This is a genomic window from Pseudomonas sp. Root329, assembly GCF_001424925.1.
GTDB lineage: Bacteria > Pseudomonadota > Gammaproteobacteria > Pseudomonadales > Pseudomonadaceae > Aquipseudomonas > Aquipseudomonas arabinosi.
In genome coordinates, this window is record NZ_LMCV01000034.1 from 1 (window position 1) to 56,158 (window position 56,158).

At 59.1% G+C, this 56,158-nt stretch carries 54 protein-coding genes, 3 pseudogenes and 1 riboswitch (1 of these 58 cut by a window edge); of the genes and pseudogenes, 44 read left to right on the forward strand and 13 right to left on the reverse strand.

The window, feature by feature from the left end; translation table 11 throughout:
* Positions 1–665 (forward strand): annotated as a pseudogene (locus ASC74_RS32245) (IS110 family transposase); the annotation flags it as partial.
* A gap of 1 nt (position 666) precedes the next feature.
* Positions 667–1,090, forward strand: a pseudogene (locus ASC74_RS32250) (IS110 family transposase); the annotation flags it as partial.
* A 528-nt stretch (positions 1,091–1,618) separates the two neighbouring features.
* Here ASC74_RS32250 and gltA read toward each other — a convergent pair.
* A complete protein-coding gene (gltA, locus tag ASC74_RS21770; RefSeq protein ID WP_008148584.1) occupies positions 1,619–2,908 on the reverse strand; it encodes a citrate synthase in 1,290 nt (429 codons plus the stop codon).
* Positions 2,909–3,271: 363 nt separating this feature from the next.
* Here gltA and sdhC point away from each other — a divergent pair, with 363 nt between their 5' ends.
* The 12 genes from sdhC (at position 3,272) to ASC74_RS21830 (ending at position 17,778) form a co-directional block, all read left to right on the forward strand.
* Positions 3,272–3,646, forward strand: coding sequence for a succinate dehydrogenase, cytochrome b556 subunit (sdhC, locus tag ASC74_RS21775; protein WP_082555868.1), 375 nt, complete (start codon positions 3,272–3,274; stop codon positions 3,644–3,646).
* Positions 3,640–4,008: a succinate dehydrogenase, hydrophobic membrane anchor protein gene (sdhD, locus tag ASC74_RS21780; protein ID WP_008148589.1), complete on the forward strand. Its 369-nt coding sequence runs from the start codon at positions 3,640–3,642 to the stop codon at positions 4,006–4,008. The genes sdhC and sdhD overlap by 7 nt, the downstream gene beginning before the upstream one ends.
* Positions 4,009–4,011: 3 nt before the next feature.
* A complete protein-coding gene (gene sdhA, locus ASC74_RS21785; protein ID WP_056743988.1) occupies positions 4,012–5,787 on the forward strand; it encodes a succinate dehydrogenase flavoprotein subunit in 1,776 nt (591 codons plus the stop codon).
* A gap of 11 nt (positions 5,788–5,798) precedes the next feature.
* Entirely contained in the window at positions 5,799–6,503 is a 705-nt protein-coding gene (locus ASC74_RS21790; protein WP_056743991.1) for a succinate dehydrogenase iron-sulfur subunit, read from the forward strand.
* 262 nt (positions 6,504–6,765) lie between these two features.
* Positions 6,766–9,597 carry a 2-oxoglutarate dehydrogenase E1 component gene (locus ASC74_RS21795; RefSeq protein ID WP_046048040.1) on the forward strand — a complete coding sequence of 944 codons (2,832 nt, stop codon included), beginning with the start codon at positions 6,766–6,768 and terminating at the stop codon, positions 9,595–9,597.
* A 42-nt stretch (positions 9,598–9,639) separates the two neighbouring features.
* Positions 9,640–10,860: a 2-oxoglutarate dehydrogenase complex dihydrolipoyllysine-residue succinyltransferase gene (odhB, locus tag ASC74_RS21800; protein WP_046048039.1), complete on the forward strand. Its 1,221-nt coding sequence runs from the start codon at positions 9,640–9,642 to the stop codon at positions 10,858–10,860.
* Between the two features lie 110 nt (positions 10,861–10,970).
* A complete protein-coding gene (lpdA, locus tag ASC74_RS21805) occupies positions 10,971–12,407 on the forward strand; it encodes a dihydrolipoyl dehydrogenase (protein ID WP_056743993.1) in 1,437 nt (478 codons plus the stop codon).
* A 200-nt stretch (positions 12,408–12,607) separates the two neighbouring features.
* The gene (gene sucC / locus ASC74_RS21810; protein WP_008148602.1) at positions 12,608–13,774 is read left to right on the forward strand and encodes an ADP-forming succinate--CoA ligase subunit beta; all 1,167 of its coding nucleotides are present in this window, start codon (positions 12,608–12,610) and stop codon (positions 13,772–13,774) included.
* Positions 13,774–14,655: a succinate--CoA ligase subunit alpha gene (sucD, locus tag ASC74_RS21815; protein WP_008148605.1), complete on the forward strand. Its 882-nt coding sequence runs from the start codon at positions 13,774–13,776 to the stop codon at positions 14,653–14,655. The genes sucC and sucD overlap by 1 nt, the downstream gene beginning before the upstream one ends.
* Positions 14,656–15,045: 390 nt before the next feature.
* On the forward strand, positions 15,046–16,359 hold the full coding sequence (gene brnQ / locus ASC74_RS21820) for a branched-chain amino acid transport system II carrier protein (RefSeq protein WP_056743996.1): 1,314 nt from the start codon (positions 15,046–15,048) through the stop codon (positions 16,357–16,359).
* A gap of 280 nt (positions 16,360–16,639) precedes the next feature.
* Positions 16,640–17,377 (forward strand): DUF599 domain-containing protein, encoded by a 738-nt coding sequence (locus tag ASC74_RS21825; RefSeq protein WP_046048036.1) that lies wholly within the window; start codon positions 16,640–16,642, stop codon positions 17,375–17,377.
* Positions 17,377–17,778 carry an MAPEG family protein gene (locus ASC74_RS21830; RefSeq protein WP_056743998.1) on the forward strand — a complete coding sequence of 134 codons (402 nt, stop codon included), beginning with the start codon at positions 17,377–17,379 and terminating at the stop codon, positions 17,776–17,778. The genes ASC74_RS21825 and ASC74_RS21830 overlap by 1 nt, the downstream gene beginning before the upstream one ends.
* Before the next feature lie 79 nt (positions 17,779–17,857).
* Here the strand turns inward: ASC74_RS21830 and ASC74_RS21835 are convergent, their stop codons facing one another.
* Positions 17,858–18,091, reverse strand: coding sequence for a hypothetical protein (locus tag ASC74_RS21835; protein WP_056744000.1), 234 nt, complete (start codon positions 18,089–18,091; stop codon positions 17,858–17,860).
* Between the two features lie 159 nt (positions 18,092–18,250).
* Here ASC74_RS21835 and ASC74_RS21840 point away from each other — a divergent pair, with 159 nt between their 5' ends.
* From ASC74_RS21840 to ASC74_RS21855, 4 genes are all read left to right on the forward strand, one after another.
* Positions 18,251–18,727, forward strand: a complete 477-nt coding sequence (locus ASC74_RS21840; RefSeq protein ID WP_056744003.1) for a PaaI family thioesterase — start codon at positions 18,251–18,253, stop codon at positions 18,725–18,727.
* Positions 18,724–19,176 carry a PaaI family thioesterase gene (locus tag ASC74_RS21845; RefSeq protein WP_046048032.1) on the forward strand — a complete coding sequence of 151 codons (453 nt, stop codon included), beginning with the start codon at positions 18,724–18,726 and terminating at the stop codon, positions 19,174–19,176. Before ASC74_RS21840 ends, ASC74_RS21845 begins: the two co-directional genes overlap by 4 nt.
* An 81-nt stretch (positions 19,177–19,257) precedes the next feature.
* Positions 19,258–21,162, forward strand: a complete 1,905-nt coding sequence (htpG, locus tag ASC74_RS21850; RefSeq protein ID WP_056744671.1) for a molecular chaperone HtpG — start codon at positions 19,258–19,260, stop codon at positions 21,160–21,162.
* Between the two features lie 66 nt (positions 21,163–21,228).
* Positions 21,229–21,957, forward strand: coding sequence for a dienelactone hydrolase family protein (locus ASC74_RS21855; RefSeq protein ID WP_056744005.1), 729 nt, complete (start codon positions 21,229–21,231; stop codon positions 21,955–21,957).
* A 46-nt stretch (positions 21,958–22,003) separates the two neighbouring features.
* On the opposite strand, the gene ASC74_RS21860 is transcribed toward ASC74_RS21855, so the two are convergent.
* Positions 22,004–22,891, reverse strand: a complete 888-nt coding sequence (locus tag ASC74_RS21860) for a pirin family protein (RefSeq protein ID WP_056744008.1) — start codon at positions 22,889–22,891, stop codon at positions 22,004–22,006.
* Between the two features lie 61 nt (positions 22,892–22,952).
* Positions 22,953–23,369, reverse strand: coding sequence for an OsmC family protein (locus tag ASC74_RS21865; RefSeq protein WP_056744010.1), 417 nt, complete (start codon positions 23,367–23,369; stop codon positions 22,953–22,955).
* A 315-nt stretch (positions 23,370–23,684) separates the two neighbouring features.
* Here ASC74_RS21865 and ASC74_RS32730 point away from each other — a divergent pair.
* The 4 genes and pseudogenes from ASC74_RS32730 to ASC74_RS21880 all read left to right on the forward strand — a co-directional run.
* Positions 23,685–24,107, forward strand: a pseudogene (locus ASC74_RS32730) (MCP four helix bundle domain-containing protein); the annotation flags it as partial.
* Between the two features lie 96 nt (positions 24,108–24,203).
* A complete protein-coding gene (locus ASC74_RS32735) occupies positions 24,204–25,247 on the forward strand; it encodes a methyl-accepting chemotaxis protein (RefSeq protein ID WP_442965799.1) in 1,044 nt (347 codons plus the stop codon).
* Between the two features lie 168 nt (positions 25,248–25,415).
* Positions 25,416–26,792, forward strand: a complete 1,377-nt coding sequence (locus ASC74_RS21875; protein WP_046048028.1) for a pyridoxal-phosphate dependent enzyme — start codon at positions 25,416–25,418, stop codon at positions 26,790–26,792.
* Complete coding sequence (locus ASC74_RS21880) at positions 26,789–27,967, forward strand: trans-sulfuration enzyme family protein (protein ID WP_056744014.1); 1,179 nt, start codon at positions 26,789–26,791, stop codon at positions 27,965–27,967. Before ASC74_RS21875 ends, ASC74_RS21880 begins: the two co-directional genes overlap by 4 nt.
* Positions 27,968–28,030: 63 nt before the next feature.
* Here ASC74_RS21880 and ASC74_RS21885 read toward each other — a convergent pair whose 3' ends face one another.
* From ASC74_RS21885 to purM, 3 genes are read right to left on the reverse strand one after another with little or no spacing between them, the layout of a single operon-like run.
* On the reverse strand, positions 28,031–28,744 hold the full coding sequence (locus tag ASC74_RS21885; RefSeq protein ID WP_056744016.1) for a DUF3108 domain-containing protein: 714 nt from the start codon (positions 28,742–28,744) through the stop codon (positions 28,031–28,033).
* A gap of 8 nt (positions 28,745–28,752) precedes the next feature.
* Complete coding sequence (purN, locus tag ASC74_RS21890; protein WP_056744018.1) at positions 28,753–29,403, reverse strand: phosphoribosylglycinamide formyltransferase; 651 nt, start codon at positions 29,401–29,403, stop codon at positions 28,753–28,755.
* Positions 29,403–30,461 (reverse strand): phosphoribosylformylglycinamidine cyclo-ligase, encoded by a 1,059-nt coding sequence (gene purM, locus ASC74_RS21895; protein ID WP_008148639.1) that lies wholly within the window; start codon positions 30,459–30,461, stop codon positions 29,403–29,405. The genes purN and purM overlap by 1 nt, the downstream gene beginning before the upstream one ends.
* Positions 30,462–30,843: 382 nt before the next feature.
* On the opposite strand from purM, the gene ASC74_RS21900 reads away from it, so the two are divergent.
* From ASC74_RS21900 to ASC74_RS21925, 6 genes are all read left to right on the forward strand, one after another.
* Positions 30,844–31,902 (forward strand): DUF2066 domain-containing protein, encoded by a 1,059-nt coding sequence (locus ASC74_RS21900; RefSeq protein ID WP_056744020.1) that lies wholly within the window; start codon positions 30,844–30,846, stop codon positions 31,900–31,902.
* 39 nt (positions 31,903–31,941) lie between these two features.
* On the forward strand, positions 31,942–33,015 hold the full coding sequence (locus ASC74_RS21905; protein WP_056744022.1) for an AI-2E family transporter: 1,074 nt from the start codon (positions 31,942–31,944) through the stop codon (positions 33,013–33,015).
* Between the two features lie 230 nt (positions 33,016–33,245).
* On the forward strand, positions 33,246–33,950 hold the full coding sequence (gene hda, locus ASC74_RS21910) for a DnaA regulatory inactivator Hda (protein WP_008148645.1): 705 nt from the start codon (positions 33,246–33,248) through the stop codon (positions 33,948–33,950).
* Between the two features lie 214 nt (positions 33,951–34,164).
* A complete protein-coding gene (locus ASC74_RS21915) occupies positions 34,165–34,812 on the forward strand; it encodes a C40 family peptidase (protein ID WP_056744023.1) in 648 nt (215 codons plus the stop codon).
* A gap of 165 nt (positions 34,813–34,977) precedes the next feature.
* The gene (locus ASC74_RS21920; protein WP_056744025.1) at positions 34,978–35,514 is read left to right on the forward strand and encodes a C40 family peptidase; all 537 of its coding nucleotides are present in this window, start codon (positions 34,978–34,980) and stop codon (positions 35,512–35,514) included.
* 15 nt (positions 35,515–35,529) lie between these two features.
* Complete coding sequence (locus ASC74_RS21925; protein ID WP_056744673.1) at positions 35,530–36,183, forward strand: class I SAM-dependent methyltransferase; 654 nt, start codon at positions 35,530–35,532, stop codon at positions 36,181–36,183.
* Between the two features lie 161 nt (positions 36,184–36,344).
* On the opposite strand, the gene ASC74_RS21930 is transcribed toward ASC74_RS21925, so the two are convergent.
* Complete coding sequence (locus ASC74_RS21930) at positions 36,345–37,658, reverse strand: PQQ-dependent sugar dehydrogenase (RefSeq protein ID WP_056744026.1); 1,314 nt, start codon at positions 37,656–37,658, stop codon at positions 36,345–36,347.
* 68 nt (positions 37,659–37,726) lie between these two features.
* Complete coding sequence (locus ASC74_RS21935; RefSeq protein ID WP_046048018.1) at positions 37,727–38,311, reverse strand: hypothetical protein; 585 nt, start codon at positions 38,309–38,311, stop codon at positions 37,727–37,729.
* Positions 38,312–38,465: 154 nt separating this feature from the next.
* Positions 38,466–38,696: riboswitch (cobalamin riboswitch) on the forward strand.
* Between the two features lie 81 nt (positions 38,697–38,777).
* On the opposite strand from ASC74_RS21935, the gene cobO reads away from it, so the two are divergent.
* From cobO to ASC74_RS22000, 14 genes are all read left to right on the forward strand, one after another.
* Positions 38,778–39,389, forward strand: coding sequence for a cob(I)yrinic acid a,c-diamide adenosyltransferase (gene cobO, locus ASC74_RS21940; RefSeq protein WP_046048017.1), 612 nt, complete (start codon positions 38,778–38,780; stop codon positions 39,387–39,389).
* Complete coding sequence (locus ASC74_RS21945; RefSeq protein ID WP_056744028.1) at positions 39,386–40,801, forward strand: cobyrinate a,c-diamide synthase; 1,416 nt, start codon at positions 39,386–39,388, stop codon at positions 40,799–40,801. Before cobO ends, ASC74_RS21945 begins: the two co-directional genes overlap by 4 nt.
* Positions 40,798–41,448: a 5,6-dimethylbenzimidazole synthase gene (gene bluB, locus ASC74_RS21950; RefSeq protein WP_056744030.1), complete on the forward strand. Its 651-nt coding sequence runs from the start codon at positions 40,798–40,800 to the stop codon at positions 41,446–41,448. Before ASC74_RS21945 ends, bluB begins: the two co-directional genes overlap by 4 nt.
* Positions 41,445–42,353, forward strand: coding sequence for an adenosylcobinamide-phosphate synthase CbiB (gene cbiB / locus ASC74_RS21955; protein WP_056744032.1), 909 nt, complete (start codon positions 41,445–41,447; stop codon positions 42,351–42,353). The genes bluB and cbiB overlap by 4 nt, the downstream gene beginning before the upstream one ends.
* Complete coding sequence (gene cobD / locus ASC74_RS21960) at positions 42,346–43,338, forward strand: threonine-phosphate decarboxylase CobD (RefSeq protein ID WP_056744034.1); 993 nt, start codon at positions 42,346–42,348, stop codon at positions 43,336–43,338. Before cbiB ends, cobD begins: the two co-directional genes overlap by 8 nt.
* On the forward strand, positions 43,335–44,786 hold the full coding sequence (locus tag ASC74_RS21965; protein ID WP_056744036.1) for a cobyric acid synthase: 1,452 nt from the start codon (positions 43,335–43,337) through the stop codon (positions 44,784–44,786). The genes cobD and ASC74_RS21965 overlap by 4 nt, the downstream gene beginning before the upstream one ends.
* Before the next feature lie 42 nt (positions 44,787–44,828).
* Positions 44,829–45,350: a bifunctional adenosylcobinamide kinase/adenosylcobinamide-phosphate guanylyltransferase gene (gene cobU / locus ASC74_RS21970; RefSeq protein WP_056744037.1), complete on the forward strand. Its 522-nt coding sequence runs from the start codon at positions 44,829–44,831 to the stop codon at positions 45,348–45,350.
* Entirely contained in the window at positions 45,347–46,402 is a 1,056-nt protein-coding gene (cobT, locus tag ASC74_RS21975; protein WP_056744039.1) for a nicotinate-nucleotide--dimethylbenzimidazole phosphoribosyltransferase, read from the forward strand. Before cobU ends, cobT begins: the two co-directional genes overlap by 4 nt.
* Positions 46,399–46,974 carry an alpha-ribazole phosphatase family protein gene (cobC, locus tag ASC74_RS21980; RefSeq protein ID WP_056744040.1) on the forward strand — a complete coding sequence of 192 codons (576 nt, stop codon included), beginning with the start codon at positions 46,399–46,401 and terminating at the stop codon, positions 46,972–46,974. Before cobT ends, cobC begins: the two co-directional genes overlap by 4 nt.
* Before the next feature lie 2 nt (positions 46,975–46,976).
* Entirely contained in the window at positions 46,977–47,708 is a 732-nt protein-coding gene (locus ASC74_RS21985; RefSeq protein WP_056744042.1) for an adenosylcobinamide-GDP ribazoletransferase, read from the forward strand.
* A gap of 201 nt (positions 47,709–47,909) precedes the next feature.
* Positions 47,910–48,314 (forward strand): MarR family winged helix-turn-helix transcriptional regulator, encoded by a 405-nt coding sequence (locus ASC74_RS21990; protein ID WP_056744044.1) that lies wholly within the window; start codon positions 47,910–47,912, stop codon positions 48,312–48,314.
* A gap of 52 nt (positions 48,315–48,366) precedes the next feature.
* Positions 48,367–49,575: an MFS transporter gene (locus ASC74_RS21995; protein ID WP_056744045.1), complete on the forward strand. Its 1,209-nt coding sequence runs from the start codon at positions 48,367–48,369 to the stop codon at positions 49,573–49,575.
* A complete protein-coding gene (locus ASC74_RS32425) occupies positions 49,572–49,694 on the forward strand; it encodes a hypothetical protein (protein WP_008148682.1) in 123 nt (40 codons plus the stop codon). Before ASC74_RS21995 ends, ASC74_RS32425 begins: the two co-directional genes overlap by 4 nt.
* Positions 49,695–49,749: 55 nt before the next feature.
* The gene (locus ASC74_RS22000) at positions 49,750–50,301 is read left to right on the forward strand and encodes a glutathione peroxidase (protein WP_056744048.1); all 552 of its coding nucleotides are present in this window, start codon (positions 49,750–49,752) and stop codon (positions 50,299–50,301) included.
* 89 nt (positions 50,302–50,390) lie between these two features.
* On the opposite strand, the gene ASC74_RS22005 is transcribed toward ASC74_RS22000, so the two are convergent.
* The 3 genes from ASC74_RS22005 to ASC74_RS22015 all read right to left on the reverse strand — a co-directional run bounded on the left by ASC74_RS22005 (position 50,391) and on the right by ASC74_RS22015 (position 52,806).
* Positions 50,391–51,677 carry an OmpP1/FadL family transporter gene (locus tag ASC74_RS22005; protein WP_056744050.1) on the reverse strand — a complete coding sequence of 429 codons (1,287 nt, stop codon included), beginning with the start codon at positions 51,675–51,677 and terminating at the stop codon, positions 50,391–50,393.
* Between the two features lie 145 nt (positions 51,678–51,822).
* A complete protein-coding gene (locus ASC74_RS22010) occupies positions 51,823–52,305 on the reverse strand; it encodes a hypothetical protein (protein ID WP_046048004.1) in 483 nt (160 codons plus the stop codon).
* A gap of 276 nt (positions 52,306–52,581) precedes the next feature.
* Entirely contained in the window at positions 52,582–52,806 is a 225-nt protein-coding gene (locus ASC74_RS22015; protein ID WP_007898912.1) for a hypothetical protein, read from the reverse strand.
* A gap of 997 nt (positions 52,807–53,803) precedes the next feature.
* Between ASC74_RS22015 and ASC74_RS22020 the strand changes: the two genes are divergently transcribed.
* Together ASC74_RS22020 and rmuC are read left to right on the forward strand one after the other, a co-directional pair.
* Positions 53,804–54,127 (forward strand): sel1 repeat family protein, encoded by a 324-nt coding sequence (locus ASC74_RS22020; protein ID WP_082555869.1) that lies wholly within the window; start codon positions 53,804–53,806, stop codon positions 54,125–54,127.
* A 175-nt stretch (positions 54,128–54,302) separates the two neighbouring features.
* Positions 54,303–55,667, forward strand: coding sequence for a DNA recombination protein RmuC (gene rmuC / locus ASC74_RS22025; protein WP_177338876.1), 1,365 nt, complete (start codon positions 54,303–54,305; stop codon positions 55,665–55,667).
* Between the two features lie 100 nt (positions 55,668–55,767).
* Here rmuC and ASC74_RS22030 read toward each other — a convergent pair whose 3' ends face one another.
* Positions 55,768–56,158, reverse strand: the end of a protein-coding gene (locus tag ASC74_RS22030; RefSeq protein WP_056744053.1) for a hybrid sensor histidine kinase/response regulator. The gene runs 3,080 nt beyond the window's last position; 391 of the gene's 3,471 nt are visible here — the last part of the coding sequence; the start codon falls outside the window, past its right edge; its stop codon occupies positions 55,768–55,770.

Consider the following 56,158-nt stretch of genomic DNA (forward strand, 5'->3'; position numbering starts at 1 on the left):
GACATCGGCAAGAACACTTTCCACCTGCATGGACAGGACGCCAGGGGCCATCAGGTGCTGCGTAAAAAGCTCAACCGCAACCAATTGCTCCCTTATCTGGCGCAGATTTCGACATGCAAAATTGCCATGGAGTCCTGCGGCGGTTCTCAATGGCTTGCCCGGAAAATCAAGGAGCAAGGCCATCAAGTGCAGTTGATCGCGCCGCAACATGTGAAGGCCTATGTTACCGGCAACAAAAACGACTTCATTGATGCCGAGGCTATTTGTGAAGCGGCCTCGCGCCCTAGAACCCGTTCGGTCCAAGTCAAAACCGTAGAACAGCAGGTGCTGTGCACTGAGCACCGACTGCGCAAGTCCTTGGTAAGTCGACGCACCGTCGTCATCAATCAAGTGCATGGATTTCTCCTGGAGTTCGGCGTCATCTTTCCCGCCGGATACGCCGCCCTTGATCGGGTCTCGGGCCTGATGCAAAGCCGTGAACTTCCCATCCGTTTGATAAACGCCATTGAGCGCATGCTTGAAGATATTCGGCAGCTGACTGGCGAGATCAAAAAACTCGATGTCGAGATCAAGCAAAACCTCGTCCAAAGCGACGCCGGCCAACGCTTGCAAAGCATCCCCGGCATCGGCCCCCTCATCGCTAGCGCTCTGGTGGCCGATGTCGCNGATCAAGCAAAACCTCGTCCAAAGCGACGCCGGCCAACGCTTGCAAAGCATCCCCGGCATCGGCCCCCTCATCGCTAGCGCTCTGGTGGCCGATGTCGCCGACGCTTCGGCTTTCAAATCGTCCCGCGACTTCGCCGCATCGTTGGGGTTGGTGCCGCGACAGTATTCAACAGGTGGCGAAACGGTCCTCCTCGGCATCAGTAAACGGGGCGATAAATACCTAAGAAGCCTGCTGGTACAGGGCGCTCACACCGTTTTGTACCGAGTCGATCACCGAACCGACGCCCTTGGTATGTGGGCCAAAAACTTGCTCGCCCGCAAGCCGCTGAACAAAGTGGCCTGTGCCCTGGCGAACAAAATGGCCAGAATCGTCTGGGTGTTATTAACCAAGGGCGGCACCTACAACTCACAGCTTTTGGCTTGATCCGTACACTTCACCACCGGCTTTTGCGACGTCAGTAGCTGATGACGATAAACGGCAGACATCCTGGCTGAAAACCTGATAAGCAAAAGAGCTTTGGAGGCTGAAGCCTTTTTAAAGGACAGGCAGGAGCGACTACTCATCAAGGGCCGAGCGCTATCCGTGCTCACACTGAGCCCGAATACATTAGCGCAAGCTCGATTTACCGTTCATCAATGCTGGCTCATCAAGGGCCGAGCGCTATCCGTGCTCACACTGAGCCCGAATACATTAGCGCAAGCTCGATTTACCGTTCATCAATGCTGGGTGGCAGAAGATGGGCTGACCATACATTTGCTTACTTTTCGGCGTTTGGAAAAGTGAGTCGCTGTAAAAGCGAAACCATAATCAGCCGTTACCGCAGAAACGGATATGTACACGACCAAAAACCCAGTCGGCCCTCAGGCCGCTGAACCAGCACAAACAAAAACGGCCTCTATATAAATAGAGGCCGTTCCCGGTGCAACTCAAGACGTTATCGCAAGACAGGTCTTATTTGCGGTCTTCCAGCTTGGTGATGTCACGCGACTCGTAGCCGGTGTACAACTGGCGCGGACGGCCAATCTTGTACGGGCTGGAGAGCATTTCTTTCCAGTGGGAGATCCAGCCGACGGTCCGCGCCAAAGCGAAGATCACGGTGAACATGCTGGTTGGAATGCCGATCGCCTTGAGGATGATCCCCGAGTAGAAGTCGACGTTCGGGTACAGCGAGCGTTCGATGAAGTACGGGTCGGTCAGGGCGATCTCTTCCAGGCGCATGGCCAGTTCGAGTTGCGGATCGTTGGTGATGCCCAGTTCCTTCAGCACTTCGTCGCAGGTCTGCTTCATGACTGTTGCGCGTGGGTCGCGGTTTTTGTAAACCCGGTGACCGAAGCCCATCAGTTTGAACGGATCGTTCTTGTCCTTGGCCTTGGCGATGTACTTGTCGATGTTCGATACATCGCCAATTTCATCGAGCATGGTCAAAACAGCTTCGTTCGCGCCGCCGTGGGCAGGGCCCCACAGTGCAGCGATGCCGGCGGCGATACAGGCGAACGGGTTGGCACCCGAAGAACCGGCCAGGCGTACGGTGGAAGTCGATGCGTTCTGCTCGTGGTCCGCATGGAGGATGAAGATCTTGTCCATGGCGTTGGCGAGTACCGGGCTGATCGGTTTGATCTCGCACGGGGTGTTGAACATCATGTGCAGGAAGTTTTCCGCGTACGTCAGGTCGTTGCGCGGGTACATCATGGGTTGCCCCATCGAGTACTTGTAAACCATCGCTGCCAGGGTCGGCATCTTGGCAACCAGACGGATCGCGGAAATTTCGCGATGCTGCGGGTTATTGATGTCCAGGGAGTCGTGGTAGAAGGCCGAGAGGGCGCCGACTACGCCGCACATGACGGCCATTGGGTGGGCGTCGCGACGGAAACCGTTGAAGAACGTCTTCAGCTGCTCGTGAACCATGGTGTGGTTTTTCACGGTGCTGACGAACTGGGCCTTCTGTTCTGCGGTCGGCAATTCGCCGTTGAGCAGCAGATAGCAGGTTTCCAGGTAGTCCGACTTTTCAGCCAGCTGTTCGATCGGGTAGCCGCGGTGCAGCAGGATGCCGTTGTCGCCGTCGATATAGGTGATCTTCGACTCGCAGGAAGCTGTCGACATGAAACCAGGGTCAAAGGTGAAACGGCCCGTGGCCGTCAGGCCCCGAACATCGATAACATCGGGACCAACGGTGCCGGTTAAAATGGGCAGCTCGACGGGGGCTGCGCCCTCGATGATCAACTGCGCTTTTTTGTCAGCCATGTGGCCTCCTATTTATGCTTGAAATCATCAGACAGACCCCCCACGCAGGGCCCGCACCACTATAGTGAGATAAATTCGAATGTCAATTTGCCTAAAGTCTTGCTCCAGAAGGCTTTAACCGGACTTTTTCCTCGAAATTGACTGCCATTTACGCCTTTTATACGACTTGTGCAATGAGCTATTAGGGGAAGGCGATTGCGTTGTCATTAGTAGCCTAACTGTCTATACTCGGCCTCCGACCGCCAGGGGCTTTTGGGCCTGCTTTACTGGGGGTCGCACTCCCTGGGTGGTGGGTACCTGACCAGTGCACTCCCCAACAACTTTGCCCTGATTGTTAGGGGCTCTTCAGTGTGAAAAAAAGCCGTGAATAGCCAACGACCTGTAAACCTAGACCTAAGGACCATCAAACTCCCAGTCACTGCTTACACGTCCATTCTTCACCGAATCTCCGGAATCATCCTCTTTGTCAGCCTGGCCATCATGCTTTATGCATTGGACAAGTCGCTCGACTCGGAAGAAGGCTTCGGTCAGGTGAAAGCGTGTCTGACCAGTCCGCTAGCCAAGCTAGTGATTTGGGGCATCCTGTCCGCCTTGCTGTATCACCTGGTTGCCGGCGTGCGCCATTTGATGATGGACATGGGCATCGGCGAGTCGCTTGAAGGCGGCAAACTGGGCTCGAAAATCGTTATCGCCGTTTCCGTGGTGGTAATCGTTCTGGCAGGAGTTTGGATATGGTAACTAACGTCACGAACCTGTCGCGTTCGGGCCTCTATGACTGGATGGCACAACGTGTGTCTGCGGTCGTTCTCGCGGCTTACTTCATCTTCCTGATCGGATACGTCGTTGCCCATCCTGGCATCGGCTACGCCCAATGGCATGAACTGTTCGCAAGCAACTGGATGCGTATTTTCAGTCTCCTGGCCCTCGTTGCCCTCGGCGCTCACGCCTGGGTCGGCATGTGGACCATCGCGACCGACTACCTGACGCCAATGGCGTTCGGCAAGTCCGCGACTGCAGTACGTTTCCTCTTCCAGGCAGTATGCGGCGTCGCGATGTTTGCGTACTTCGTCTGGGGTGTGCAGATTCTTTGGGGTATCTGATTCATGTCTACTACAGTTAATACGCTTTCGTTCGACGCCATCATCATTGGCGGCGGCGGTGCTGGCATGCGCGCTGCTCTGCAGCTGGCACAAGGTGGTCACAAGACTGCCGTAGTTACCAAGGTTTTCCCGACTCGTTCGCACACTGTATCCGCACAGGGTGGCATCACCTGCGCCATCGCCTCGGCAGATCCGAACGATGACTGGCGCTGGCACATGTACGATACCGTCAAGGGTTCCGACTATATCGGTGACCAGGACGCTATCGAATACATGTGTTCCGTAGGCCCGGAAGCGGTCTTCGAGCTCGAGCACATGGGCTTGCCGTTCTCCCGTACCGAACAAGGCCGCATCTATCAGCGTCCGTTCGGCGGTCAGTCGAAAGACTTCGGTAAAGGTGGCCAGGCTGCCCGTACGTGCGCCGCTGCCGACCGTACCGGTCACGCACTGCTGCACACCCTGTACCAGGCCAACCTGAAGGCCGGCACCGTATTCCTCAACGAATACTACGGTGTCGACCTGGTGAAGAACGAAGATGGTGCCTTTGTCGGCATGATCGTCATCTGCATCGAAACCGGCGAAACTTCCTACGTCCGCGCTAACGCCACTGTACTGGCGACTGGTGGTGCAGGTCGTATCTACTCGTCCACCACCAATGCCCTGATCAACACCGGTGACGGCGTCGGCATGGCTCTGCGTGCTGGCGTGCCGGTACAAGACATTGAAATGTGGCAGTTCCACCCAACCGGCATCGCCGGCGCCGGTGTACTGGTGACTGAAGGTTGCCGCGGTGAAGGCGGTTACCTGATCAACAAGCACGGCGAGCGTTTCATGGAGCGTTATGCTCCGAACGCCAAAGACCTGGCTGGTCGTGACGTTGTTGCTCGCTCGATGGTTAAAGAAATCATCGCCGGCAACGGTTGCGGTCCGGATGGCGACCACGTAATGCTGAAACTCGATCACCTCGGTGAAGAAGTTCTGCACAGCCGTCTGCCAGGCATCATGGAACTGTCCAAGACCTTCGCCCACGTCGATCCAGCCGTGTCGCCGATTCCGGTCGTTCCAACCTGCCACTATATGATGGGCGGCGTGCCGACCAACATTCACGGTCAGGCAATCACTCAGGATGAAAACGGCGTTGACCAGATCATCCCGGGCCTGTTCGCAGTAGGCGAAGTGGCCTGCGTATCGGTTCACGGTGCCAACCGTCTGGGCGGCAACTCGTTGCTCGACCTGGTGGTATTCGGTCGTGCAGCCGGCCTGTTCCTGGAACAGACCCTGAAAGAAGGCGTCGACTACACCCGTGCTCGCCAGTCCGACATCGACGCTGCCCTGGCACGTCTCGATGGCCTGAACTCGCGTACCGAAGGCGAAGACGTCGCTACCCTGCGTAAAGAGCTGCAAAGCTGCATGCAGAACTACTTCGGTGTATTCCGTACCGGCGAATACATGCAGAAGGGTATTGCTCAGTTGGCTGATCTGCGTGGCCGTATCGCCAACGTCAAGATCAACGACAAGAGCCAGGCGTTCAACACCGCTCGTATCGAAGCGCTGGAATTGCAGAACCTGCTGGAAGTGGCCGAAGCTACCGCCATCGCTGCAGAGATCCGCAAAGAGTCCCGCGGCGCTCACGCCCGTGAAGACTACGAAGACCGCGACGACGAAAACTGGCTGTGCCACACCCTGTACTTCCCGGGTGACAAGCGCGTTACCAAGCGTGCTGTGAACTTCTCGCCGAAGACTGTTCCGACTTTTGAACCTAAGATTCGGACTTATTAAGGGTGGCCGCCATGTTGCAAGTCAGTGTTTATCGCTACAACCCTGATCAGGACGCTGCGCCGTTCATGCAGGAATTTACGGTCGATACCGGTGGTAAAGACCTGATGGTGCTGGACGTGCTGGCCCTGATCAAAGAGCAGGACGAAGGTTTCTCCTATCGTCGCTCTTGCCGTGAAGGTGTTTGCGGTTCCGACGGCATGAACATCAACGGCAAAAACGGTCTGGCGTGCGTCACGCCGCTGTCCGCTGTCGTAAAAGGTAACAAGCTGATCGTTCGTCCTCTGCCAGGTTTGCCGGTAATCCGTGACCTGGTCGTCGATATGAGCATCTTCTACAAGCAATACGAAAAGGTTAAGCCATACCTGCAGAACGACACGCCGGCTCCGGCCATCGAACGTCTGCAGACCCCTGAAGAGCGTGAAAAGCTTGACGGTCTGTACGAGTGCATCCTGTGCGCTTGCTGCTCGACCTCTTGCCCGTCCTTCTGGTGGAACCCGGACAAGTTCCTGGGTCCAGCTGCTCTGCTGCAAGCGTATCGCTTCCTGGCAGACAGCCGCGACACCAAGACTGCCGAGCGTCTGGCTTCGCTGGATGACCCGTTCAGCGTATTCCGCTGCCGCGGGATCATGAACTGCGTCAACGTCTGCCCGAAAGGCCTGAACCCGACTAAGGCCATCGGTCACGTACGTAACATGCTGCTGCAAAGCGGCGTGTGATTCAGCTGCTGTACCCGTAGGACCGCTGTACCCGTAGATGCTACGGCGCAGGCTTCAACCGGCGCCGTAGTTTTAACCTGAGCAGCAGCTTATAAGGCTGCGGCTCTTATTTTGAAGAAATGAGACAAGCAGGGGCATCCGGGCTGGTACCCGGACTATCAGCGTGATCCTAAGTGGCTTGTTTTAGTCGCTGCATTCGGACTTCTGCAAGCGTGCTCGGTGTCGACGCCGGTGGTGTTCCCCTAACCGAGGGTGACCAAGCATGCAAGAAAGCGTGATGCAGCGCATGTGGAACAGCGCCTACCTATCCGGTAGTAACGCTGCCTATGTGGAAGAGCTCTACGAGCTCTACCTGCACGACCCTAACGCTGTGCCAGAAGAGTGGCGCACCTACTTCCAGAAGTTGCCTGCTGACGGCAACACTGCCACCGATGTTTCGCACTCCACAATTCGCGATCATTTCGTCTTGCTGGCAAAGAACCAGCGCCGCGCCCAACCGGTTTCCGCCGGCAGCGTGAGCAGTGAGCACGAGAAGAAGCAAGTTGAAGTGCTGCGATTGATCCAGGCCTACCGTATGCGTGGCCACCAGGCAGCCCAGCTTGACCCGCTGGGGCTGTGGCAGCGTCCTGCACCTGCAGACCTGTCGATCAATCATTACGGCTTGACCAATGCCGATCTTGATACGACCTTCCGTGCCGGCGACCTGTTCATCGGCAAAGAGGAGGCGAGCCTACGCGAAATTCACGAAGCGTTGCAGCAGACATATTGCCGCACCATCGGCGCTGAATTTACGCATATCACCGATTCCGAGCAGCGCCAGTGGTTCCAGCAGCGTCTGGAAAGCGTGCGCGGCCGTCCGACGTACTCCGCCGACATCAAGAGCCACTTGCTTGAGCGCGTGACCGCCGGCGAAGGCCTGGAAAAATACCTGGGTACCAAATACCCGGGTACCAAGCGTTTCGGTCTGGAAGGCGGCGAAAGCCTGATTCCGATGCTCGACGAGTTGATCCAGCGTTCCGGTTCCTACGGCACCAAGGAAATCGTCATCGGCATGGCCCACCGTGGCCGTCTCAACGTGCTGGTCAACACCTTCGGCAAGAACCCGCGCGAGCTGTTCGACGAGTTCGAAGGCAAGAAGAAGGTCGAGCTGGGTTCCGGTGACGTTAAGTATCACCAGGGCTTCTCGTCCAACGTGATGACCACTGGCGGCGAAGTTCACCTGGCCATGGCGTTCAACCCGTCCCACCTGGAAATCGTATCTCCAGTGGTCGAGGGTTCAGTTCGCGCCCGTCAGGATCGTCGTAACGACCCTACCGGTGAGAAGGTTCTGCCGATCTCCATCCACGGTGACGCGGCATTCGCCGGTCAGGGTGTGGTCATGGAAACCTTCCAGATGTCGCAGACCCGCGGTTTCAAGACCGGCGGCACCGTGCACATCGTGATCAACAACCAGGTCGGTTTCACCATCAGCAACCCGCTGGACTCGCGCTCCACCGAGTACGCGACCGACGTTGCGAAGATGATCCAGGCGCCGATCCTCCATGTGAATGGTGATGATCCGGAAGCTGTGTTGTTCGTGACCCAGCTGGCCATCGACTACCGCATGCAGTTCAAGCGTGACGTGGTGATCGACCTGGTCTGCTACCGTCGTCGTGGCCACAACGAGGCCGACGAGCCAAGCGGCACCCAGCCAATCATGTATCAGCAGATCACCAAACAGCGCACCACCCGTGAGCTGTATGCCGATCGTCTGACTCAGGGCGGTGTGCTGGACGCAGAGCGTGTTCAGGCGAAAGTCGACGAATACCGCAACGCGCTGGACAACGGTCTGCATGTTGTAAAAAGCCTGGTCAAAGAGCCGAACAAAGAGTTGTTCGTGGACTGGCGTCCGTATCTGGGCCACGCCTGGACCGCGCGTCACGACACTCGCTTCGATCTGAAAACCTTGCAGGAACTGTCCGCCAAGCTGCTGGAAATTCCGGAAGGCTTCGTGGTTCAGCGCCAGGTCTCGAAAATCTACGAAGACCGTCAGAAAATGCAAGCCGGCGGCCTGCCGATCAACTGGGGTTACGCCGAAACCATGGCGTACGCGACCCTGGCGTTCGAAGGTCACCCGATTCGCATGACGGGTCAGGACATCGGTCGCGGTACGTTCTCGCACCGTCACGCTGTCTTGCACAACCAGAAAGACGCGGGTACCTACATCCCGCTGCAAAACCTGTACAAGGGCCAGCCACGTTTCGACCTGTACGATTCGTTCCTGTCCGAAGAAGCCGTGTTGGCGTTCGAATACGGTTACTCGACCACCACGCCTGAGGCGCTGGTGATCTGGGAAGCCCAGTTCGGCGACTTCGCCAACGGTGCCCAAGTGGTTATCGACCAGTTCATCACCAGTGGCGAGCACAAGTGGGGCCGTCTCTGCGGTCTGACCATGCTGCTGCCGCACGGTTATGAAGGTCAGGGTCCGGAGCACTCTTCGGCTCGTCTGGAGCGTTACCTGCAGCTGTGCGCCGAGCACAACATTCAGGTAGCCGTGCCGACCACGCCGGCTCAGATCTACCACTTGCTGCGTCGTCAGGTGATTCGCCCGCTGCGCAAGCCGTTGATCGTTCTGACTCCGAAGTCGCTGTTGCGTCACAAACTGGCCATCTCGACCCTGGAAGATCTGGCCGAAGGTTCGTTCCAGACCGTTATCCCGGAAATCGATGTTCAAGACCCGAAAAAGGTCGAGCGCATTGTTCTGTGTAGCGGCAAGGTCTACTACGACCTGCTGGAAAAACGCCGTGCCGAAGGTCGTGACGACATCGCCGTCGTGCGTATCGAGCAGCTGTACCCATTCCCTGAGGACGACTTGAACGAAGTCCTGGCTCCGTACACCAACCTCAAACATATCGTTTGGTGTCAGGAAGAGCCGATGAACCAGGGTGCCTGGTACTGCAGCCAACACCACATGCGCCGCATCGTTGGCAATCACAACAAGTCGCTCGTACTCGAGTACGCGGGCCGTGATGCTTCTGCTGCACCTGCTTGTGGTTATGCATCGATGCACGCTGAGCAGCAGGAAAAACTGCTGCAAGACGCCTTTACTGTTTAACGCCTTCGCGCACCTGAAACCGAATTTAAGGACCCACAGATAATGGCTATCGAAATCAAAGCCCCCACTTTCCCGGAATCGGTTGCCGATGGCACCGTTGCCACCTGGCACAAAAAGCCGGGCGACGCCGTCAAGCGCGACGACCTGATCGTCGACATCGAAACTGACAAAGTCGTATTGGAAGTGTTGGCCACCGCTGATGGCGTGCTGGGCGCGATCGTCAAGAACGAAGGCGACGTCGTTCTGTCCGACGAAGTCCTGGGCTCCATCGAAGCGGGCGGCGCTGCTGCCGCTCCAGCTGCTGCCGCTGCTCCGGCCGCTGCACAAGCTGCTGCTCCAGCCGCTGAAGGCGAAGATGATCCTGTTGCTGCACCGGCTGCTCGCAAGCTGGCTGAAGAAAACGGTATCAACATCGCTTCCGTTGCCGGCACTGGCAAAGGCGGTCGTGTGACCAAGGAAGACGTTGTTGCCGCTGTAGCTGCCAAGAAAGCCGCTCCGGCTGCCGCGCCTGCCAAGGCTGCTGCTCCTGCCGCTGCTGCTCCAGTGTTCGCTGCCGGCGATCGTATCGAGAAGCGCGTGCCGATGACCCGCGTGCGGGCTACCGTTGCCAAGCGTCTGGTTGAAGCTCAATCGAACATGGCAATGCTGACCACTTTCAACGAAGTCGACATGACCGAAGTCATGGCCCTGCGTTCGAAGTACAAGGACCTGTTCGAGAAGTCCCACAATGGCGTGCGCCTGGGCTTCATGTCGTTCTTCGTCAAGGCTGCCACCGAAGCGCTGAAACGCTACCCTGCGGTCAACGCTTCGATCGACGGTGCTGACATCGTTTACCACGGCTACGCTGACGTCGGTGTTGCTGTTTCCAGCGACCGCGGTCTGGTTGTACCGGTTCTGCGTAACGCCGAACTGATGAGCCTGGCTGAAATCGAAGGCGGCATCGCCACCTTCGGCAAGAAGGCTCGTGACGGCAAACTGTCGATGGACGAGATGACCGGCGGTACGTTCACCATCACTAACGGTGGTACTTTCGGTTCGATGATGTCGACCCCGATCGTCAACCCGCCGCAAGCGGCTATCCTGGGCATGCACAACATTCTGCAGCGTCCTATGGCGATCAACGGTCAGGTTGTTATCCGTCCGATGATGTACCTCGCTCTGTCCTACGATCACCGTCTGATCGATGGCAAAGAAGCTGTGACCTTCCTGGTTACCATCAAGAACCTGCTGGAAGACCCGGCTCGTTTGCTGCTGGATATCTGATTTCGTTGCACGGGCCGTCCAGTGATGGGCGGCCCTTCTGTAATGACCAGCTTCGTCCCACGACGGTCCTCAAAAGGGCCCGTCCGGTTTGATTCGAGAAGGAATGACACATGACTCAGAAATTCGACGTGGTAGTGATTGGCGCGGGCCCTGGCGGCTACGTGGCTGCCATTAAAGCAGCGCAACTGGGCCTCTCCACTGCCTGCATCGAGAAATACACCGACAAGGAAGGCAAACTGGCCCTCGGCGGTACTTGCCTGAACGTCGGCTGCATTCCATCCAAGGCGCTGCTGGACAGCTCCTGGAAATACAAGGAAGCCAAAGAAGGCTTCGCGATCCACGGTATCAATCACGCTGGCGTGACCATGGACGTGGCAGCAATGGTTGGCCGTAAAGCCAACATCGTCAAAGGCCTGACCTCTGGCGTTGCTACCCTGTTCAAGGCGAACGGCGTCACTTCCCTGCAAGGCCACGGCAAACTGCTGGCCGGCAAGAAAGTCGAGCTGACCAAGCCAGACGGCACCGTCGAAATCATCGAAGCCGAGAACGTGATTCTGGCTTCGGGCTCGCGTCCGATCGACATTCCACCGGCTCCGGTTGACCAGAACGTGATCGTCGATTCGACCGGCGCACTGGAATTCCAAGCCGTACCTAAGCGTCTGGGCGTGATCGGCGCTGGCGTAATCGGTCTGGAACTGGGTTCGGTCTGGTCCCGTCTGGGTTCCGAAGTGGTTGTTCTGGAAGCGCTGGAGAAGTTCCTGCCAGCGGCTGACGACGCCGTTTCCAAAGAAGCCTACAAGACCCTGACCAAACAAGGTCTGGACATCAAGCTGGGCGCTCGCGTCACCGGTTCCAAAGTGAACGGCAACGAAGTTGTCGTGAACTACACCGATGCCAATGGCGAACAGAACATCACGTTCGACAAGCTGATCGTTGCCGTTGGTCGCCGTCCGGTGACCACCGAGCTGCTGGCAGCTGACAGCGGTGTGAACATCGACGAACGTGGCTTCGTTTTCGTTGACGACCAGTGCGCCACCAGCGTTCCGGGCGTTTACGCGATCGGCGACGTGGTTCGCGGCATGATGCTGGCGCACAAGGCGTCCGAAGAAGGCATCATGGTGGTTGAGCGCATCAAGGGCCACAAAGCCCAAATCAACTATGACCTGATCCCGTCTGTTATTTATACTCACCCGGAAATCGCGTGGGTCGGCAAAACCGAGCAGGCCTTGAAGGCTGAAGGCGTTGAAGTTAACGTTGGCACCTTCCCGTTCGCAGCCAGTGGCCGTGCCATGGCAGCCAACGATACCGGCGGTTTCGTGAAAGTCATCGCTGATGCCAAGACTGACCGCGTATTGGGCGTCCACGTGATTGGCCCGAGCGCTGCAGAATTGGTTCAGCAGGGCGCGATCGGTATGGAATTCGGCACCAGCGCTGAAGACCTGGGCATGATGGTTTTCTCCCATCCGACCCTGTCCGAAGCCTTGCACGAAGCAGCTCTGGCTGTGAATGGCGGCGCCATTCACATTGCCAACCGCAAGAAGCGTTAAGACAAGACAATAAGAAACCACGGCGGAAGGCCCGTCGTGAGCCTTGCGTGCAAGACTCACCGCGGAATGTCCGCCGGACGCAGCCTTGCGTAGTCTCACCGGTTATCCGGAACACCTACGCAAGCAGCAGTCACAGGTGGTGCGGCACTTGAACAAGTGCAGCACCGAATGCGCAGTACCTAACGAAGACGGTAATAAGCATGAATCTTCACGAGTATCAGGGTAAGCAGCTGTTCGCTGAATACGGCCTGCCAGTATCCCAGGGTTTCGCCGTAGACACCCCGGAAGCAGCAGCAGAAGCGTGCGACAAAATCGGCGGGACCGAATGGGTTGTCAAAGCCCAGGTTCACGCAGGTGGTCGCGGTAAAGCGGGCGGCGTTAAGCTGGTTCGCAGCAAAGAAGACGCCAAAGCATTCGCTCAACAGTGGTTGGGCAAGCGTCTGGTGACTTACCAGACTGATGCCAATGGTCAGCCAGTCACCAAGATCCTGGTTGAATCGTGCACTGATATCGCTAAAGAGCTGTACCTGGGCGCTGTCGTTGACCGTTCGAGCCGTCGCATCGTGTTCATGGCTTCCACCGAAGGTGGCGTGGACATCGAGAAAATCGCTCACGACACCCCTGAGAAAATCCTCAAGGCCACTATCGATCCACTGGTTGGCGCTCAGCCATTCCAGGGTCGCGAGCTGGCATTCCAGCTGGGTCTGGAAGGCAAGCAAGTTGCTCAGTTCGCCAAGATCTTCGTAGGTCTGGCCAAGCTGTTCAAGGATCACGACCTGGCTCTGCTGGAAGTGAACCCGCTGGTGATCAAGGCTGACGGCGATCTGCATTGCCTCGACGCCAAGATCAACATCGACGCCAACGCCATGTACCGTCAGCCTAAGCTGAAAACTTTCCACGATCCGTCGCAAGACGATCCGCGCGAAGCGCACGCTGCCAAGTTCGAACTGAACTACGTAGCGCTGGAAGGCAACATCGGTTGCATGGTCAACGGTGCTGGCCTGGCCATGGGTACCATGGACATCGTCAACCTGCATGGCGGCAAACCAGCCAACTTCCTCGACGTGGGCGGCGGTGCTACCAAAGAACGCGTTACCGAAGCGTTCAAGATCATCCTGTCCGACACTAATGTCGCTGCAGTATTGGTCAACATCTTCGGCGGCATCGTTCGTTGCGACATGATTGCCGAAGGCATCATTGGCGCTGTGAAAGAAGTCGGCGTGAAAATCCCGGTTGTTGTTCGCCTTGAAGGCAACAACGCTGAGCTGGGCGCTAAAGTACTGGCAGAAAGCGGTTTGAACATCATCGCTGCTACCAGCCTGACCGACGCTGCTCAACAAGTTGTCAAAGCTGCGGAGGGCAAATAATGAGCGTCCTGATCAATAAAGACACCAAAGTTATCTGCCAGGGTATTACCGGTTCGCAAGGTAGTTTCCACACCCAGCAAGCCATCGAATACGGCACCAAGATGGTTGGTGGCGTAACTCCTGGTAAAGGCGGCACCGAGCACCTGGGTCTGCCAGTGTTCAACACCGTGAAAGATGCTGTAGCTGCCACTGGCGCCACCGCCAGCGTGATCTACGTTCCAGCTCCTTTCTGCAAGGACTCCATCCTGGAAGCAGCATTCGGCGGCATCAAGCTGATCGTTTGCATCACTGAAGGCATTCCTACCCTGGACATGCTGGATGCCAAGGTCAAGTGCGACGAGCTGGGCGTAGTCCTGATCGGTCCTAACTGCCCAGGCGTGATCACTCCAGGCGAATGCAAGATCGGCATCATGCCAGGTCACATTCACTTGCCAGGCAAGGTCGGTATCGTTTCCCGTTCCGGCACCCTGACCTACGAAGCTGTTAAGCAGACTACTGACGCCGGTTTCGGTCAGTCGACTTGCGTCGGCATCGGCGGTGACCCGATCCCGGGCTCGAACTTCATCGACATCCTGAAGCTGTTCCAGGAAGACCCGAAGACCGAAGCGATCGTGATGATCGGTGAGATCGGCGGTTCGGCTGAAGAAGAAGCGGCTGCCTACATCAAGGCACACGTGACCAAGCCGGTTGTTTCCTACATCGCTGGTGTGACTGCCCCTGCGGGCAAGCGCATGGGCCATGCTGGCGCAATCATCTCTGGCGGCAAAGGCACTGCAGACGAGAAGTTTGCTGCCCTGGAAGACGCAGGCGTTAAAACCGTGCGTTCGCTGGCAGACATCGGCAAGGCTTTGTCCGAGCTGACCGGTTGGGCGATCAAGTAAGCCTCGCGCTTATCTGACGTTTCACCAAACAAAGGCCTCCTTCGGGTGGCCTTTGTCATTTGCGAAGATCAAAAGATCGCAGCCTCGTTGCACTCGACAGCTCCTACAAGGTTTCGTATCCCCTGTAGGAGCTGTCGAGTGCAACGAGGCTGCGATCTTTTGACCTTTATATATGTAAACGCGACACGGAAATGTCGCATATCGGATAGATCGCACCCTAACAGTGCGTTTGTCGGGCAAATTCGTTAGGCTAGCAGCCATTTTTGCGTCCGCGGCCCACAAGGTTGCTACGCGCTAAACGGGTCAGTCCTATACGGACCGACAGCATTTCCCTCACCCCTCAGGGAAATCCCTCTCTAAATTCCGATTCAGTAGTGTGGTATTTCCTTAATGAAAGTGTTGAAAGGCCAGGACATCCTGGCACTTGGTTTTATGACGTTTGCCCTGTTTGTCGGGGCTGGCAACATCATCTTCCCGCCTATCGTCGGTCTGCAGTCCGGTCCAAATGTCTGGATGGCGGCGCTGGGCTTTCTGATCACCGCGGTCGGTCTGCCGGTAATCACCGTCGTCGCCCTGGCCAAGGTCGGTGGCGCCATGGATGCCTTGAGCAGCCCGATCGGCAAAGTCGCCGGTGGCCTGCTGGCGGCCGCGTGCTACCTCGCTGTCGGCCCGCTGTTCGCGACACCGCGCACCGCCACCGTGTCATTCGAAGTCGGCTTGGCGCCGCTGACCGGCGAGAGCCCGCTGGCGCTGTTCCTCTATAGCTCGGTGTACTTCCTGCTGGTGTTCTTCATCTCGCTCTATCCGGGTCGTCTGCTGGATACCGTAGGACGTTTCCTCGCGCCGCTGAAGATCATCGCCCTGGCCGCGCTCGGCATCGCAGCGTTTGCATTGCCGGCCGGTGAAGTCGGCGTGGCGACCCCGGAATACGTGGCGGCACCGTTCTCCCAAGGCTTCATCAATGGTTACCTGACCATGGATACCCTGGGCGCGCTGGTGTTTGGCATTGTCATTGTCAATGCGATCCGCTCCCGCGGCGTCGAATCGCCGGTGTTGATTACCCGTTACGCGATCATCGCCGGGCTGATTGCCGGCGTGGGTCTGGCGCTGGTTTACGTCAGCCTGTTCCGTCTCGGTTCGGGCAGCCATGAAGTGGCCGCGGGCGCCACCAACGGCGCGGCGGTGTTGCACGCTTACGTGCAACACACCTTCGGCTCCCTGGGCAGCGGTTTTCTGGCGGTGCTGATCTCCCTGGCCTGCCTGGTGACGGCGGTGGGTCTGACATGTGCCTGCGCTGAATACTTCAGCCGTGTGTTGCCGCTGTCCTACAAGACATTGGTCATCATCCTGGCTGCGTTCTCCCTGCTGGTGTCCAACCTGGGCCTCACCAAGCTGATTGCGTTCTCGATCCCGGTGCTGACCGCGATCTACCCGCCGTGCATTGCCCTGGTCGCCCTGAGCTTCTGCAAGGACTTCTGGCATGAGCAGGGCCGCATCGTCGGTCCGGTGATGCTGGTGTCGTTCATTTTCGGCCTGATCGACGCCCTCAAAGGCGCGGGTCTGGCGGACTGGATGCCGACTCAGTTGTCCCACCTGCCTCTGAGCGAGCAAGGCCTGGCCTGGCTGGTGCCGTCGGTCATGACTCTGGTTGTCGCGGTGGCTTGCGATCGCCTGCTGGGCAAGCGCGAAGAAGCGCTGGCTTAAGCCGCTTCATGACCCGCCACAAGCGGGCTGTGAACACACATGGAAATGCCCCGTATCAATCGATATGGGGCATTTTTTTTGGAGTCGGTGCAGTGTCTTTTTCCTTGAGCTAACGTCGAAGCACTACGAAGATCTCATGTGGGAGCGGCGGTGCGACGATTCGACTTGCTCGCGAAGGCGGCATTACATTCAACATTGATGTCGACTGACCCACCGCTTTCGCGAGCAAGCCCGCTCCCACAGGGTTTTGGTATTCCGTTCAAAAATCACAAGGACCTGCATGTCGTTCATCCACGCCAACATGATCCACATCCTCGCCGCGCTCTGGTTCGTCATCTGCTGGGGCGGCTACACCCGTTATGCGACGTGGAAGGGCCGCGACACCGCGTGCCTGGCCAGTGTGCTGCACCTTTATCGAGAAGACTGGATGCGCCGCATGCTGTTGCGCGACAACCGCATCGCTGACGCCAGCGTGATCGGTAACCTGGAGCGCAACGCCTCGTTCTTCGCCTCCAGCACACTGATTATCCTGGCCGGCATTCTCACGGTGCTTGGCGCCTCCGAACGGGCGGTGTCGTTGTTGGCGGATATCCCGATGGTGCAACAGGCATCCCAGGGGATGTCGGAAATCAAGTTGCTGTGCCTGGCGCTGGTGTTTGTCTATGCGTTCTTTACGTTCAGCTGGTGCATGCGCCAGTACAACTTTGCGGCCATTCTGGTGGGCTCGGCGCCGATGGTCGGTGAGCGTCACGTTTCCGAACAAGAGCGCAAAGCCTTTGCAGCCCGGGCGGCCCGCGTCATTTCCATGGCCGCCAACCAGTTCAACTTCGGATTGCGCTCCTACTACTTCGGCATGACCATGCTGGCCTGGTTCGTCAGCCCGTGGTTGTTCATGTTGATGAGTACCGGCGTGGTGCTGGTGTTGTATCGCCGGGAGTTTCATTCCGACGTTCTCGACGTGATGGTCTATACACCTACAGAGGCGCCATTGCCCGAGGCGATTAAAGAGGCTGTTTGATGAGTATTCCGTTCTGGTGTGTATTTATCAGCGCACTGCTGATTTATGTGGCGAGGATTCCAGTCGCCAGGGCGATGAATGACCAGGGCGGTTATGACAACCATCTGCCGCGTCAGCAACAGGCGCAACTGACTGACTTTGGTGCCCGTGCGTTGGCGGCTCATCAAAACTGTTTTGAGGCGTTCATTCTGTTCGCGGTGGGGGTGTTGATGGCGCACACCACGCAAACGGCGGGGTGGCTGATCGACTTGCTGGCAATCATCTTTGTGATCACGCGAATCATTTATTTGCTGTGCTATTGGGTTGATCTGGCCTGGCAGCGGAGCCTGGTATGGTTCGTCGGACTAGTGTGTTCGTTGCTGCTGATGATTAGTCCGACTTTTAGAACTATTTTGCTGTAGCGCCTGCATTGCAAACAAAAACATCAGGCAAAAGAAAACCCGCACTGGGCGGGTTTTCTTTATCACGCTAAAAACTGTTTTAGTTTTTAGGTGCTTCTTTTGTGGCTGCTTCGTTCGATTCAGCCTGATCTTTGGCGGCTTCGGCGTTTTCTTTCGCCGCGTCGTTCACTTTATCCTGAGCTTTGCTCATGTCTTGCTGAGCTTGTTCGGCATGTTGGTTAGCATCTTGAGCTTTGTCCTCGGATTTTTTACCGCAGGCTGCGAGACCGAGGGAAGCGGTCAACATCAAGGCAATAGCTAAAGTCTTACGCATGGGGTGTTTCTCCTGGTGGATATTATCTACTGGCCTTTCGAGCGCAACCCATAGCGTTAAGTTCCTCAATTCATACAGATATATAAGTTTATTTCGACGGGAACTTTTACTAAAAACACCTAGTGCGTTGCCTGAACATTAAGAAGAGTTTTTATCAAAATGGCCGAAAACCCCGTTTTTGAGCGCGCTACACGATTTCTATCAGCGCTGCGACATTGTCAGGTACTTGGGCTGCGGGTTCACAGCGCCAGCAGTGATGGACTAACGGTCATCCTGCCGTACAGTCCGCAAATTGTTGGCAACCCGCAAACCGGCGTTATTCATGGCGGGGCGCTGACCTCGCTGATGGACACGGCTTGCGGCATGTCCACCCTTTGTGTGCTGCCCGAGTTCGAAGTTTGTCCGACCCTCGACCTGCGCATCGACTACATGCACGCCGCCGAGCCGCATAAAGATGTCTACGGTTTTGCCCAGTGCTACCGGGTGACCACAGATGTGATCTTTGCTCGCGGTTTCGCCTACCAGGACGATCCCGAGCAGCCCATCGCCCATGTAGTGGGCACCTTCATGCGCATGGGCAAAGCCATCAAGGGCACCAAAGGCTTTGGCGGCGTCATCGCCGGAGGTGCGAAATGACCGATTCCTTCAAGGAACAACTTCAGCAGGCACATGAGCAGGGCGACTACGCCTCGCTGCTGCACCTGATTCCCTACGCCAAACTGATTGGCGTCGAATGTTCGCGGGTGGGGGATGACCTGCTGTTTCGCTTGCCGGCCAACAAGGACAACATTGGTAACCCTTTATTGCCGGCGATCCATGGTGGTGTGATTGCCGGGTTCATGGAGCTGTCCGCAGCGCTGCACCTGCTGATTTTCACCGGTTCGCCGGGTGTGCCGAAGATCATCGATTTCTCCCTCGACTATTTGCGCGCCGGGCAGTTTCGCGACACCTGGGCCAGATGCCAGGTGTGTCGGCAGGGTCGCCGGGTCGCCAACGTTGCGATTACGGCCTGGCAAAGCACTGAAGCCGAACCGATTGCCACAGCCCGCGCTCATTTCAAAATTGAAGAGCCCTTGAAATCCTGAACTCAGCCCCCAACTTTGATGACAACCCGCCGCCGACCCTTCAGGTCGCGGCCACTGCCATCTGATTGGAGTTTGATGACCATGAGTGTGGAAACTCAAAAGGAAACCCTGGGCTTCCAGACCGAGGTGAAGCAGCTGCTGCACCTCATGATCCATTCGCTGTATTCCAACAAGGAAATTTTCCTTCGCGAATTGATCTCGAACGCCTCTGACGCTGTCGACAAATTACGTTTCGAAGCCCTGTCCAAGCCCGAGTTGCTGGAAGGTGGCGCCGAACTGAAAATCCGTGTGAGCTTCGACAAGGACGCTAAAACCGTCACCCTCGAAGACAACGGCATCGGCATGAGCCGTGAAGATGCGATCACCCACCTGGGTACCATCGCCAAATCCGGCACTGCCGATTTCATGAAACATCTCTCCGGCGATCAGAAAAAAGACTCGCACCTGATCGGTCAATTCGGTGTGGGTTTCTACTCTGCATTTATCGTCGCCGATAAAGTCGACGTGTTCAGCCGTCGTGCCGGTGCTGCTGCCAGCGAAGGCGTGCACTGGTCGTCCAAGGGTGAAGGCGATTTTGAAGTTGCCACCGTTGATAAAGCCGAGCGCGGCACCCGTATCGTCCTGCACCTGAAATCCGGTGAAGACGAATTCGCCGATGGCTGGCGTCTGCGCAACATCATCAAGAAGTACTCCGACCACATCGCTTTGCCGATCGAGTTGCCGAAAGAAGTGGCCGCCGTTGAAGGCGAAGAGCAACCGGCCGTTGAATGGGAAACCGTCAACCGCGCCAGCGCCCTATGGACTCGCCCTCGCACTGAAGTGAAAGACGAGGAATACCAGGAGTTCTACAAACACGTCGCTCACGACTTCGAGAACCCGCTGAGCTGGAGCCACAACAAGGTCGAAGGCAAGCTCGAATACAGCTCGCTGCTCTACGTGCCGGCCCGTGCTCCGTTCGATCTGTACCAGCGTGAAGCGCCGAAAGGCCTGAAGCTGTACGTGCAGCGCGTGTTCGTGATGGATCAGGCAGAGTCGTTCCTGCCGCTGTACCTGCGCTTCATCAAAGGCGTGGTCGATTCCAACGACCTGTCGCTGAACGTGTCGCGGGAAATCCTGCAGAAAGACCCGATCATCGATTCCATGAAGTCGGCGCTGACCAAGCGCGTTCTCGACATGCTGGAAAAGCTGGCGAAGAACGAGCCTGAGCAATACAAAAGCTTCTGGAAAAACTTCGGCCAGGTCATGAAAGAAGGCCCGGCAGAAGACTTCGCCAACAAAGAGAAAATCGCTGGCCTGCTGCGTTTCGCATCGACCAACGGTAAAGAAGGCGAGCAAGTGGTGGGTCTGGCCGAATACCTGGCTCGCGCCAAGGAAGGTCAGGACAAGATTTATTACCTGACCGGCGAGAAGTTCGAGGCGGTTAAAGACAGCCCGCACCTGGAAGTCTTCCGCAAGAAAGGCATCGAAGTGCTGTTGCTGACCGACCGCATCGACGAGTGGCTGATGAGCTACCTCAGCGACTTCGACGGCAAGAGCTTTGTCGACGTGGCGCGCGGTGATCTGGACCTGGGCAACCTGGATTCGGAAGAAGACAAAAAAGCTGCGGAAGAAGTCGCCAAGTCCAAAGAAGGACTGGTTGAGCGCCTGAAAACTGCACTGGGCGATTCCGTCGCTGAAGTGCGGGTTTCCCATCGTCTGACCGATTCCCCGGCGATTCTGGCCATCGGCGAGCAGGACCTGGGCATGCAGATGCGTCAGATCCTCGAAGCCAGCGGTCAGAAGGTTCCGGAATCGAAGCCGATCTTCGAATTCAACCCGGCTCACCCGCTGATCGAGAAGCTCGACAACGAGCAGAGCGACGAGCGCTTCGGCGACCTGTCGCACATTCTCTTCGATCAGGCGGCCCTGGCCGCCGGCGACAGCTTGAAAGACCCGGCCGCCTACGTGCGCCGTCTCAACAAGCTGCTGGTTGAACTGTCGGTTTAACTGCGTTGTACAAAAACCCGCTTCGGCGGGTTTTTTTATTCTGGTGTCTTTTACTGGGAGTTAGTCATGAGCCAAATCACTGTTCGTTCCGTCGCTTATCAGATTGATGGCCAGTCGTATGAAAGCCGTCTGGCGTTTGATGCCGACCACAAGGGCCCACGCCCCGGTCTGTTGATGGCGCCGAACTGGATGGGCGTCAGCGCCGGTGCCGAGGAGATCGCCAAGTCTGTGGCGTCCAAGGGTTATGTGGTGCTGATCGCGGACCTCTACGGTCAGTCGGTCCGTCCGCAGAACGGCGACGAGGCGGGTGCAGCCATGATGCCGCTCAAGCATGACCGGCCGTTGTTGCGAAAACGCATGCAAGCAGCATTCGATCAGCTGCAGATCCAGGACGAAGCGGCGGTCGATACCTCGAAGCTGGCGACCTTTGGTTTCTGCTTTGGCGGTTGCTGCGCGCTGGATCTGGCTCGCACCGGCGCGCCGGTGAAAGCGGCGGTGTCGTTCCACGGAACGCTGGATTCGCCGAATCCGGCGGATGCCAGGAACATCAAGGGTTCGGTGCTGGTGCTGCACGGTGCATCCGACCCATTGGTGCCGAAAGAGCAATTGCCGGCGTTTGAAGATGAAATGAACGCGGCGGGCGTGGATTGGCAACTGCTGAGCTACGGCGGCGCGGTGCATTCCTTCACCGATCCGCACGCCAATGTGCCGGGCATGATGATGTATGACGCGAAGACGGCAAGTCGTGCGTTTGCGTCGATGCATAACTTGCTGGATGAAGTGTTCAAGGGCTGATAGCTGCATGCGTGATCATTCCCACGCGGAGCGTGGGAATGATCAGTTACAGGGGAGTTGGCGGGCTTCGGTGTTTCGGCAATTCGATCCGCTCACTTTCCCCCGGCACCCTCGGCCAATCCCCGGCCGCCCAGCGTCGCCGCGCTTCATCGATCAACGCTGGATCGCTCGCCACAAAATTCCAGTTGATCCGCCGCGGCCCATCCAGCGGCGCCCCGCCAAACAGCACGGCATGACAGTCGCTTTCAGCGAACAGCGTCATCTCTTCCCCGACCGGCAACACCACCAGCGAATGCGGTTCTATCAACTCGCCATCCAGTTGCACCTCGCCGTCCAGCACATACAACGCCCGCTCTTCATGCTCGGTTGGAATCAGCAATGTGGTCGCCGTTTGCAGGTTCAATTCGGCATACAAGGTAGTAGAAAGCACCGGGACCGGTGATTCCAGACAAAAGCCTGACCCGGCAATCATCCGGATCTTAACCCCCAGGTTATCGCTGACCGGCAGCGTGGCCGCCGGATGGTGACTGTAGTGTCCGGGGCCGTGCTCTTTATCTTTCGGTGAGGCCAGCCAAATCTGCAAACCATGCATGGTGAAACCGCTGTCCTTCAACGCCTCAGGCGTGCGCTCGACATGGGCAATCGCGCTGCCCGCCGTCATCCAGCTGACATCACCGGCGTCCACCACCTGATCGGAGCCGAGGCTGTCCTTGTGCTGGATTTTTCCTTCGAACAAGTACGTGAGGGTCGACAGACCAATGTGCGGATGCTGACGGATGTTCATGCCTTTTCCCGCCTCATAACGGGTTTCGAGCATGTGGTCGAAAAACACGAAAGGCCCGACGCTGCGGCATTTGGCTGACGGCAGCGGGCGAAGAATTGGCTGGCCTTCGACATCTTCGGCGCGGGGACGGATCACGAGCGGAGTGTTCATGCTGCATTCCAGGCTGAGCGGGTAATGCGTGGAGCATAACCCGCTTGCGCAGCCCTTGCCGCTATTGGCTGAAGGCACCTTCAGACAGGTGCGTTTCGATGCTGACATCGGTGGTGGTCATCAACTTGTGGACCGGGCAACGGTCGGCCACGCGGTGCAGCTCATCGCGCTGGGCATCGGTGAGCACACCTTTGAGTGTCAGTTTGACGTGCAGGGCATATTTACCTTTCTGCTCTTCGCTGTTGTCACGTTTGACTTCGACTGTGACACCGGTCAGCGGGATGCCTTTTTTCTTCGCGTACATCTTCAGGGTCAGGGCCTTGCAGGCACCCAGGGCCGCGTCGAAGTAATCGTGTGGCTCGGGCGCCGAGCCTTCGCCGCCGGAGAGTGTCGGTACGTCGGCAAAGAGTTGATGGTCATCGATCTGTACGCTGTGACGAAAACCTTCGGTGGAGACGGTGTTGACGGTGACAGTCATGGGAAACCTCGCAGGTAACAGGAAAAGTCATTCGATCAAAAAAGACCTTGAAGGTATAGAGCACTCCTCTTATTACGCGTTCCACTTTCTTGCGTGCCCATTCCCGAGCGCTGAATCGTTACCGCCCGGCGATCGAAGTAGTAAGGCGTTTTGATATCACGTTTTCGTCTTACGCAAAATTTCTCCGGGCCGATACCTTCTAAAGCAACCCGCTGCAGGGTTGATGCAGCGCTTTTGGAAGGAACCAGATTAATGAGTATCAGAAGTCTCAATATTGCGCCGCGTGCGGGCCTGGGTTTTGGCCTGCTGGCGTTGATGGTGTTTGGATTGGGGGCGTTTGCGTTGCTGCAAATGTCGAACATGCGCGCGCAGTCCGATCAGGTCGATGACAACTGGCTGCCCAGCGTGATGGCGGTCGGGGAGATGAATCAGGACATGCTGCGGCTGCGGGCATTGACTATGCGCCTGTTGCTCAACCGGGACCCGCAGGTGCTGGTGCAAAACCTCAGCAAACTCAACGAGCTCAAAGGTCTCCTGGATGAGCCTCAGCAGCGCTATGAGGTGCTGATCGTGCTGCCCGAAGAGCGTGTGCTGTTCGACCGCTTCAAAACCTCGGAGCAAAAATACCTGCAGTTCCAGGCTCAGGTGATGGCGCTCTCGGCCCAGGGACGGGTGGAAGAGGCGACCACTATCCTCAATGGCGAGATGAGTCCATTGGCTGATGAAATCACCGTCACCCTCAAGGCATTGATCGAACTGAACAAGCACAACGCTAACCTGGCGACGGAGGCGGGGCGCCAGGTGTTCAGCCAATCGCGGGTCTGGGTCGGGGTGATGATCGGCCTGACGGCGCTGATGACCGTCGGCCTGGCGCTGCTGCTGACCCGCAGCATCGTCGTGCCGCTTTCCCAATCGTTGAAGGTGGCTGAAGGGGTGGCTGGCGGCGATCTCACCGGTGATATCAGCATCAGCGGCAAGGACGAGCCGGCGCGGCTGTTGCACGCGCTCAAGAGCATGCAGGGGAGTTTGCGCGAAACCCTGCGGCATATTTCCGACTCATCCAGCCAATTGGCCTCGGCCTCGGAAGAACTCAGTTGTGTGACCGAAGAGGCCACCCGAGGCCTGCATCAGCAGAGCCTGGAAATCGACCAGGCCGCCACGGCGGTGAATCAGATGACCGCGGCGGTGGAGGAGGTCGCGAGCAATGCGGTGGCCACATCCGAAGCGTCTCGGGAATCCGACCGGATCGCCCAGCACGGTCGCGAGCAAGTGCATCAGACCGTCTTGTCCATCGAATCCCTGGCCGACGATGTCACGGCCAATGCAACCCAGGTCGAGGACCTGGCGCAGAAAGTTTATGGCATCAGCAAAGTCCTGGATGTGATTCGCTCGATTGCCGAACAGACCAACTTGCTGGCCCTGAACGCGGCCATCGAAGCGGCGCGGGCCGGGAGTGCCGGGCGCGGGTTTGCGGTGGTGGCCGACGAAGTGCGAGCGCTGGCGCACCGGACTCAGCAATCGACCCAGGAAATCGAGCAGATGATCTCCGGCATTCAGAAAGGCACCGATGCTGCGGTCAGCTCGATGCAGCAGAGCAATACTCGGGCGCGTTCGACCCTGGAAGTGGCGAAAGCCGCCGGCACAGCGCTGGAGGAAATCGCCACGGCGTTTACTCTGATCAATGAGCGCAACCTGGTGATCGCCAGCGCCTCAGAGGAACAAGCGGCTGTCGCGCGAGAGGTGGATCGCAACCTGATGAACATTCGCGATCTGGCGTTGCAGACGTCGGCCGGGGCCAATCAAACCAGTGCCGCGAGCCAGGATCTGTCTCGGTTGGCGGTCGATCTGAATACGATGGTGGCGCGGTTCTCGGTCTGAACGCCGAGCGGTTTTGTCGTTCCGGCGACGCTACCGGCTGGCTGTGCAAGGTTGCGGGTGGCGCCATCCCGGCCTATGGTCCAAGCGATACTTTGCCGCGACTGGCGCGCGATGACTCGCCGTCGGTTGCTGTCCATCCAGTGCTGATTTGCATAGCGAGGTGACGACATGCCCACCGACTCCCGACCCGCCGTACTCGAACTGATCGGCAATACGCCGCTGGTGCGCGTCAGCCGTTTCGATACCGGCCCGTGCACGCTGTTCCTCAAGCTTGAATCGCAGAACCCCGGCGGTTCAATCAAGGATCGCATCGGCCTGGCGATGATCGACGCCGCCGAGCGCGATGGCAGCCTGCGCCCCGGCGGCACCATCGTCGAAGCCACTGCCGGCAACACCGGCCTTGGCTTGGCCCTGGTCGGCCGTGCCAAGGGTTACCGAGTGGTGTTGGTGGTGCCGGACAAGATGTCCACCGAGAAGGTTTTGCACCTCAAGGCGATGGGCGCCGAGGTGCACATTACCCGCTCCGACGTTGGCAAGGGCCATCCCGATTACTACCAGGACGTTGCGGCGCGGCTGGCGCTGGAAATTCCCGACGCTTTCTTCGCCGATCAATTCAACAACCCGGCCAACCCGCTGGCCCACGAATGCAGCACCGCGCCGGAAATCTGGGCGCAGACTCAGCATGATCTGGACGCCATCGTCGTTGGCGTCGGCTCGGCCGGCACACTGACCGGGCTGACCCGCTTTTTTCGCCGCGTGCAACCGGACCTGGTCATGGTGCTGGCCGATCCGGTCGGCTCGGTGATGGCCGAATACAGCCGCAGCGGCACCATGAGCACGCCCGGCTCCTGGGCGGTGGAGGGCATCGGCGAGGACTTCATTCCGTCGATTGCCGACCTGTCCAGCGTGCGCCATGCCTACTCGATCAGCGACGAGGAAAGCTTCGATCATGCCCGCCAACTGCTGCGCGCCGAAGGCATACTCGGCGGCTCTTCGACCGGCACACTGCTGGCGGCGGCGCTGCGTTACTGCCGCGAGCAGACCGAGCCGAAGCGGGTTGTCAGCTTCGTCTGCGACACCGGCACGCGCTACCTGTCGAAGGTCTACAACGACCAATGGATGAACGATCAGGGCCTGCTGCAGTACAAACATTACGGCGATCTGCGCGACCTGATCTCGCGGCGCTTCGAGGATGGCCGGGTGATCAGCGTGGGCCCGGACGATACGCTGCTCACCGCGTTCCAGCGCATGCGCCTGGCGGATGTGTCGCAACTGCCGGTGCTGGAGGGCGGGCAGCGACTGGTCGGCGTGATCGACGAATCCGACATTCTGCTGGGCATGCAAGAAGAGGCTTCGCACTTTCGCGCGAGCGTGGCCAGCGCGATGACCGATAAGCTGCAAACCCTGCCTCCAGGCGCCAGTCTGGCTGAACTACGGGCGGAGCTCGACCGTGGGCTGGTGGCGATCATCGCCGACGCTTCGGGCTTCTACGGCTTGATTACTCGAGTCGACATGCTCATTCACCTACGGAGATCCCTTACATGAGTCAACACGATGAAAACGCTGTGCCACGTGCCTTCGCCACCCGTGTGATCCATGCCGGGCAAACGCCCGACCCTACCACCGGGGCGCTGATGCCCCCGATTTACGCCAACTCCACCTATTTGCAGCAGAGTCCAGGCGTGCACAAGGGCTTCGACTACGGGCGCTCGCACAACCCGACGCGCTTTGCGCTGGAGCGTTGCGTTGCGGACCTCGAAGGCGGCACCCAGGCCTTTGCGTTCGCCTCCGGGCTGGCGACGATCTCAACCGTGCTCGAATTGCTCGATGCTGATTCGCATATCGTCTCCGGCAATGACCTGTACGGCGGTACTTTCCGCCTGTTCGACAAGGTGCGTCGGCGCAGCGCCGGGCATCGTTTCAGCTTCGTCGACCTGACTGATGTGTCGGCCTTCGAAGCGGCGCTGCAGGACGACACGCGGATGGTCATGGTCGAGACGCCGAGCAATCCCTTGCTGCGCCTCACTGATCTCGTTGCCATCGCGCGCATCTGCCGCCAACGCGGCATCATTTGTGTGGCCGACAACACCTTTGCCAGCCCGTGGATACAGCGCCCGCTGGAGCTGGGCTTCGACATCGTGCTGCACTCGACCACCAAGTACCTGAACGGCCACTCCGACGTGATCGGCGGCATCGCGGTGGTCGGACAAAACGCAGACCTGGCGGAGCGTCTGGGCTTTCTGCAGAACGCGGTAGGCGCGATCGCCGGGCCGTTCGACGCTTTCCTTACCCTGCGCGGTGTTAAGACCCTGGCGCTGCGCATGGAACGCCACTGCAACAACGCGCTGGACCTGGCGCAATGGCTGGAGCGTCAGCCGCAGGTGGCGCGCGTCTATTATCCAGGCCTGCCGTCGCACCCGCAGCACGTCCTGGCGCAGCGGCAGATGCGCGGTTTCGGCGGAATGATATCCCTCGACCTGAACAGCGACCTGGCCGGTGCCACGCGCTTCCTCGAGAGTGTGCGGATCTTCGCCTTGGCCGAGAGCCTGGGCGGGGTGGAAAGCCTGATCGAGCACCCGGCGATCATGACCCATGCGAGCATCCCCGCAGACACCCGTGCGCAACTCGGCATCGGCGATGCGCTGGTGCGGTTGTCCGTGGGGGTCGAGGATGTCGAAGACCTGCGCGCCGACCTGGCACAGGCGCTGGCGCGGATCTGAATTTCAGCAGGCAAAAAAAATCCGGAACCCTTATCGGATTCCGGATTTTTGTGTCGAGCCGGATCAGCTGCCTTTGACAGCCTTGCCGTTGACCGTGCCGTCGAGGAGCATGATGTTGTACTCCTTGCCGTCGGTTTCAACCTGTTGCAGACGAACCAGCAGGTAATCCCAGTCCTTGGCGAACCACAGGACGGTGATGCGCTTGCTTTGTGTCGGGTCGCGCACGCGCTCGACCTTGATGGCATCGATCTGGCCAGCTTTGGTGTCGACCTTTTCCGAGCCCAGCACGCGGAAATCATAGGTATCGACTTCACCATCGTCGACGACTTGATAGCTCATGCTTTTCTTGCCAGCGGCCACGTCGTGCTGCAGGGCCAGCTGATAAGTGGATTTGTCGACCATGCCGCGGTTGAGCGGGATCTTGACCGGGTCACCGCGATCGGTGCCGGTGACCATTTTGTTGGTCCAGTCGAAATCCAGGTCAGCCTTCTTGGCTTTGCCCAGGCCGCCACGTTCGAAGTGGTAGGACTGCGGCAGCAAGGTGTCCTTGTCCAGCGTCAGGGTGCTTTCTTCGGTCAGGCTGGCGATCATCATCGAGGCCTTGAAGCTGAGCTTCCAGGCGCCGTTGGCTTGCTTGGTCAGGCTGCGTTCAGCGGTGCCGCTCATGGGCAACTGCTTCCAGTCGGCGGTGTAGCTGGCGGAGAAAGGTTGAAGTTCTGCAGCCTGCGCAAATGGCAGTGCGAGCAGAGCGCAAGCGAAGAGCAGGGCGCGACGCATAAAATCTCCTAGGTTCGAATCAAGTGGCCGCTGGCCGCGAGTAACTTCCCATCCAGTAAAGCACCTTGCTCGCCGAGTGATAAACGACCTTCGGCAAACCAGCGTACAGCCAGCGGGTAGATCAGGTGTTCCTGGGTATGAACTCGCTGCGCAAGACTTTGCGGCGAATCGTGCAACTCTACCGGTATTACTGCCTGTACGACCAGTGGTCCGCCATCGAGTTCCTCGGTGACGAAGTGCACGGAGCAGCCGTGTTCGGTGTCGCCGGCCTCCAGCGCGCGCTGATGAGTGTGTAACCCTTTGTATTTGGGTAGCAGTGAGGGATGGATGTTGAGCAGGCGACCCGCGTAGTGGCGCACGAAGTCAGCGCTGAGAATGCGCATGAAACCGGCCAGTACCACGAGTTTGGGGTTGAACGCGTCGATCTGTTCGATCAGCGCGGCATCGAAGGCCTCGCGGCCTTCGAAAGCCTTGTGATCCAGGGTGCGGGTGTCGATACCCGCGTCCCTGGCGCGTTGCAGGCCGTAAGCGTCGGCGCGGTTGGAAACCACCGCAGCGATGCGGACCGGGCTGTCGCCGGTCCGCGTGCTGTCGATCAAGGCCTGCAAGTTACTGCCGGTGCCGGACAACAGCACCACCACATCACAGGTCTGGGACATCAATGAGCCTTGAGGTTCTTCAGTTCAACCTGAGCCGCGCCTTCGGCAGCGGTGGAGATCTGACCGATGACCCAAGGCTGCTCGCCGGCTTCACGCAGTACGTTCAGCGCGGTTTCAACGTGCTCTTGAGCAACGCAGATGACCATGCCCACGCCGCAGTTCAGCACGCGGTGCATTTCGTTTTCGTCAACGTTGCCTTTCTCTTGCAGCCAGTCGAATACGGCAGGACGGGTCCAGCTCGCAACGTCAACCACGGCTTGTGCGCCTTTTGGCAGAACGCGCGGGATGTTGTCCAGCAGGCCACCACCGGTGATGTGGGCCATGGCTTTGACGGCGCCGGTTTCCTTGATCAGCTTGAGCAGCGGCTTCACATAGATACGGGTCGGGGCCATCAGCAGGTCGGTCAGCGGTTTGCCGTCGAGCTGGATGTTTTCGATGTCGGCACCGGACACTTCGATGATCTTGCGGATCAGCGAGTAGCCGTTGGAGTGCGGGCCGGAAGACGGCAGGGCGAGCAGGGCATCGCCGGCAGCGACTTTGGAACCGTCGATGATTTCGGATTTTTCCACGACGCCGACGCAGAAGCCGGCCAGGTCGTAGTCTTCGCCTTCGTACATGCCTGGCATTTCAGCGGTTTCGCCGCCGACCAGGGAGCAGCCGGACAATTCACAGCCAGCGCCAATGCCGGTCACGACCTGGGTCGCGGTTTCGACGTTGAGTTTGCCGGTGGCGTAGTAGTCGAGGAAGAACAGCGGCTCGGCGCCGCAGACCACCAGGTCGTTCACGCACATGGCAACCAGGTCGATGCCGATGCTGTCGTGTTTGTTCAGGTTCAGTGCCAGGCGCAGCTTGGTGCCAACGCCGTCAGTACCGGAAACCAGCACAGGCTGTTTGTAGCCGGCCGGGATTTCGCAGAGGGCGCCAAAACCGCCCAGGCCGCCCATGACTTCCGGGCGCGCAGTGCGCTTGGCGACGCTCTTGATGCGTTCGACCAATGCTTCACCGGCGTCGATGTCTACACCGGCGTCCTTGTAGCTCAGGGAGGGTTGCTTGCTCATGATCCAGGCCTTTAGGGGGGATTCAGGGGTAACGACCGAGTCCAGTGGGACCACCGAAACTGACGAAGGCGATTGCCAAGCGCATATTTCAGGGTGCCCGGCTGTTGCCGGTCTGCGAAGGCGCGCGATTTTATCAGGCTTGAGGGGCAGCGGCCATCCTCAGGCCGACGGCAGGGGCATATCAGCTTAAAAAAACCTTCATTGCCCGTGTTGGTCGTCTCCTTCATGGCTGTATAAGGTATCCCTATTAAGTGTCTATCGTTATGACAGTGCAAAAACTTGCCGGGGTCGGGTGAATGTTTTGCTTGGGGGCGTGGTCACAGCCTTGCTCAATCCGGTTCACGCGGCCTGTTCCAGCCGCTCTTGTCGTCAGGAATCCTCCATGCGCTTTTTTTCTAGATTTTTGTTTGCGGGCTGTTTGTCATTGGTCAGCCTGGCGAGTCATGCCGAAACCGTCAAAAACCTGTATCAGGTGCGTCAGCCTGTCAGTGGTCAAACCCCTGAGGTGCGCGATCAAGCGACCCAGCAAGCGCTGGATACGCTGGTGTTGCGTCTGACCGGTGATCCCAAGGCTGCGCAAAGTCCGGGGTTGGCGGCATTGCGCAAGGACCCGCAGCAAATCATCAGTCAGTACGGCTTTGACGCTGGCCCGCCGGAAGTGCTGAAGGTCGATTTCGACCCGGCCACCACCGAGCAAGCGTTGCGCCGTGCCGGGCTGTCGTTGTGGGGGGCGAACCGGCCTTCGATCCTCGGCTGGTGGCTGAACGATTCCACCGAGGGTTCGAGCCTTGTCGGTGATGGCCAGGCCAGTGCTGCACCGCTGCGCCGAGCGGCTCAACACCGTGGTCTGCCGCTGCGCCTGCCGCTGGCAGATTTGAGTGAGCAGATCGTCGCCACGGCACCGAACCTGGAAGGTACGGACGCGACGCCACTGCGCGGGGTATCGGAGCGTTACAGCGCTGACGCGTTGCTCGCGGTGCATGCCCGTGAAGAGGGCGGGCAGTGGCAGGCCAAGTGGCATTTGTGGCTGGGCGACAAGAAGGAGGCGGGCAGCGTAGAGGGTGCGGATCAGGCCGCGGTGGCCGATGCGGTGATGCTGGCGGTCAGTGAGCGGCTGGCGCCTCGCTTTGTCGTCAAACCGGGTGCTTCGGGCGAACAATTGCTCGAAGTGCAGGGCATGAATCTGGAGCACTACGCGGTGCTTGGGCGTTTGCTGGAGCCGTTTGGTGCGCGTCTGCAAAGTGTCGACGGCGACCGGATTCTCTATCGGGTCAATGGCAGCGCAGAACAGTTGAAGGCGCAATTGTCGCTGGCCAGGTTGCAGGAGGTTCCGGCCGGTGAAGCGCCGGCGCCAGTCGCACCGGTTCAGCCGGCCGAGGGTTCGGCACCGGTAGTAGCGCCGACTCCGGCACCTGTGCCGCAGTTGCGATTCCGTTGGTAACGGTTTTCTTTCTTTATATAGATGCATATGGAGTTGTACATGGCCGATACGCGGCGTTGGTTCTGGTTGGGTGGGGTGGTTCTGCTCTGCGTGTTTGTCTGGCTGTTGCATCCGATCCTGACGCCGTTTCTGGTGGCGCTGCTGTTGGCTTATCTGTTCGATCCATTGGTGGATCGGCTGGAAAAGGCCGGTCTGTCTCGGACTTGGGGCGTGGTGGCGGTGTTTGCGCTGTTTACCTTGATCTTCACGACACTGCTGTTGGTGTTGGTGCCGATGCTCGCCAAGCAGTTGTTTCGTTTGTACGAACTGATGCCGCAGATGCTCGACTGGTTGCAGCACACCGCACTGCCGTGGGCGCAATCGAAATTTGGACTGTCGGATAATTTCTGGAAGTTCGACAAGCTCAAAGCAGCAATCAGTGAGCACATGGGCCAGACCACTGACATTGTCGGGGTCGTGCTGAGTCAGGCGACGGCTTCCGGGCTGGCGCTGATTGGTTGGCTGGCGAATCTGGTGCTGATCCCGGTGGTGAGTTTCTATCTGCTGCGGGACTGGGACCTGATGATGGCCAAGATTCGCGGTCTGCTGCCCCGTGATCGCGAAGAGCGCGTTGTGATCCTGGCGGGTGAATGCCATGAAGTGCTGGGGGCATTCGTGCGCGGGCAGTTGCTGGTGATGGTGGCGTTGGGCGTGATCTACGCGGCCGGCCTGATGTTGGTAGGGCTGGAGCTGGGGCTGTTGATCGGGTTGATTGCCGGTCTGGCGGCGATCGTGCCGTACATGGGGTTCGTTATCGGGATCGGTGCGGCTTTGATTGCCGGGCTGTTCCAGTTCGTTGGCGATCTGTATCCCATGATCGGAATCGTCGCGGTGTTCATGGTGGGGCAGGCGCTGGAAGGCATGGTGCTGACGCCATTGCTGGTGGGGGACCGGATCGGTCTGCACCCGGTGGCGGTGATCTTCGCGATTCTGGCGGGGGGCGAGCTGTTCGGTTTTACCGGCGTGCTGCTGGCGCTGCCGGTGGCGGCGGTGATCATGGTGCTGGTGCGCCATGTGCATGATTTGTATAAAGATTCGGATATGTACAGCGGTGTTGATGAGCCCGAGCTTTAAGTGGCTCTGATCACGCGTCGCGGGCAGCCTGGTACATCGCCAGGTTGACCCGAATCCCTCGCGCGGCTGTCACAGGCGCCGCCAAAGAAACTGTCATAAAACCAGTGTGTTAACGCAAACCTTTGATTTTGCTTGTGGTCTGTCGCATTGTGCGACCCGCCTCACGGGTATAAACTTCGCAAACTTTACACAGAGGCCACTAACGGTTCCTTTGGAACTGTTCAGTCAGCATGAAACCGATTCAGCTGCCCCTAGGTGTGCGTCTGCGTGATGACGCTACCTTTATCAATTACTATCCAGGCGCCAATGCCGCTGCACTCGGCTATGTCGAGCGGCTATGCGAAGCCGACGCCGGCTGGACCGAAAGCCTGATTTATCTCTGGGGCAAGGACGGGGTAGGGCGTACGCACTTGTTGCAGGCGGCTTGCCTGCGCTTCGAGCAACTGGGGGAGCCGGCGGTGTATTTGCCGTTGGCCGAACTGCTTGATCGCGGCATCGCCATCCTCGACAACCTCGAACAGTACGAACTGGTCTGCCTGGATGATTTGCAGGCGGTGGCCGGTCGGGCGGATTGGGAAGAGGCGCTGTTCCATCTGTTCAACCGTCTGCGTGACAGCGGTCGACGCCTGTTGATTGCCGCTTCGACATCCCCGCGTGAACTGCCGGTGAAGCTGGCGGACCTCAAATCCCGTCTGACGTTGGCCTTGATCTTTCAGATGCGTCCGCTCTCCGACGAAGACAAATTGCGTGCCTTGCAACTGCGCGCCTCTCGTCGCGGTCTGCACCTGACCGATGAAGTCGGGCATTTTATTTTGACCCGCGGTACGCGCAGCATGAGTGCACTTTTCGAGCTGCTTGAGCGCCTCGATCAGGCCTCCCTCCAAGCTCAGCGCAAGCTGACGATTCCCTTCCTGAAAGAAACCCTGGGCTGGTAAAGCCAAGGCCTGTAGCGGGGTTCGGCATATTTCAGGCGCCAAGAAATCCGCTTTCCTACAGGGTCGTAGGCCGCGCGAACGTCTAAAACGGGCTTAAGCGCTTAGATGTAAACGAGAAACCGAGAAGTCACATAAAGATCGATTGAATTTGCAAATGAGGTTGATAGTAGGCATAGTCTCGGCTTCTTTAGAACTATCAGCCACGGTCGTGCCCATGCTAAATCGCTTTGCACCCCTCGTGCCCCTCGCACTCGTCACCCTGTTGTTCGGTTGCGCTGCTCACTCTCCAGTGTCCCAGCAAGAGCAACAACAGCAGGTTAAAAATTCTGCTACCGCCCAATCTTCCGCTTATCAGCAAGCTCTTTTCCAGGAAGAGGCGGCCACCGAAAAAGAACTGGCAGACTTCGCCGGCGGCAAGTCGTACCAGCTTCCGGTTCTGGCTGACAGCATCCTCGAACGCGGCATGTCCCTGATCGGTACCCGTTACCGTTTCGGCGGCACCTCCGAAGCTGGCTTTGATTGCAGCGGCTTCATCGGTTACCTGTTTCGTGAAGAAGCCGGCCTGAACCTGCCACGCTCCACTCGCGAAATGATCAACGTCGACGCTCCGCTGGTTTCTCGCAGCAAACTGGAGCCGGGCGACTTGCTGTTTTTCGCCACCAATGGCCGTCGCGGCCGCGTCAGTCACGCCGGGATCTACCTGGGTGACAACCAGTTCATCCATTCCAGTAGCCGCAAAAGCGGTGGTGTCCGGATCGATAACCTGGGCGACAGCTACTGGAGCAAAACCTTCATCGAAGCCAAGCGCGCACTGGCGATGGCGCCGACTGCGTCCCCGGCGATCGTCACGGCTCGCAAGTAAGCGGACTTTTTGTAAGGTGAACTTAAAGTCTTACTTGAAGTTTGCCACGTAGCAGCTAGAATCCTGATCTATTATTGATGGCAAACCGCCTGCGTCCTGCGCAGGCGGTTTTCTTTTCTGCGCCCCCTGCAGAAAAAGCCGCAGCCAGATCAGGATGCTCTGCATATGTCGACGTCGGCCCGCCTCGCAATCATGTTCTTCGCAGCGCTGCTCAGCGCCTGCGCCAGCCGTACACCGCCCCCTGCGCCGGTGGTTCGCCCACCCATTATTTTCAGTTCCTCCCAAGCATTCTCCCCTGAGGCAGAAGACGTATTGTTCCGTGCGCTCGGCCTGGTGGGCACGCCGTATCGCTGGGGTGGCAACACGCCGGATTCGGGTTTCGATTGCAGCGGACTGATCGGTTATGTTTACCGTGACGTCGCCGGCATTTCTCTGCCGCGCACCACGCGCGAGATGATCAGCATGCAGGCGGCCAGCGTGGGCAAGGAAGGGCTGCAAACCGGTGACCTGATCTTCTTCGCCACCAATGGCGGTTCTCAGGTCAGCCACGCCGGGATCTACGTCGGCGAAGGTCGCTTCGTCCATGCACCGGCCACTGGCGGCACGGTGAAGCTCGACAGCCTGTCCAAAGCTTACTGGCAGAAAGCTTATCTGAGCGCCAAGCGCGTCTTGCAACCTGAGCACTTGGCACGCAACCCCTAAATGGCAGAGGTTGTCATGACCGCTCGCACACTTAATCTCGACGATTCCCTGTATCAATACCTGCTCGACGTTTCCCTGCGCGAAACGCCGTTGCTCAAGCGTTTGCGTGACGAAACCCAAGCGCTGCCCATGGCTCGCTGGCAGGTGGCACCCGAGCAAGGTCAATTCCTCGCGCTATTGGTGAAACTCACCGGCGCCAAGCGTCTGCTGGAAGTGGGCACCTTTACCGGTTACAGCGCCTTGTGCATGGCGGCTGCATTGCCGGATGACGGTTCGCTGATCTGCTGTGACATACCCGGCGACTACAACGCCACTGCGCGGCGTTACTGGCAGGAAGCGGGGCTTGCCGAGCGGATCGATCTGCGTCTGGCCCCCGCGCTGGAAACCCTGACTCAGCTGGATCAGCAAGCGCCATTCGACCTGATCTTCATCGATGCCGACAAAGCCAACTACCCACGCTATCTGGAGCACGCATTGCGTTTGCTGCGCGTTGGCGGCCTGGCGGTGTTTGATAACACGCTGTGGAGCGGACGGGTGCTTGAGGACAATCCCGAGAGCGAAGACACCCGAGCCATCCAGGCGCTCAATCGCGCCTTGAAAGATGACTCGCGTGTCGACCTGTCGTTGTTGCCTTTAGGTGATGGCCTCACGCTCTGTCGCAAGCGCTAGGCAGGTGATTTTTGGGTGACATTGAGGGCCTCTTCGCGAGCAAGCCCGCTCCCACATTCGATCTGCAGTGAACACAAAATTTGTGAGCGCCAGAGGTCAAGTGTGGGAGCGGGCTTGCTCGCGAAGAGGCCAGTAAAGCCACCAAAATTTTCACGGGTTGTCTATTTAACCGCCGACACGCGCCACACCTTGTTGCCCACGTCATCCGCCACCAACAAATCACCCTGCCGATCAATCACCACACCCACCGGCCGGCCCATGGCTTTTTCCGCGTTGTTGAGGAAACCGGTGAGCACATCAATCGGCTGCCCGGTCGGTTTTCCTGCGCTGAACGGTACGAAAATCACTTTGTAGCCACTGTGCGGTTTACGGTTCCACGAGCCGTGCTGGCCGATGAATGCACCTTCCTTGAATTGCGCCGGCAGTCTGTTGCCTTCAGCAAACGTCAGGCCCAGCGATGCGGTATGCGGGCCGACCGCGTAGTCCGGAGCGATGGCCTTGGCCACCAGGTCGGGGTTTTGCGGCTCGACGCGGATGTCGACGTGCTGACCGTAATAACTGTAAGGCCAGCCGTAGAACCCGCCGTCCTTCACAGAAGTGATGTAGTCCGGCACCAGGTCGCTGCCGATTTCGTCGCGCTCGTTAACCGCCGTCCACAGTGCGCCGCTCCGAGGTTCCCAGGCCAGGCCGTTTGGATTACGAATCCCCGAGGCGAAGATTCGATGATTGCCGGTGGCGCGATCCACTTCCCAGATCGCCGCGCGACCTTCTTCCTTGTCCATGCCGTTTTCGGCCACGTTGCTGTTGGAGCCCACCGTGACGTACAGCTTGCTGCCGTCCTTGCTGGCGATGACGTTTTTGGTCCAGTGGTGATTCAGCGTACCGCCGGGCAGGTCGATCACCTTCATCGGCTGTGACTTGATCGCCGTCTCGCCGTTTTCATAGTGGAAGCGCAGCAGGCGGTCCGTGTCGGCGACGTACAGGTCATTGCCGACCAGGGTCATACCGAAGGGTGAGTTGAGGTTTTCCAGGAACACTGTGCGGGTTTCGGCGACGCCGTCGTGGTCCTTGTCCCGCAGCAGCGTGATGCGATTCGGACTCGGTACTTTGGCGCCGGCACGGCCCATGACTTTGCCCATCACCCAACCACGAATGCCTTTGCCGTCCTCGGGTTTGGGTGGTGCGTTGGTTTCGGCGACCAGCACATCGCCGTTGGGTAACACATAGAGCCAGCGCGGGTGATCGAGACCTTCGGCAAAAGCCGCCACCTGAGTCCCCGTCGCGGCGATGGGTTTCGTGCCGTCCGGCCAGCCGATCGCCGGGGCGATGTTCACCGTCGGAATCAGGGTTTTATTCGGTTCTGGCAGCTTGGGCGACGGGCCGTAGCCGTCGGTGACTTGCAGCCTGGCGGTTTCACCACAGGCCGCAAGCCCTCCGGCGAGCACGATGACGAGAGCGAGCGGGGGCTTGCGCATGCTGACCTTCCCTATGAATGCATTGACCTAATCAATAGAGAAGCGCAGGTGCGCGATGGTTCAACCGGTCAGCCGCGGGCTTCCTTGAACAGCACGGCAATGCCGGGGTGATAGTTGCCGGCTTCGTTGCGCAACTTGCGATAGGCATAGGGGAAATACCAGGCCACCGCGCAGGTGTGTTCCTTTTGCAGGTCGTCGAGCATGTCCTGGAGTTCTTCCGGGGTGGCGCTTTGTTGGGCTTTTTGCGGCGCGACGAACAGGCAGCCGAGTTTCAGGTCGCTGGCGTAGCTGATGCGCTTGGCGTCGCTGGTGATGTCTTGTAATGCTTGCGTCAGGTTCAGGCTGTTGACGCGTGGCCAGCGCTGGGTCGCCTGAAGGTAAGCGCGTTCTTCGCTGGTCGCGATAAACAGATCGGCTCGGCCATTGCGTTCGCCTTCTTCGGTCTGTTTGCGGGTCGGTGTTTGTTGCAGCGTAACCATTTCCGCCATCCAGGCCGCGGCGGAAAGCAGGCTCAGGTTGGCTTTTTCGTCGAACCAGTAAGGCGTGTCGTTATCGCCGCGCACGGCGTTGTAGCGGTCGATACAGTCAAACCAGCGTTCCAGCACCGGGCGCAGGAATTCCAGCTTCGGATTGCTGATGATCATGCCTTGCATGTGGCTCACCCTTGTTCTTGTGTTGTGAGGTTGTGGCTCTTTGATATCACTGCTGAGAGTGTGGCACAAGATTGGCGTCAGATAATTGATCGACGGCAGTTATTCGCTCGCAGGCCGCCCGTCTTCAATTGACGCTCCATCCCCAACCCTCTAACCTTCGCGGCTTGTTTCAGGTGCTCTGTGACCTTGGTCGACAGAGTGAAACAGGGAAGCCGGTGAGTGATCTCTTCAATTGATGAAGAGCCATGATCCCGGCGCTGCCCCCGCAACGGTAAATGAGTGAAGACTGCGCCTTGAGCCACTGTGTCGTATGACATGGGAAGGCGCGCAGTCAGGCAACACGCCGCTCATGAGCCCGGAGACCGGCCTGATCCATCCAGCGGCATCACGGTGGGCGATGCCAGGCTTTTTGCCGTCTATTCTTGTGCCTGCCCGCCGTTATCCAGCCTCAACGGAGAGCTCCCCCATGACTGATACCCCCGATCGTGACGAACGTCATCTGGCGCGCATGCTGCGCAAAAAAGCCGTGATCGACGAACGCATCGCCAATTCCCCGAATGAATGCGGCCTGCTGTTGGTGCTGACCGGCAACGGCAAAGGCAAAAGCAGCTCGGCCTTCGGCATGCTTGCCCGGTCCATGGGCCACGGCATGCAGTGTGGCGTGGTGCAGTTCATTAAAGGGCGCAGCAGCACCGGCGAAGAACTGTTCTTCCGGCGCTTCCCGGAACAGGTGCGTTTTCATGTGATGGGCGAGGGCTTCACCTGGGAAACCCAGGATCGCCAGCGTGACATCGCCGCCGCTGAAGCCGCGTGGGCGGTGTCGCGCGAATTGTTGCGTGACCCGTCGATCGGCCTGGTGGTGCTGGATGAATTGAACATCGCGCTCAAGCACGGTTATCTGGATCTCGATCAAGTGCTCAGCGACTTGCAGGCCCGTCCGCCGATGCAGCACGTGGTGGTGACCGGTCGCGGCGCGAAGCCGGAGATGATCGAACTGGCCGACACCGTCACCGAAATGGGCGTGATCAAGCACGCGTTCCAGGCCGGGATCAAAGCGCAAAAAGGCGTCGAATTGTGAGTCAGCCACGTCATTGCCCGGCGGTATTGATTGCCGCGCCGGCCTCCGGTCAGGGCAAGACCACCGTCACCGCTGCGCTGGCCCGTTTGCATCGCAATCAGGGGCGCAAGGTGCGCGTGTTCAAATGCGGCCCGGACTTCCTCGACCCGATGATTCTCGAGCGCGCCAGCGGTGCGCCGGTGTATCAACTGGACATGTGGATGGTCGGCGAGCAGGAAAGTCGTCGACTGTTGTGGGAAGCCGCCGGCGACGCCGATCTGATCCTCATCGAAGGCGTCATGGGCCTGTTCGACGGCACGCCGTCCAGCGCTGATCTGGCGCGACACTTCGGCGTGCCGGTACTCGGTGTGATCGACGGCACCGCCATGGCCCAGACCTTTGGCGCACTGGCGTTGGGTCTGGCGCGTTATCAGCCGGACTTGCCGTTTGCCGGTGTGCTGGCCAACCGCGTCGGCACCCTGCGTCATGCGCAATTACTGGAAGGCAGCCTCACTGAAGGCTTGCGCTGGTACGGCGCCTTGTCCCGGGAAACCGGGATCGAATTGCCGAGCCGACACCTCGGGCTGGTTCAGGCCAGTGAGTTGAACGATCTCGACCTGCGCCTCGATGCGGCGGCCGATGCATTGGCCAGCAGTTGCGAGGTCGCGCTTCCACCGGCAGTGGAATTCGCCGCGCCTGATGTGATCGCAGCTGAACCGTTGCTGGCCGGTGTGCGGATTGCCGTGGCCCGTGACGAAGCGTTTGCCTTCACCTACGGTGCTAGCCTGGATTTGCTGCGAGCCATGGGCGCCGAGTTGTCGTTTTTCTCGCCGATCCGTGACACGCAATTGCCGCCGGCAGACAGCCTCTATCTGCCGGGCGGTTATCCTGAATTGCACCATGTGGCGCTGTCACAGAACACCACGATGCTGGACGCTATTCGCGCTCACCATGCGGCGGGCAAGCCGTTGTTGGCCGAGTGCGGCGGCATGCTGTATCTGCTCGATTCGTTGACCGATGTCGAGGGCACTCGCGCTGAATTGGTCGGCTTGCTGGCGGGGGATGCGGTGATGCAAAAGCGTCTGGCCGCGTTGGCGTTGCAGGCGGTCGAGTTGCCAGAAGGTTCGTTGCGCGGGCACACCTATCACCATTCGCTGACCAGTACCGAGCTTGAGCCGATTGCTCGTGGATTGAGCCCGAACGGTGGGCGAGGGGCGGAAGCGGTTTATCGTGAAGGGCGGATGACCGCCTCTTATGTGCACTTTTATTTCCCTTCCAATCCATCGGCGATTGCAGCGCTGTTTGTGCCTGACCTTGAGGCCGCCTTCGCGAGCAAGTCGAATCGTCGCACCGTCGCTCCCACATTAGAAAGTGTGTTGTCTGAAGAAACGCGGTCCACTGTGGGAGCGGGCTTGCTCGCGAAGAGGCCATGACGGACAACGCATTTAGCCAGGCCGAACGCGAAGCGGTTTATCGCGCCATCGGCGAACGCCGTGACATGCGTCATTTCATCGGTGGCACAGTGGAGCCCGAGTTACTGCGGCGCCTGCTCGAAGCCGCGCATCAAGCGCCGAGTGTCGGCCTGATGCAGCCCTGGCGGTTCATCCGCATCAGCGATCGAGCCCTGCGCGGCAAGATCCAGTTGTTGGTGGAAGAAGAACGCATCCGCACCGCCGAAGCCCTCGGCGAGCGCACCGACGAATTCATGAAGCTGAAAGTCGAAGGCATTAACGACTGCGCCGAAGTGCTGGTGGCCGCGCTGATGGACGATCGCGAGCGCCACATCTTCGGCCGTCGCACGATGCCGGAAATGGACATGGCCTCGTTGTCCTGTGCGATCCAGAACCTCTGGCTGGCCTCCCGCGCTGAAGGATTGGGCATGGGCTGGGTGTCGCTGTTCGAGCCGCAAGCCCTGGCGGACCTGCTGGGTTTGCCCGTCGGAGCCAAGCCGTTGGCCGTTCTTTGTCTCGGCCCGGTCAAGGAATTCTATCCGGCGCCGATGCTGGTACTCGAAGGCTGGGCGCAGGCGCGTCCGCTCAGTGAGCTGTTGTATGAAAATTATTGGGGAGTGAGTCAATGAGTGTGGCGTTGTTGAGTGTCGCCGCGGTTGCGCTGGATGCGCTGCTGGGTGAACCCAAACGCTGGCATCCGCTAGTGGCGTTCGGCCGTTTAGCCGACCGCATCGAGCAACGTTTCAATGGCGAAGGTCGTGGCTGGCGCAGCCATGGCGTGACTGCCTGGGTGATCGCGGTGTTGCCGCTGACCCTGCTGGCCACGGCGTTTTCCTGGGCGCCCTATGTCGGCTGGATCGTCGAGATTCTCGTGCTCTATTGCGCCCTCGGCATGCGCAGCCTTGGTGAGCACGTTACGCCTGTGGCCAAGGCGCTGCGCAGCGATGATCTGGACGAGGCGCGCAAACGTGTCAGTTATCTGGTCAGTCGCCAGACCAGCGAACTGGATAAAACCGAAGTCGCCCGCGCCGCCACAGAGTCTGTCCTGGAGAACGGCAGCGACGCGGTATTCGCTGCGCTGTTCTGGTTTGCTGTGGCCGGCGCGCCTGGCGTGGTGCTCTACCGTTTGAGCAACACGCTGGATGCGATGTGGGGTTACCGCAATGAACGCTTCGAGCGTTTCGGCTGGGCGGCGGCAAAGATCGACGACATCCTCAACTACATTCCTGCACGCCTGGTCGCATTGACCTACGCGCTGCTGGGCAAAACCCGACTGGCGCTGAAATGCTGGCGTACCCAGGGTCCGACCTGGGACAGCCCGAATGCCGGTCCGGTGATGGCGGCCGGTGCCGGTGCGCTCGGCGTCGAGTTGGGCGGGGCAGCGATTTATCACGGTGAACTGCATCAGCGTCCGCCACTGGGCGAAGGCGTGCCGGCGGACGCCGACTCCATCGACCGCGGCTGGCAATTGGTCCAGCGCGGGGTATGGTTATGGTTGCTGATCCTCTGCGTGGGGGCTGAATTTTATGCTTGAGCACGGTGGTCGGTTACGCAAGGCGGCGCTCGATTACGGCATCGCCGAAGCCGATTGGCTCGACCTGTCCAGCGGCCTCGCGCCCTGGCCGTTTCCGATCCCGGAGATTCCGTTGCGGGCCTGGGCGCGTTTGCCGGAAACCGATGACGGTCTGGAGCAGGCGGCCTGTGATTATTACGGCGCCGCTCAGGTGCTGCCGGTGGCTGGCTCGCAAATGGCGATCCAGTTGCTGCCGCGTTTGCGCCGGGCCGGCAAGGTCGGCGTGCTCTCGCCGTGTTACGCCGAACACGCCGAAGCGTGGCGCCGTAACGGCTACATCGTGCGTGAAGTGCTGGAGCAGGAAGTCGACTTCTTTCTCGACAGCCTCGACGTGCTGGTGGTGGTCAACCCGAACAACCCAACCGGCCTGAGCCTGACACCGAGTCGGCTGCTCGACTGGCACTCGCGGCTGGCCCAGCGCGGTGGCTGGCTGGTGGTGGACGAGGCGTTCATGGACAACACACCGCAGCTGAGCCTGGCACCTTTTGCCAATCAGGTCGGATTGATCGTGCTGCGTTCCTTCGGCAAGTTTTTCGGCCTGGCCGGTGTGCGTCTGGGTTTCGTGCTGGCTGAGCGCAAGTTGCTCAAGTTGCTCGCCGAGCAAGTGGGGCCGTGGGCGGTCAGCGGGCCGACGCGGGTGCTGGGGCAGGCCTGTCTGCTGGATACCGAAGGGCATGTCCGGCAACGGGTTCGCGCTGATGAAGCCAGCGAGCGTCTGGCGCTGCTGCTTGAACACCACGGTTTCAAACCCCAGGGTGGCTGCGCCTTGTTTCAATGGCTGATCACCGACCGTGCCGAAGACCTGCATGAGTTCATGGCCCGGCGCGGCATTCTGCTGCGGTTGTTCACCCACAACAGCAGCGTGCGTTTCGGCTTGCCCGCCGATGAAACCGAGTGGACACGTCTCGCGCAAGCGTTCGAAGCCTACGCCAAGGAAACCCAATGACTACGTTGATGGTGCAGGGCACCACTTCCGACGCCGGTAAAAGTACGCTGGTGACGGCGTTGTGCCGCTGGGTCACGCGTCAGGGCGTCAGCGTCGTGCCGTTCAAACCACAGAACATGGCGCTTAACAGTGCCGTGACCGCCGACGGTGGCGAGATCGGTCGCGCGCAAGCGGTGCAAGCCCAAGCCGCCAACCTTGAGCCGCACACCGACATGAACCCGGTGCTGCTCAAACCCAACAGCGACACCGGCGCTCAAGTGATCATCCATGGTCGCGCGGTCACGACGATGAACGCGGTCGCGTATCACGACTACAAAGCTATCGCCATGCAAGCAGTGCTGGCCTCTCATGAACGGCTGAGCGCGGCGTATCCCGTGGTCATGGTCGAAGGCGCGGGTTCGCCGGCCGAGATCAATCTGCGTGCCGGTGATATCGCCAACATGGGCTTTGCCGAGGCGGTGGATTGTCCGGTGGTGCTGATTGCCGACATCAATCGCGGCGGGGTTTTCGCGCATCTGGTGGGCACGCTGGAACTGCTGTCGCCCAGCGAACAGGCGCGGGTCAAAGGCTTCATCATCAATCGGTTTCGCGGCGATATCGCTTTGCTGCAACCGGGGCTGGATTGGCTGGAAGCGCGCACCGGCAAACCGGTGATCGGCGTTCTGCCTTACGTGATGGACCTGCACCTGGAAGCCGAGGACGGCATCGATCAGCGTCAGACTGACAAGGCCGACCAGGTCCTGAAAGTAGTGGTGCCTGTACTGCCGCGAATCAGCAACCACACCGATTTCGATCCGCTGCGCCTGCATCCGCAGGTGGATCTGCAATTCATCGGCCCCGGTCAGGCGATTCCACCGGCGGACCTGATTATTCTCCCCGGCTCGAAAAGCGTGCGCAGCGACCTCGCGTACCTGCGGGCCAGTGGCTGGGACACCGCGATCAGTCGTCATCTGCGTTATGGCGGCAAAGTGCTGGGCATTTGCGGCGGTCTGCAAATGCTCGGCGAGCAGGTCCACGACCCGCTGGGCCTCGAAGGCGCGCCGGGTTCCAGCGCCGGTTTGGGCTTGTTGGCGTTCGAAACCCAGCTCGAAGAAGAGAAACAATTGCGCAATGTGCGCGGGCGTCTGGCGCTCGAAGATGCGCCAGTCAGCGGCTATGAAATTCATGCCGGGGTGACCACCGGGCCGGCGTTGGAAAACGCCGCGGTGCAGCTGGATGACGGTCGCTGCGACGGTGCGCAAAGCGCGGACGGGCAGATTTTCGGCACCTACCTGCATGGCCTGTTTGAATCGCCCGCGGCGTGCAGTGCGCTGTTGCGCTGGGCAGGTTTGCAGGCGGTGCAGGACGTGGATTATCACGCGTTGCGTGAGCGCGATATCGAGCGGCTGGCGGATCTGGTGGAGAAGCATCTGGATACCCGACTGTTGCGTGAACTCTGCGGGATTTGAGGTGGCTGTTCCGGCCTCATCGCCAATTTGAAGGAATGAACCATGCTGCAACTGATCCTCGGCGGCGCCCGCTCCGGCAAGAGTCGCCTGGCTGAAAAACTCGCCTCCGACAGCGGTCTGGCGGTGACGTACATCGCCACCAGCCAACCCCTCGACGGTGAAATGAACGAGCGGGTGGCCCATCACCGCGCCCGTCGTCCAGCCGAATGGGCGTTGATCGAAGAGCCGGTGGAACTCGCCCGCATCCTGCGCGAAACCGCCAGCGCCGATCGGTGCGTGCTGGTGGATTGCCTGACGTTGTGGATGACCAATCTGCTGATGCTCGACGACACCGAGCGCCTGTCAGCCGAACGTGATGCATTGCTGGACTGCCTGGCGTCGTTGCCGGGTGAAATCATTTTTGTCAGCAACGAGACCGGAATGGGTGTCGTGCCGCTGGGCGAATTGACTCGCCGCTATGTCGATGAAGCCGGTTGGCTGCATCAAGCCTTGGCCGAGCGCTGTCAGCGAGTCGTCCTGACCGTCGCCGGCCTGCCCCTGACTTTGAAAGGAACTGCGTTATGACTCAATCCTGGTGGCTGAACCCCTGCAAGCCGATCGATGCTCAAGCGGTCGAGCAGGCGCAGGCCCGTCAACAGCAACTGACCAAACCGGCCGGCTCCCTCGGTCGACTTGAGTCGGTGGCCGTGCAATTGGCCGGGCTGCAGGGGCAGGTCAAGCCGAGTCTGGATCAGCTGTGGATCGCGATTTTTGCCGGTGACCATGGCGTGGTCGCTGAAGGGGTGTCGGCATTTCCTCAGGAAGTCACCGGGCAGATGCTGCACAACTTCGTCAGCGGTGGGGCGGCGATCAGCGTGTTGGCGCGGCAACTCGGCGCATCCCTGGAAGTCGTCGACCTCGGCACGGTGACGCCGTCGTTGAATTTACCGGGTGTGCGTCACATGAACATCGGCCCGGGCACGGCGAATTTCGTCGAAGGTTCGGCGATGACGCCGGCTCAAGGCGAACTCGCTTTGCAGGCCGGTCGCGACAGCGTGCAGCGCGCCATCGCGGCGGGTGCGCAGTTGTTTATCGGTGGCGAGATGGGCATCGGTAATACCACTGCGGCCAGTGCGTTGGCCTGTGCCTTGCTCGATTGCCCGGTGGTGCAACTGGCGGGGCCGGGCACGGGTTTGAATGCGGCGGGTGTCAGCCATAAAGCTCAGGTTATCGAGCGCGCTTTGGCATTGCACAGTGCTCAACGTGGCGATGCGCTGCAAACCTTGTTCAACCTCGGCGGTTTTGAAATCGCGGCACTGGTCGGCGCGTATCTGGCGTGTGCCCAGGAAGGCGTTGCGGTGCTGGTGGACGGTTTCATTTGCAGCGTCGCGGCGTTGGTGGCGGTGCGCTTGAACCCTGAATGCCGTCAGTGGCTGTTGTTCGGTCATCGCGGCGCCGAGCCGGGTCATCGTCATGTGCTGGAAACTCTGAACGCCGAACCGCTGCTGGATCTCGGCCTGCGTCTGGGCGAGGGCAGCGGCGCTGCGTTGGCCGTGCCGTTGCTGCGTCTGGCGTGCGACCTTCACGGGCAGATGGCGACTTTCGCCGAGGCCGCCGTGGCGGATCGTCCGGCATGACCTTGCGCCTGGACCTGTTGCGCCACGGCGAAACCGAACTTGGCGGTGGTTTGCGCGGCAGCCTCGACGATGCGCTGACCGACAAGGGCTGGGCGCAGATGCGCGCGGCGGTGGTCGAGCAGGGGCCTTGGGATCGTTTGGTCAGCTCGCCGTTGCAGCGGTGTGCGCGGTTCGCCGAAGAACTCGGCGCACAACTGGGTTTGCCGGTGCAGTTGGATAAAGACCTGCAAGAGCTGCACTTCGGCGCCTGGGAAGGGCAGAGCGCAGCAGCGCTGATGGAAACCGATGCCGAGGCGTTGGGATTGTTCTGGGCCGACCCTTACTCGTTTACGCCGCCTCAGGGTGAACCGGTGGTGGATTTTTCGTCGCGAGTGTTGGCGGCCGTTGAACGCTTGCAAGCCGCGTACGCTGGCGAGCGGGTGTTGCTGATCAGTCACGGCGGGGTCATGCGCTTGTTGCTGGCTCAGGCGCGGGGATTGCCTCGTGAGCAGTTGCTCAACGTCGAAGTCGGGCATGGCGCGTTGTTTTCGCTGACGGTCGAATCCGGTGTGTTGTTAAAGGAAGCGCTCTGACCATGTTGCCGTTCTGGATCGCCCTGCAATTTTTGAGCAGCCTGCCGATTCGTCTGCCGGGCATGCCAGCTCCACAGGAGTTGGGGCGGTCGCTGCTGTTTTATCCGCTGGTCGGCCTGCTGTTCGGCGGGATTTTATGGGCGTTCAACTGGCTGTTGCTCGGCACCCCGTTGTTGCTTCACGCAGCGCTGTTGCTGACGGTTTGGGTATTGCTCAGCGGCGCGTTGCACCTCGACGGCCTGGCCGACAGCGCCGATGCGTGGCTCGGTGGGTTCGGCGATCGCGAGCGCACGTTGACGATCATGAAGGACCCGCGTAGCGGGCCGATTGCGGTCGTGACGCTGGTGCTGGTGTTGCTGCTCAAATTCGCCGCGTTGCTGGCATTGATCGACCAGCAACACGCCGTAGTGCTGATCATTGTTCCGTTGATCGGGCGCAGCGCGATGCTGGGCTTGTTCCTGACCACGCCTTATGTGCGTGCCGGTGGCTTGGGGCAAGCGCTGGCCGATCATCTGCCGCGTTTGGCGGGTAAACAGGTGTTGGCGGTGAGTGCGTTGGCGTGTGTTTTGATTGCCGGTCTCAGCGGTGTGTTGGCCGTTGTGCTGGCGGCGCTGGTGTTTGTCTGGCTGCGGCAAGTGATGCTGCGCCGATTGGGCGGCACGACGGGCGATACGGCGGGGGCGTTGCTGGAAATCCTTGAGGTCGCGGTGCTGGTGGGATTGGCGTTGACCTGATGTTTATTGGGTGGATGTGCTGGACCTTTCGCGAGCAAGCCCGCTCCCACATTTGATTGCGCTGAACACAATTTCTATGTTCGGTGAAGATCTAATGTGGGAGCGGGCTTGCTCGCGAAGGCGGTCTGTCAGATCCTCAATAACTATGAATGAACTCATCTGTAACTTGATTTAACACAACCGCGGGTATATACACGCACCATGCTCGACTCCCAATGTTTATGCATCAACCTGCGTCGCGCCGCCCGTGGCGTCAGCAGGCATTACGACGGCGCTCTCGACGGCTTCGGGATCAACGTCGCTCAGTATTCTCTGTTGTGTAATCTGCAGCGTCTGGATAAACCGAGTATTTCCACGTTGGCCGAGGCCATGGGGCTGGATCGCAGCACCTTGGGACGCAATCTGCGGGTGCTGGAAGGCGAAGGCCTGCTGATGCTGGTCGAGGGCGAAGACATGCGTAACCGCATCGTCATGCTCACCGAGGCGGGTACTGAACGCCTGAAAGCGGCCTTGCCCGCCTGGGAAGCGGCGCAACAGCGGTTGATTGACCGCTTGGGTGCCGAGAAACGCGAAACCTTGCTGCGACTGCTGGACGAACTGGCGTGATGCCGGTTTTTCCGATCTTAAGCGGGTATATACCCGCTACCGGAGAATAAGAATGACATCGATGTGGCGTACGTGTGGTTGGGTTTTGTTGGGGAGTGCGCTGATTCTCGCGTTGTCCTTGGGCGTAAGACACGGCTTCGGGCTGTTTCTGGCGCCGATGAGTGCCGAATTCGGCTGGGGGCGTGAGACGTTTGCCTTCGCCATTGCCTTGCAGAACCTGATCTGGGGCCTGGCGCAGCCCTTCACCGGCGCGCTGGCCGACCGCTTTGGCGCCGCGAAAGTGGTGCTGGTCGGCGGTGTCCTGTATGCGTTGGGTCTGGTGTGCATGGGCCTGTCGGATTCCGCTGTGACCTTGTCCCTGAGTGCCGGCCTGTTGATCGGTATTGGCCTGTCAGGCACCTCGTTCTCGGTGATCCTCGGCGTGGTCGGCCGCGCAGTGCCGCCAGAGAAACGCAGCATGGGCATGGGCATTGCCAGCGCTGCCGGCTCTTTCGGTCAGTTCGCCATGTTGCCCGGCACGCTGGGGTTGATCGGCTGGCTGGGCTGGTCAGCGGCATTGCTGGTGTTGGGCCTGTTGGTGGCGCTGATCGTGCCGCTGGTGAGCATGCTCAAGGACAAGCCGCTACCGGTGTTCGGTCATGAACAAACACTGTCCGAAGCCCTGCACGAGGCCTGTTCCCATTCGGGATTCTGGCTGCTGGCATTCGGCTTTTTTGTTTGCGGCTTCCAGGTGGTATTCATCGGCGTGCACTTGCCGGCTTATCTGGTGGATCAGCACCTCCCGGCGAGCGTCGGCACGACGGTGCTGGCGCTGATCGGGTTGTTCAATATTTTCGGTACTTACACGGCTGGCTGGCTCGGCGGGCGGATGTCCAAGCCGCGTTTGCTCACCGTCCTGTATCTGCTGCGGGCGGTGGTGATCGGGCTGTTCCTGTGGGCGCCCGTCACGACGACCACCGCGTACCTGTTTGGCATGGCGATGGGCTTCCTGTGGCTGTCGACCGTGCCCTTGACCAACGGCACCGTCGCGACCTTGTTCGGTGTGCGAAATCTGTCCATGCTCGGTGGGATTGTTTTCCTGTTTCACCAGCTCGGATCGTTCCTCGGCGGCTGGTTGGGCGGGGTGGTGTACGACCGAACCGGGAGCTATGACTTGATCTGGCAAGTGGCGATTCTCTTGAGCCTGTTAGCCGCAGCCCTGAACTGGCCGGTGCGTGAGCAGCCGGTGGCGCGCCTGCAAACACAGATGAGTGCGATATGAACAGTCTCTGGCCGCGGATCGCTGTCGTCGCTGTCTGCGCCTTGCTGCTGGCCCTGTCGTGGTGGGGCTGGCATCAGGGCGGGCTGGCGTTGATGCAACTGGGCATGGGTGCTTGCTAGCAGGATGTGAGGGCGAGTAACTTCGGTTTTGACGATTTCTCGAGGATGCACCGACATGCTGATGCGCTGGCTTGCAGTTCCCGCGTTACTGGTAGCGTTTAGTGGATTGGCTCAAGCCGCCGAATGCCCGGAGCTTTTGCAAGGCTCGTTGCCCAAGTTGCGCGCCAAGGAATCCATCGACCTGTGCCAGCGCTTTGCCGGCAAACCGCTGGTGGTGGTCAATACCGCGAGCTTCTGTGGTTTCGCCCCGCAGTTCAAAAGCCTTGAGGCGCTGAATCAGCGTTACAAGGATCAGGGGCTGGAGGTAATCGGCGTTCCGTCCAATGACTTCAAGCAAGAGTCCAAGGATGGCGAAGAGACGGCCAAGGTCTGCTACGTGAACTACGGCGTGACGTTCACCATGACTGAACCGCAGAAAGTCCGCGGTAATGACGCGACTCACTTGTTCAAGATCATCGCCAAGCAGAGCACCGCGCCGAAGTGGAACTTCTACAAATACGTGGTCGATCGCAAGGGCAAGGTGATCGCCAGTTTTTCCAGCCTGACCAAGCCTGACGATCCCGAGTTCATCGAGGCGGTGGAGAAAGCCCTAGCCTCGCAACCCTGATCGACGCCCGTTAAAAAGCCCCGCCTCTGTACAAGAGAGCGGGGCTTTTTTGATTCAGGCGGCGAGTGGTTCAGGTTCGCCGTGAATCATCAGAAGCGGTAGGTCGCGCCAACACCGAAACCGTTCGCACTGTTTTCGTACTTGGCGTTGTAGGACTGACCCAAAGCGTTAGCGCGCTTGACAGTGACAGATTCTTCCTTGAGGTAGGAGTAAGCCACATCAATGGTCCAGTCGTCGGTTGGGTTGAAGCCCGCACCGACACTGAAGATGGTCCGGTCGCCGGTAGGAATGCGTGGCGAACGATCAGTGTTGTTGGTGGGCGACTGGTCAAGGGAGAGACCGGTACGCAGTACCCACTGCTTGTTCAGCTGGTAGGAAGTACCCAGGGCATAGGCCCAGGTGTCATGCCAGTTCTGGTCTTCCTTGATGGTACCAACGATTTGTGGGGCGAGGGCACCACCGCTAGATGCGGTTACGCCTTCGTTGTTGACCGTGATGTCTTTCAGGCGGCTCCAGCGAGTCCAGGTAGCACCGGCATAGAGCTTCCAGGAATCATTAATGTCTTGAGTCACGGAAAGGTCATAGGACTCAGGTGTTTCGATCTTCAGCGAGGCATCGTAACGGTTGGATTTGAGCAGCTGAGGTGGCACGCCAGCGCCGGTATTCACATCGGTGTGGCCGTCGAGCTTGTAGTTCACTTTCGAGTGATAGGTCAGGCCCACGCGAGTGGTGTCGGTGGCTTGCACCAGGACGCCGGCGTTAAAGCCCAAGGCCGTATCGTCGCCCTTGATCTCCACATTGTTGTCACCAGTCCGGGGGACAGGGAGAGCAATGTCCGATTCCAGGGTGCCGGAAATCCGGTTGATGGTAGGGCCAAAACCGATCGAAACTTTATCGTTGAAAGCGTAGCTGACGGTTGGCTGCAGAGTGATGACTTTGACTTCGCTCTTGCTGCCGAAAGCGCGGCCCTGAAAGCCGTTTTCGTAGTCGGTGATCAGCCCGAACGGAGCGTAGACACCAAAACCAACAGCCCATTCATCGTTGAGTTTATTTGTATAGAAACCCATCGGTACTGAAGTGAGCGGAACCATATCGCCTTTGTTGGTTCCGCTTGAACGGCCGCTGGTATCGCTGATATCGGTCGAGGCGTCGATCGCTGCGAGACCGCCAGTGATTTGCTGGCCTTTGAGGCGGGCCATACCGGCAGGGTTGCCAAAAACTGTACTTGCATCATCGGCAGATGAAGAGCGCCCTGCAAAACCTGTCCCCATCCCGCTGATGCTTTGTTCGTTAAGGGCAAAGCCACTTGCGAAGATCTGGGTGGATGCCAAGGTAACGGCGAGGCTAAGGGTGGTTTTGAGCATTACTTTTTTCATTATTAGAACTCCTGATGATCACCGGGGCGAAAATTACCAACATTTTCGTTCCAGCGCCATAGGCTGTGAGGCTTGATTTAGAGCGGTTTTGTAGGACAATCCGACCAAAATCGCAGCAGTTGTGCGATCTTGTGGAAGTGGCTGATCAGCAGGCGACCAGATTCAGCGGTGAAACACAGGTTTGCCAGGCACAGGTGAAGTCTCTCAGGCGTCCTTGAGGCTGGAAGGTCTGGCGCCAGATGCGGGCCATTCCCAGTAGGTCGTCTGCTTCGGGGAGGGGGGTGTTCTGTTCTTCTACAAGCAGCCAGGCGATGGCTGTGGCGTAACGCAGGTTGACGGTCAATTCGAGGTGCGGACCACTCAGGAAAGCATGCTGGCTGGCCAGGCCGCGAACCAGGCTTGCGCGTTCCGGGTCAAGTGCCAGGTAGTGGTCCCAAAGTGCTTGATGGCGGGGTTCCGCGATTCGGTACAGGCCGTGTCCACGGCGGTCATGCAGGGCGGTTCCAAGGGCTGACTGGCTGGCGGCGACGCCCAGCAGCAGGGATTCGGCAGTTGCGCTATGGCACCCGAGGTAAATCAATGTCGGGCGGATCACATAACGGCACAGTTCGCTGGCAGCGATACCCATAAAGCCCTCGAAACGTGAAATGGTCGGCGATACCTGAAGGGGCCTTGGCAGCGGGTGAATCGACTCAGGCTCGCCGGAAGCGGCTGAAGCCGCTTGAGTTGAAGTGTAGTGTCATATTCGCGCCGTAAAGGCCTGTTTTTAAAATATTTCCGGCTGCGAGTTATAACCGTTATATCGCTTAGTGCTTAGGCGGTGGCAGCGAAAAGTGAAATATCGGGCAATAAAAAGCCCCGCTTTTTGAGCGAGGCTTTTGAGGTTTTCAGTCTTTCTGGCGTATCAGGCAACCAGTGCCTGACGGGTACGCTCGATCACGGCCTGCAGCGGCTCGGCGCTGGAGTATTGATCGGGGTACAGGCGTTCGCTGTGACGAGCGATGCCGTGTTCGTTGACCAGAGTGAAGCTGAAGCAGCCTTTGCGAGCGGCCATGATCAGGCAGTTCATTGGTGCAAAAGCGTTGGTTAGGGTGCGGATGGCATCCTGGGTGTGGATTTGAGTAGACATAGTCATTGGGTGTTCCTACAAGCGACACGGATAAGAACCGTGCAAAGTTAAAACGTTCCAGTGACGACGACCACCATTGGTCGAACGAAGAACCCGACTGGAACAAAGCAGCCAGTTTGAAGCGCTGATAAATTGGCGCGCTTGGGCTGGCAGGTAGGTACTTAGGAGGGCAGGCAACACATCAAGGGCAAAGGTTCTGGGCCCGGGGTGAAGATCCTGATCAATTTGCAGGTTGGTTCGGTCAGAGTAAGTGAGCTTCGCAACACCCTTCGCTTTGTTCGAAGGCAGTGTTGACGCAAGGTTTACCTGGAAACCATCGAGGTGGTCGATCCCGCTTTGTCGGTGGAGGCTTCCTTGAGGAAGGCTGACCGGGGGGATTTGTTCGACCAGAATTGACTTTCAGCTTGGTACTAACGCCGCGGATACTAACGGATTGAATTGCTGAAGGGAAGTGTGTTAGCAAAAAAGTTCTGTGGGGGCCCCTGATTCGACGTCCGGATGGGCGCTCGGAAAAAGCCATGACCCGCAGACTTGCCCTGTAATAGCACAAATTCCGACCATTGGTAGTCACGGCTCATCGGGCCAGGACCAGCCTGGATCATGGCTTTGCCAAGGTTTATCCCCAAGTGCGGGCGAAAAATGCGCCGAAAAAGTGCATCGATATAACTGCCTCGAAGGTACTTGTGCACATAAGTCACGGAGGGTGTCACGCCACTGTCATCTTCCCTTCAAACGCAGTGGGTGCCTGTAACCAAAATTTAAGTCAATGAAAAACATCGCTTTTTTTTACTGGTGAAAAAATCGTCAGTTTGACTGCGAGCCCCATTCCATACGGCTTTGCGAGAGTTCAAGGGCGGTTGTCCACTGAGTTATCCACAGCTTCTGTGGATTGTCCCGAGCGCTTGCTCTAGGACGGGCGTGCCGGGTTTTTTTAGGCTTTACCTGTAAGAAAAAAAGAGTAGAGTGGCGCGCCTTCCGATCTGCCCCACAGTGCTTTATGAAGTTTCGCTCAGTATCAGTCTCTGCAACCTCCACACCTCCCAGTATTACCCCGCCCAAGCGCTTTTCGATGCGCGTGGCCGAGTGGCTGCTGGACAGCCCGCGTCTGGGCGAAAACCCCAACGTCAAACACTTCGCCGGACGTTTGCTCAAGCAGCCAGCCCGTGAAGGGGTCGTGGCCGCGCAAAGCCGTCTCGGTCAGCTGATGTGCCGTGAATGCGGGAATGCCCGGGATCGCCGTATCGGCCAGGACCTTTTGCGTTCGGCCGCGCGGGCAGGGGATCGGCGCGCCCAGCAGGAACTGGGTCTGATCGAAGACTGAGCTGTCCAAGACCTGACGCCTTGGTTAACCTTCAAGCTTTATTTCATTGGCAGGAGTGGCTATGGCTATGGACTTGACCAGCGCATTGCTCGGTCTGGCGGGCGCTGCGCTGCCGTTACTGGTACTGGCCTGGCAACTTCAGCGGCGAGCGAGCGCCACGCAGTCAGAGGTTGCACTGCTGGAAGAGCGTCTGGCCACGGCCCATCTGGCTCAGGATGGATTGAACGCGCAACTCGAAGCCTGTCGCGATGAAATCGGTGATCTGGGCCAGGCCAACGCCGCCAAACAAGCCGACCTGGCCGCCGTACGCCGTGAAGTCGAATTGCTGCAGATCGAACGTGACGACGCACGCGACGCCGCTCACGCCTGGAATCTGGAACGCGCCGGCAAAGAGGCTGAGTTGCGTCGTCTGGACGCCCAGGCCGCTTCGCTCAACGCCGAGCTGCGTGAGCAGCAGGAAAGCCATCAGCAGCGCCTCAGCGACCTGCAGGGCTCGCGAGATGAGTTACGTGCCCAGTTCGCCGAGCTGGCCGGCAAGATCTTCGACGAGCGCGAGCAGCGCTTTGCTGAAACCAGCCAGCAGCGCCTCGGTCAGTTGCTCGATCCGTTGAAAGAACGCATCCAGTCCTTCGAAAAACGCGTCGAGGAAAGCTATCAGGCTGAAGCCCGCGAACGTTTTTCCCTGGCCAAGGAACTGGAGCGGCTGCAACAGCTGAACCTGCGCCTGAGCGACGAAGCCACCAACCTGACCCGCGCCTTGAAAGGCCAGAAAACCCAAGGCAACTGGGGTGAGCTGATTCTTGAACGGGTGCTTGAACACGCGGGCCTGGAGAAGGGGCGCGAGTACCAGACCCAGGTCAACCTCAAGGGGCCGGACGGTGAGCGTTTCCAGCCGGACGTGATCATTTATCTGCCGGGCGACAAGCAGGTGGTGGTCGACTCCAAGGTCAGCCTCACGGCCTATCAGCAATACGTCGCGGCCGAAGACGATGCCATCGGCCAGATCGCCATCAAGCAGCACGTGCTGTCCCTGCGCACTCACGTCAAAGGGCTGGCTGGCAAGGATTACAAGCGTCTCGACGGTTTGCACAGCCTGGATTTCGTCCTGCTTTTCGTACCGATCGAAGCGGCGTTTTCCGCTGCATTGCAGGCTGAGCCGACGCTGTTTCAGGAAGCCTTCGACCGCAACATTGTGATCGTCAGCCCGACTACTTTGCTGGCGACCCTGCGCGTCATCGACAGCCTGTGGAAGCAGGAGCGCCAGAGCCAGAACGCCCGGGAAATCGCCGAGCGGGCCGGGTGGCTGTATGACAAGTTCGTGTTGTTCATCCAGGATCTGGATGAAGTTGGCAATCGCTTACAGCAACTGGATAAAGCCTACAGCTCTGCGCGCAATAAGCTGACAGAAGGCCGAGGCAATCTGGTCAGCCGCAGCGAGCAGCTCAAGTTGCTTGGCGCGCGGGCGAGTAAGAGCCTGCCGGCAGACTTGCTGGAAAGGGCGATGACGGATGTGGATGGTTTGGCCGAGTTACCGGAGTAACAGTTACAAAGATCAAAAGATCGCAGCCTGCGGCAGCTCCTACGGGGGATACGGAAACCGTGTAGGAGCTGCCGCAGGCTGCGATCTTTTGACTTTGACGCTACAACGGCAAATGCCGACTCAGCAACGCCCGCAACGCCGCCGGTTTCACCGGTTTGGCCAGATAATCCAGCCCTGCCGCATGCACTTGGGCCACCGTCTCCGGTCGCCCATCGGCGCTGATCACCACCCCTGGCACTGGCTCACCCAATCGGGTTCGCAGCCATGCCATCAGTTCGGTCCCGGTCTCGCCATCGTCCAGGTGGTAATCCACCAGCGCCAATTGCGGTCGCATCCCGTCGCTGAGCAGCGCCGCGCATTCATCGCGGTTGCGCGCGGTCCAGACCTGACACCCCCAGCGCGTGAGCAAGCTGTTCATGCCAATCAGGATGCTGTCTTCGTTGTCGATGCACAGCACCTGCGAGCCGCTCAGCAATTTGCCATTGAGTTCG

Coding starts and splice junctions, on each gene's coding strand:
- ASC74_RS32425 (WP_008148682.1), top strand. CDS start 49,572: ATGAACAGTCTCTGGCCGCGGATCGCTGTCGTCGCTGTCTGCGCCTTG.
- cobU (WP_056744037.1), top strand. CDS start 44,829: ATGCTGCAACTGATCCTCGGCGGCGCCCGCTCCGGCAAGAGTCGCCTG.
- ASC74_RS21825 (WP_046048036.1), top strand. CDS start 16,640: ATGTCGTTCATCCACGCCAACATGATCCACATCCTCGCCGCGCTCTGG.
- ASC74_RS21905 (WP_056744022.1), top strand. CDS start 31,942: ATGGCCGATACGCGGCGTTGGTTCTGGTTGGGTGGGGTGGTTCTGCTC.
- ASC74_RS21860 (WP_056744008.1), bottom strand. CDS start 22,891: ATGAACACTCCGCTCGTGATCCGTCCCCGCGCCGAAGATGTCGAAGGC.
- ASC74_RS22010 (WP_046048004.1), bottom strand. CDS start 52,305: ATGGGTATCGCTGCCAGCGAACTGTGCCGTTATGTGATCCGCCCGACA.
- ASC74_RS21880 (WP_056744014.1), top strand. CDS start 26,789: ATGAGTCAACACGATGAAAACGCTGTGCCACGTGCCTTCGCCACCCGT.
- ASC74_RS22020 (WP_082555869.1), top strand. CDS start 53,804: ATGAAGTTTCGCTCAGTATCAGTCTCTGCAACCTCCACACCTCCCAGT.
- ASC74_RS21900 (WP_056744020.1), top strand. CDS start 30,844: ATGCGCTTTTTTTCTAGATTTTTGTTTGCGGGCTGTTTGTCATTGGTC.
- brnQ (WP_056743996.1), top strand. CDS start 15,046: ATGAAAGTGTTGAAAGGCCAGGACATCCTGGCACTTGGTTTTATGACG.
- cobT (WP_056744039.1), top strand. CDS start 45,347: ATGACTCAATCCTGGTGGCTGAACCCCTGCAAGCCGATCGATGCTCAA.
- ASC74_RS21845 (WP_046048032.1), top strand. CDS start 18,724: ATGACCGATTCCTTCAAGGAACAACTTCAGCAGGCACATGAGCAGGGC.
- ASC74_RS22015 (WP_007898912.1), bottom strand. CDS start 52,806: ATGTCTACTCAAATCCACACCCAGGATGCCATCCGCACCCTAACCAAC.
- ASC74_RS21915 (WP_056744023.1), top strand. CDS start 34,165: ATGCTAAATCGCTTTGCACCCCTCGTGCCCCTCGCACTCGTCACCCTG.
- ASC74_RS21875 (WP_046048028.1), top strand. CDS start 25,416: ATGCCCACCGACTCCCGACCCGCCGTACTCGAACTGATCGGCAATACG.
- ASC74_RS21930 (WP_056744026.1), bottom strand. CDS start 37,658: ATGCGCAAGCCCCCGCTCGCTCTCGTCATCGTGCTCGCCGGAGGGCTT.
- gltA (WP_008148584.1), bottom strand. CDS start 2,908: ATGGCTGACAAAAAAGCGCAGTTGATCATCGAGGGCGCAGCCCCCGTC.
- cobC (WP_056744040.1), top strand. CDS start 46,399: ATGACCTTGCGCCTGGACCTGTTGCGCCACGGCGAAACCGAACTTGGC.
- purN (WP_056744018.1), bottom strand. CDS start 29,403: ATGTCCCAGACCTGTGATGTGGTGGTGCTGTTGTCCGGCACCGGCAGT.
- ASC74_RS21920 (WP_056744025.1), top strand. CDS start 34,978: ATGTCGACGTCGGCCCGCCTCGCAATCATGTTCTTCGCAGCGCTGCTC.
- ASC74_RS21935 (WP_046048018.1), bottom strand. CDS start 38,311: ATGCAAGGCATGATCATCAGCAATCCGAAGCTGGAATTCCTGCGCCCG.
- ASC74_RS21885 (WP_056744016.1), bottom strand. CDS start 28,744: ATGCGTCGCGCCCTGCTCTTCGCTTGCGCTCTGCTCGCACTGCCATTT.
- ASC74_RS21795 (WP_046048040.1), top strand. CDS start 6,766: ATGCAAGAAAGCGTGATGCAGCGCATGTGGAACAGCGCCTACCTATCC.
- sdhA (WP_056743988.1), top strand. CDS start 4,012: ATGTCTACTACAGTTAATACGCTTTCGTTCGACGCCATCATCATTGGC.
- cobO (WP_046048017.1), top strand. CDS start 38,778: ATGACTGATACCCCCGATCGTGACGAACGTCATCTGGCGCGCATGCTG.
- sdhD (WP_008148589.1), top strand. CDS start 3,640: ATGGTAACTAACGTCACGAACCTGTCGCGTTCGGGCCTCTATGACTGG.
- ASC74_RS22000 (WP_056744048.1), top strand. CDS start 49,750: ATGCTGATGCGCTGGCTTGCAGTTCCCGCGTTACTGGTAGCGTTTAGT.
- ASC74_RS21965 (WP_056744036.1), top strand. CDS start 43,335: ATGACTACGTTGATGGTGCAGGGCACCACTTCCGACGCCGGTAAAAGT.
- ASC74_RS21865 (WP_056744010.1), bottom strand. CDS start 23,369: ATGACTGTCACCGTCAACACCGTCTCCACCGAAGGTTTTCGTCACAGC.
- ASC74_RS21855 (WP_056744005.1), top strand. CDS start 21,229: ATGAGCCAAATCACTGTTCGTTCCGTCGCTTATCAGATTGATGGCCAG.
- sucC (WP_008148602.1), top strand. CDS start 12,608: ATGAATCTTCACGAGTATCAGGGTAAGCAGCTGTTCGCTGAATACGGC.
- ASC74_RS21995 (WP_056744045.1), top strand. CDS start 48,367: ATGACATCGATGTGGCGTACGTGTGGTTGGGTTTTGTTGGGGAGTGCG.
- bluB (WP_056744030.1), top strand. CDS start 40,798: ATGACGGACAACGCATTTAGCCAGGCCGAACGCGAAGCGGTTTATCGC.
- cbiB (WP_056744032.1), top strand. CDS start 41,445: ATGAGTGTGGCGTTGTTGAGTGTCGCCGCGGTTGCGCTGGATGCGCTG.
- cobD (WP_056744034.1), top strand. CDS start 42,346: ATGCTTGAGCACGGTGGTCGGTTACGCAAGGCGGCGCTCGATTACGGC.
- ASC74_RS32735 (WP_442965799.1), top strand. CDS start 24,204: ATGATCGGCCTGACGGCGCTGATGACCGTCGGCCTGGCGCTGCTGCTG.
- ASC74_RS21840 (WP_056744003.1), top strand. CDS start 18,251: ATGGCCGAAAACCCCGTTTTTGAGCGCGCTACACGATTTCTATCAGCG.
- ASC74_RS21830 (WP_056743998.1), top strand. CDS start 17,377: ATGAGTATTCCGTTCTGGTGTGTATTTATCAGCGCACTGCTGATTTAT.
- ASC74_RS21835 (WP_056744000.1), bottom strand. CDS start 18,091: ATGCGTAAGACTTTAGCTATTGCCTTGATGTTGACCGCTTCCCTCGGT.
- purM (WP_008148639.1), bottom strand. CDS start 30,461: ATGAGCAAGCAACCCTCCCTGAGCTACAAGGACGCCGGTGTAGACATC.
- ASC74_RS21790 (WP_056743991.1), top strand. CDS start 5,799: ATGTTGCAAGTCAGTGTTTATCGCTACAACCCTGATCAGGACGCTGCG.
- ASC74_RS21925 (WP_056744673.1), top strand. CDS start 35,530: ATGACCGCTCGCACACTTAATCTCGACGATTCCCTGTATCAATACCTG.
- ASC74_RS22005 (WP_056744050.1), bottom strand. CDS start 51,677: ATGAAAAAAGTAATGCTCAAAACCACCCTTAGCCTCGCCGTTACCTTG.
- lpdA (WP_056743993.1), top strand. CDS start 10,971: ATGACTCAGAAATTCGACGTGGTAGTGATTGGCGCGGGCCCTGGCGGC.
- ASC74_RS21985 (WP_056744042.1), top strand. CDS start 46,977: ATGTTGCCGTTCTGGATCGCCCTGCAATTTTTGAGCAGCCTGCCGATT.
- sucD (WP_008148605.1), top strand. CDS start 13,774: ATGAGCGTCCTGATCAATAAAGACACCAAAGTTATCTGCCAGGGTATT.
- htpG (WP_056744671.1), top strand. CDS start 19,258: ATGAGTGTGGAAACTCAAAAGGAAACCCTGGGCTTCCAGACCGAGGTG.
- hda (WP_008148645.1), top strand. CDS start 33,246: ATGAAACCGATTCAGCTGCCCCTAGGTGTGCGTCTGCGTGATGACGCT.
- odhB (WP_046048039.1), top strand. CDS start 9,640: ATGGCTATCGAAATCAAAGCCCCCACTTTCCCGGAATCGGTTGCCGAT.
- ASC74_RS21990 (WP_056744044.1), top strand. CDS start 47,910: ATGCTCGACTCCCAATGTTTATGCATCAACCTGCGTCGCGCCGCCCGT.